General features: G+C 44.9%; 54 protein-coding genes (1 of these 54 cut by a window edge). 12 read left to right on the top strand and 42 right to left on the bottom strand.

The window, feature by feature from the left end; all coding sequences use genetic code 11:
- The first annotated feature begins 208 nt into the window (after nucleotides 1-208).
- Nucleotides 209-1096 (top strand): DMT family transporter, encoded by an 888-nt coding sequence (locus tag WAO38_RS03655; RefSeq protein ID WP_422234458.1) that lies wholly within the window; start codon nucleotides 209-211, stop codon nucleotides 1094-1096.
- Nucleotides 1097-1222: 126 nt separating this feature from the next.
- Nucleotides 1223-1867: a GNAT family N-acetyltransferase gene (locus WAO38_RS03650; RefSeq protein ID WP_422234456.1), complete on the top strand. Its 645-nt coding sequence runs from the start codon at nucleotides 1223-1225 to the stop codon at nucleotides 1865-1867.
- Here the strand turns inward: WAO38_RS03650 and WAO38_RS03645 are convergent.
- From WAO38_RS03645 to WAO38_RS03620, 6 genes are all read right to left on the bottom strand, one after another.
- The gene (locus WAO38_RS03645; protein WP_422234454.1) at nucleotides 1857-2198 is read right to left on the bottom strand and encodes a hypothetical protein; all 342 of its coding nucleotides are present in this window, start codon (nucleotides 2196-2198) and stop codon (nucleotides 1857-1859) included. The genes WAO38_RS03650 and WAO38_RS03645 overlap by 11 nt on opposite strands.
- Nucleotide 2199: 1 nt before the next feature.
- Nucleotides 2200-2595, bottom strand: coding sequence for a 4Fe-4S dicluster domain-containing protein (locus tag WAO38_RS03640; protein WP_422234452.1), 396 nt, complete (start codon nucleotides 2593-2595; stop codon nucleotides 2200-2202).
- The gene (locus tag WAO38_RS03635) at nucleotides 2595-2978 is read right to left on the bottom strand and encodes a NifB/NifX family molybdenum-iron cluster-binding protein (protein ID WP_422234450.1); all 384 of its coding nucleotides are present in this window, start codon (nucleotides 2976-2978) and stop codon (nucleotides 2595-2597) included. The genes WAO38_RS03640 and WAO38_RS03635 overlap by 1 nt, the downstream gene beginning before the upstream one ends.
- A gap of 21 nt (nucleotides 2979-2999) precedes the next feature.
- Nucleotides 3000-3374 (bottom strand): DUF362 domain-containing protein, encoded by a 375-nt coding sequence (locus tag WAO38_RS03630; RefSeq protein ID WP_422234449.1) that lies wholly within the window; start codon nucleotides 3372-3374, stop codon nucleotides 3000-3002.
- 110 nt (nucleotides 3375-3484) lie between these two features.
- The gene (locus WAO38_RS03625) at nucleotides 3485-3934 is read right to left on the bottom strand and encodes a TOBE domain-containing protein (RefSeq protein WP_422234447.1); all 450 of its coding nucleotides are present in this window, start codon (nucleotides 3932-3934) and stop codon (nucleotides 3485-3487) included.
- Nucleotides 3935-3943: 9 nt separating this feature from the next.
- A complete protein-coding gene (locus tag WAO38_RS03620; protein ID WP_422234445.1) occupies nucleotides 3944-4834 on the bottom strand; it encodes a NifU family protein in 891 nt (296 codons plus the stop codon).
- Between the two features lie 97 nt (nucleotides 4835-4931).
- Between WAO38_RS03620 and WAO38_RS03615 the strand changes: the two genes are divergently transcribed.
- From WAO38_RS03615 to WAO38_RS03595, 5 genes are read left to right on the top strand one after another with little or no spacing between them, the layout of a single operon-like run.
- Entirely contained in the window at nucleotides 4932-5327 is a 396-nt protein-coding gene (locus WAO38_RS03615) for a NifB/NifX family molybdenum-iron cluster-binding protein (RefSeq protein WP_422234443.1), read from the top strand.
- Complete coding sequence (locus tag WAO38_RS03610; RefSeq protein WP_422234441.1) at nucleotides 5320-5547, top strand: hypothetical protein; 228 nt, start codon at nucleotides 5320-5322, stop codon at nucleotides 5545-5547. Before WAO38_RS03615 ends, WAO38_RS03610 begins: the two co-directional genes overlap by 8 nt.
- Nucleotides 5544-6143, top strand: coding sequence for a hypothetical protein (locus WAO38_RS03605; RefSeq protein WP_422234439.1), 600 nt, complete (start codon nucleotides 5544-5546; stop codon nucleotides 6141-6143). Before WAO38_RS03610 ends, WAO38_RS03605 begins: the two co-directional genes overlap by 4 nt.
- Nucleotides 6144-6172: 29 nt before the next feature.
- Nucleotides 6173-6658, top strand: coding sequence for a hypothetical protein (locus tag WAO38_RS03600; protein WP_422234437.1), 486 nt, complete (start codon nucleotides 6173-6175; stop codon nucleotides 6656-6658).
- On the top strand, nucleotides 6655-6882 hold the full coding sequence (locus WAO38_RS03595) for a hypothetical protein (protein WP_422234435.1): 228 nt from the start codon (nucleotides 6655-6657) through the stop codon (nucleotides 6880-6882). Before WAO38_RS03600 ends, WAO38_RS03595 begins: the two co-directional genes overlap by 4 nt.
- Nucleotides 6883-6930: 48 nt before the next feature.
- Here the strand turns inward: WAO38_RS03595 and WAO38_RS03590 are convergent, their stop codons facing one another.
- From WAO38_RS03590 to WAO38_RS03575, 4 genes are all read right to left on the bottom strand, one after another.
- Nucleotides 6931-8487, bottom strand: a complete 1557-nt coding sequence (locus WAO38_RS03590) for a diguanylate cyclase domain-containing protein (RefSeq protein ID WP_422234433.1) — start codon at nucleotides 8485-8487, stop codon at nucleotides 6931-6933.
- A gap of 96 nt (nucleotides 8488-8583) precedes the next feature.
- Nucleotides 8584-8895 carry a hypothetical protein gene (locus WAO38_RS03585; protein ID WP_422234431.1) on the bottom strand — a complete coding sequence of 104 codons (312 nt, stop codon included), beginning with the start codon at nucleotides 8893-8895 and terminating at the stop codon, nucleotides 8584-8586.
- A gap of 75 nt (nucleotides 8896-8970) precedes the next feature.
- Nucleotides 8971-10119: a DUF2201 family putative metallopeptidase gene (locus WAO38_RS03580; RefSeq protein WP_422234429.1), complete on the bottom strand. Its 1149-nt coding sequence runs from the start codon at nucleotides 10117-10119 to the stop codon at nucleotides 8971-8973.
- Nucleotides 10119-11114 carry an ATP-binding protein gene (locus WAO38_RS03575; protein WP_422234427.1) on the bottom strand — a complete coding sequence of 332 codons (996 nt, stop codon included), beginning with the start codon at nucleotides 11112-11114 and terminating at the stop codon, nucleotides 10119-10121. The genes WAO38_RS03580 and WAO38_RS03575 overlap by 1 nt, the downstream gene beginning before the upstream one ends.
- Before the next feature lie 181 nt (nucleotides 11115-11295).
- On the opposite strand from WAO38_RS03575, the gene WAO38_RS03570 reads away from it, so the two are divergent.
- Nucleotides 11296-11853, top strand: coding sequence for a hypothetical protein (locus WAO38_RS03570; protein WP_422234425.1), 558 nt, complete (start codon nucleotides 11296-11298; stop codon nucleotides 11851-11853).
- A 121-nt stretch (nucleotides 11854-11974) separates the two neighbouring features.
- Nucleotides 11975-12109 carry a hypothetical protein gene (locus tag WAO38_RS03565; protein ID WP_422234424.1) on the top strand — a complete coding sequence of 45 codons (135 nt, stop codon included), beginning with the start codon at nucleotides 11975-11977 and terminating at the stop codon, nucleotides 12107-12109.
- Between the two features lie 55 nt (nucleotides 12110-12164).
- On the opposite strand, the gene WAO38_RS03560 is transcribed toward WAO38_RS03565, so the two are convergent.
- The 6 genes from WAO38_RS03560 to WAO38_RS03535 are packed head-to-tail and all read right to left on the bottom strand — an operon-like array spanning nucleotide 12165 to nucleotide 16057.
- On the bottom strand, nucleotides 12165-12587 hold the full coding sequence (locus WAO38_RS03560) for an ArsC/Spx/MgsR family protein (protein WP_422234422.1): 423 nt from the start codon (nucleotides 12585-12587) through the stop codon (nucleotides 12165-12167).
- Nucleotides 12584-12826 (bottom strand): hypothetical protein, encoded by a 243-nt coding sequence (locus WAO38_RS03555; protein WP_422234420.1) that lies wholly within the window; start codon nucleotides 12824-12826, stop codon nucleotides 12584-12586. The genes WAO38_RS03560 and WAO38_RS03555 overlap by 4 nt, the downstream gene beginning before the upstream one ends.
- Nucleotides 12819-13532 carry a hypothetical protein gene (locus WAO38_RS03550; RefSeq protein WP_422234418.1) on the bottom strand — a complete coding sequence of 238 codons (714 nt, stop codon included), beginning with the start codon at nucleotides 13530-13532 and terminating at the stop codon, nucleotides 12819-12821. The genes WAO38_RS03555 and WAO38_RS03550 overlap by 8 nt, the downstream gene beginning before the upstream one ends.
- A complete protein-coding gene (locus WAO38_RS03545) occupies nucleotides 13504-14703 on the bottom strand; it encodes a DUF2201 family putative metallopeptidase (RefSeq protein ID WP_422234416.1) in 1200 nt (399 codons plus the stop codon). The genes WAO38_RS03550 and WAO38_RS03545 overlap by 29 nt, the downstream gene beginning before the upstream one ends.
- Before the next feature lie 14 nt (nucleotides 14704-14717).
- Nucleotides 14718-15731 carry an ATP-binding protein gene (locus WAO38_RS03540; protein ID WP_422234414.1) on the bottom strand — a complete coding sequence of 338 codons (1014 nt, stop codon included), beginning with the start codon at nucleotides 15729-15731 and terminating at the stop codon, nucleotides 14718-14720.
- Nucleotides 15728-16057 (bottom strand): nitrogen fixation protein NifQ, encoded by a 330-nt coding sequence (locus WAO38_RS03535; RefSeq protein WP_422234412.1) that lies wholly within the window; start codon nucleotides 16055-16057, stop codon nucleotides 15728-15730. Before WAO38_RS03535 ends, WAO38_RS03540 begins: the two co-directional genes overlap by 4 nt.
- A 227-nt stretch (nucleotides 16058-16284) precedes the next feature.
- Here WAO38_RS03535 and WAO38_RS03530 point away from each other — a divergent pair, with 227 nt between their 5' ends.
- A complete protein-coding gene (locus WAO38_RS03530) occupies nucleotides 16285-18180 on the top strand; it encodes a cache domain-containing protein (RefSeq protein WP_422234410.1) in 1896 nt (631 codons plus the stop codon).
- Nucleotides 18181-18183: 3 nt separating this feature from the next.
- Here the strand turns inward: WAO38_RS03530 and WAO38_RS03525 are convergent, their stop codons facing one another.
- The 9 genes from WAO38_RS03525 to WAO38_RS03485 form a co-directional block, all read right to left on the bottom strand.
- Nucleotides 18184-19413, bottom strand: coding sequence for an FprA family A-type flavoprotein (locus tag WAO38_RS03525; RefSeq protein WP_422234408.1), 1230 nt, complete (start codon nucleotides 19411-19413; stop codon nucleotides 18184-18186).
- Between the two features lie 81 nt (nucleotides 19414-19494).
- The gene (locus WAO38_RS03520) at nucleotides 19495-20121 is read right to left on the bottom strand and encodes a TPM domain-containing protein (protein WP_422234406.1); all 627 of its coding nucleotides are present in this window, start codon (nucleotides 20119-20121) and stop codon (nucleotides 19495-19497) included.
- Between the two features lie 15 nt (nucleotides 20122-20136).
- Nucleotides 20137-21000, bottom strand: coding sequence for a TPM domain-containing protein (locus WAO38_RS03515; RefSeq protein ID WP_422234404.1), 864 nt, complete (start codon nucleotides 20998-21000; stop codon nucleotides 20137-20139).
- A 3-nt stretch (nucleotides 21001-21003) separates the two neighbouring features.
- Nucleotides 21004-21597 (bottom strand): LemA family protein, encoded by a 594-nt coding sequence (locus WAO38_RS03510; RefSeq protein ID WP_422234402.1) that lies wholly within the window; start codon nucleotides 21595-21597, stop codon nucleotides 21004-21006.
- 129 nt (nucleotides 21598-21726) lie between these two features.
- Nucleotides 21727-22044: a hypothetical protein gene (locus WAO38_RS03505; protein WP_422234401.1), complete on the bottom strand. Its 318-nt coding sequence runs from the start codon at nucleotides 22042-22044 to the stop codon at nucleotides 21727-21729.
- Nucleotides 22041-23138, bottom strand: a complete 1098-nt coding sequence (ald, locus tag WAO38_RS03500) for an alanine dehydrogenase (RefSeq protein WP_422234399.1) — start codon at nucleotides 23136-23138, stop codon at nucleotides 22041-22043. The genes WAO38_RS03505 and ald overlap by 4 nt, the downstream gene beginning before the upstream one ends.
- Nucleotides 23135-24337: a nitroreductase family protein gene (locus tag WAO38_RS03495; RefSeq protein WP_422234397.1), complete on the bottom strand. Its 1203-nt coding sequence runs from the start codon at nucleotides 24335-24337 to the stop codon at nucleotides 23135-23137. Before WAO38_RS03495 ends, ald begins: the two co-directional genes overlap by 4 nt.
- A complete protein-coding gene (locus WAO38_RS03490; RefSeq protein WP_422234396.1) occupies nucleotides 24330-24764 on the bottom strand; it encodes an ankyrin repeat domain-containing protein in 435 nt (144 codons plus the stop codon). The genes WAO38_RS03495 and WAO38_RS03490 overlap by 8 nt, the downstream gene beginning before the upstream one ends.
- 14 nt (nucleotides 24765-24778) lie before the next feature.
- Nucleotides 24779-25327, bottom strand: a complete 549-nt coding sequence (locus WAO38_RS03485) for a redoxin family protein (RefSeq protein ID WP_422234395.1) — start codon at nucleotides 25325-25327, stop codon at nucleotides 24779-24781.
- Between the two features lie 141 nt (nucleotides 25328-25468).
- Between WAO38_RS03485 and nifA the strand changes: the two genes are divergently transcribed.
- The gene (gene nifA, locus WAO38_RS03480) at nucleotides 25469-27106 is read left to right on the top strand and encodes a nif-specific transcriptional activator NifA (RefSeq protein ID WP_422234393.1); all 1638 of its coding nucleotides are present in this window, start codon (nucleotides 25469-25471) and stop codon (nucleotides 27104-27106) included.
- On the opposite strand, the gene WAO38_RS03475 is transcribed toward nifA, so the two are convergent.
- The 6 genes from WAO38_RS03475 to WAO38_RS03450 all read right to left on the bottom strand — a co-directional run bounded on the left by WAO38_RS03475 (nucleotide 27103) and on the right by WAO38_RS03450 (nucleotide 33164).
- The gene (locus tag WAO38_RS03475; protein ID WP_422234391.1) at nucleotides 27103-28083 is read right to left on the bottom strand and encodes a diguanylate cyclase; all 981 of its coding nucleotides are present in this window, start codon (nucleotides 28081-28083) and stop codon (nucleotides 27103-27105) included. The genes nifA and WAO38_RS03475 overlap by 4 nt on opposite strands.
- 6 nt (nucleotides 28084-28089) lie before the next feature.
- The gene (locus WAO38_RS03470) at nucleotides 28090-28914 is read right to left on the bottom strand and encodes a helix-turn-helix domain-containing protein (RefSeq protein ID WP_422234389.1); all 825 of its coding nucleotides are present in this window, start codon (nucleotides 28912-28914) and stop codon (nucleotides 28090-28092) included.
- 169 nt (nucleotides 28915-29083) lie between these two features.
- Nucleotides 29084-29296 (bottom strand): putative nitrogen fixation protein NifT, encoded by a 213-nt coding sequence (gene nifT / locus WAO38_RS03465; RefSeq protein WP_422234387.1) that lies wholly within the window; start codon nucleotides 29294-29296, stop codon nucleotides 29084-29086.
- 121 nt (nucleotides 29297-29417) lie between these two features.
- A complete protein-coding gene (locus WAO38_RS03460) occupies nucleotides 29418-31076 on the bottom strand; it encodes an FAD-dependent oxidoreductase (RefSeq protein WP_422234385.1) in 1659 nt (552 codons plus the stop codon).
- Nucleotides 31066-32187, bottom strand: coding sequence for an aldo/keto reductase (locus WAO38_RS03455; RefSeq protein ID WP_422234383.1), 1122 nt, complete (start codon nucleotides 32185-32187; stop codon nucleotides 31066-31068). The genes WAO38_RS03460 and WAO38_RS03455 overlap by 11 nt, the downstream gene beginning before the upstream one ends.
- A complete protein-coding gene (locus tag WAO38_RS03450; protein ID WP_422234382.1) occupies nucleotides 32187-33164 on the bottom strand; it encodes an iron-sulfur cluster assembly scaffold protein in 978 nt (325 codons plus the stop codon). Before WAO38_RS03450 ends, WAO38_RS03455 begins: the two co-directional genes overlap by 1 nt.
- A 221-nt stretch (nucleotides 33165-33385) precedes the next feature.
- Here WAO38_RS03450 and WAO38_RS03445 point away from each other — a divergent pair, with 221 nt between their 5' ends.
- The gene (locus WAO38_RS03445) at nucleotides 33386-33781 is read left to right on the top strand and encodes a P-II family nitrogen regulator (protein WP_422234380.1); all 396 of its coding nucleotides are present in this window, start codon (nucleotides 33386-33388) and stop codon (nucleotides 33779-33781) included.
- A 61-nt stretch (nucleotides 33782-33842) separates the two neighbouring features.
- Here WAO38_RS03445 and WAO38_RS03440 read toward each other — a convergent pair whose 3' ends face one another.
- The 11 genes from WAO38_RS03440 to WAO38_RS03390 all read right to left on the bottom strand — a co-directional run.
- Nucleotides 33843-33986, bottom strand: a complete 144-nt coding sequence (locus WAO38_RS03440; RefSeq protein WP_422234378.1) for a hypothetical protein — start codon at nucleotides 33984-33986, stop codon at nucleotides 33843-33845.
- 104 nt (nucleotides 33987-34090) lie between these two features.
- Nucleotides 34091-35356 carry an RNA polymerase factor sigma-54 gene (rpoN, locus tag WAO38_RS03435; protein ID WP_422234376.1) on the bottom strand — a complete coding sequence of 422 codons (1266 nt, stop codon included), beginning with the start codon at nucleotides 35354-35356 and terminating at the stop codon, nucleotides 34091-34093.
- Nucleotides 35357-35492: 136 nt separating this feature from the next.
- On the bottom strand, nucleotides 35493-35783 hold the full coding sequence (locus WAO38_RS03430) for a 2Fe-2S iron-sulfur cluster binding domain-containing protein (protein ID WP_299930524.1): 291 nt from the start codon (nucleotides 35781-35783) through the stop codon (nucleotides 35493-35495).
- 67 nt (nucleotides 35784-35850) lie between these two features.
- Nucleotides 35851-36234, bottom strand: coding sequence for a 2Fe-2S iron-sulfur cluster-binding protein (locus WAO38_RS03425; RefSeq protein ID WP_422234374.1), 384 nt, complete (start codon nucleotides 36232-36234; stop codon nucleotides 35851-35853).
- A gap of 82 nt (nucleotides 36235-36316) precedes the next feature.
- Nucleotides 36317-36823, bottom strand: coding sequence for a nitrogen fixation protein NifZ (locus WAO38_RS03420; RefSeq protein WP_422234372.1), 507 nt, complete (start codon nucleotides 36821-36823; stop codon nucleotides 36317-36319).
- Nucleotides 36780-37154 carry a nitrogenase-stabilizing/protective protein NifW gene (locus WAO38_RS03415; RefSeq protein WP_422234371.1) on the bottom strand — a complete coding sequence of 125 codons (375 nt, stop codon included), beginning with the start codon at nucleotides 37152-37154 and terminating at the stop codon, nucleotides 36780-36782. Before WAO38_RS03415 ends, WAO38_RS03420 begins: the two co-directional genes overlap by 44 nt.
- A gap of 36 nt (nucleotides 37155-37190) precedes the next feature.
- On the bottom strand, nucleotides 37191-37706 hold the full coding sequence (locus tag WAO38_RS03410) for a flavodoxin (RefSeq protein ID WP_422234369.1): 516 nt from the start codon (nucleotides 37704-37706) through the stop codon (nucleotides 37191-37193).
- 11 nt (nucleotides 37707-37717) lie between these two features.
- Nucleotides 37718-38173 (bottom strand): NifX-associated nitrogen fixation protein, encoded by a 456-nt coding sequence (locus tag WAO38_RS03405; protein WP_422234367.1) that lies wholly within the window; start codon nucleotides 38171-38173, stop codon nucleotides 37718-37720.
- Nucleotide 38174: 1 nt separating this feature from the next.
- Nucleotides 38175-38627, bottom strand: a complete 453-nt coding sequence (gene nifX / locus WAO38_RS03400; protein WP_422234365.1) for a nitrogen fixation protein NifX — start codon at nucleotides 38625-38627, stop codon at nucleotides 38175-38177.
- Complete coding sequence (gene nifN, locus WAO38_RS03395) at nucleotides 38617-39915, bottom strand: nitrogenase iron-molybdenum cofactor biosynthesis protein NifN (RefSeq protein ID WP_422234363.1); 1299 nt, start codon at nucleotides 39913-39915, stop codon at nucleotides 38617-38619. The genes nifX and nifN overlap by 11 nt, the downstream gene beginning before the upstream one ends.
- Nucleotides 39916-39989: 74 nt before the next feature.
- On the bottom strand, nucleotides 39990-40425 hold the final stretch of the coding sequence (locus WAO38_RS03390) for a GTP pyrophosphokinase (RefSeq protein ID WP_422234362.1). The gene runs 566 nt beyond the window's last position; 436 of the gene's 1002 nt are visible here — the last part of the coding sequence; its start codon lies beyond the right edge, outside the window; it ends in the stop codon at nucleotides 39990-39992.

Here is a 40425-nt window from a genome sequence, read left to right as displayed (position 1 = left end):
CATCACGGGTCTGATAGGGACTCGCCTGATAAAACTGAGCGATGATATCGGCATAATTTTGCATTTGCGATTGTTGGCTATCGCTTGAGGGAACGGTCGAAAGAACCGATGCCGTTACAGATCCTATTTGCATAGTGTACTCCTCTATTTCATACATAGTTGCATATAGCAAGCAAAAATCGTTCTTAGTTTGTGTAAAATTCCATCCATGAATTTTATCCCCAAACACATCACCGATACGCGCCGTGGCATACTTCTGATGCTCGCGGCCTCCTTTTTCTTTGCCCTGACAATGGCATTTGCCAAACTGCTCTCAGGGTCGATGGGATCGGTTGAAGTGACATTTTGGCGCAATGCGGTCGGACTGATCATCATTTCCGTGACGATCGTTCACACTCCGGTCCATAATATCGGAGGACGCCCTTATACTCTGATATTCCGCGGTGTCATCGGGGCGGTCGCGTTGCTCACTTTCTTTTATTCCATCAGTGCAACCTCCCTCTCCGCCGCTATCGTCTATGCGAAAACCGAACCGATCTTCACCGCTGTTTTGGCCTTGTTTCTTCTCGGAGAAAAGCTGAAATTTCGGGCGGTGCTTGCCATCATCATCGGATTTACCGGGGTGGCGGTTATGAGTAACATGAAGATCGATTATCTTCATGTTATGGGGATAATGACCGGATTTTTATCCGCCTTGGCCTATACCAGCGTACGGAGTCTGAAAGCCCATTACGATACACGGACCGTTGTCCTCTCGTTTATGCTTTTCGGTACCTTTATCCCCGTAATTTTAATGATTGCGGCAGAATTTTATACCTCGGAGCTTTTTGCCTTTGCCCTCAGCCCGTTTGTTGCCCCTGAAGGGTCCGATTGGGTTTGGATCATTCTGATGGGCTCCGCCGCGGCACTCGGACAAATCTATATGACCCGTGCCTACTTCTACGCACAAGCGGGATTGGTCAGTACGGTCAGCTATTCGGTCGTATTGTTTGCCTCAATCTTTGGGATACTCCTCGGCGATCAATTACCGACATTGATCATGATCACGGGGGCCATACTCATTGTCCTCAGCGGCATTTTATTGAGCATTGCCTAATTATCCTACAACGAATGTCAACTTCTCCCTCTCCGTGCTGATATAATGGGAGAAGATTAGTATTACGTTAATTTGATTCTCCCCTGAGTTCCTTTTTAGTTCGGTGCACGATCTAAAGGGATTTCTATGACTACTTCTACACTCAATCGAGACGAATACATCTCCTCGATCTCCGCTATCACCGATCTAGAAAGCCGCCGTTTTGCCGATCAGGCTCTGGCATGGTGGGATCGCCATTTCAGCTGGAATGCGCAAGGATGCAATGTCCTCACCGATGAAAACGGTAACCATGTATGCTATCTCTTCGGAAAAATCGACCGCTACAGCGAATATCTCACCATCTATAACCTCTTTACCCCTTTGATTGAACAGCGCCAGGGATATGCCCATGAGTTATTGGGATCGGTCATCGAAGATGCATTGAAACGCTATACACGGCGGATTACCTTCTCATCGGTTTCCGATTCTCTTGATTTTTACACGGCACTGGGATTTATCTTTTGGGGGATTAACGATATCGGAAATTATCACTGTGATTTGCCGATTCCGAAAGAGGGATTAGACGGGTTCAGCGAAATGACGCAAACAGTAGAATCAAAAGTTTTGCTTGGAGAAAAAATAGAGAAAATCTACACAAAAGTGAATGATAATGAGAAGAATCTCACGGAAAAGCAACAATTTCGTGTGAATGCGGATCGTATCCGATTAGCCGAAAAATGGAATTTCGAAGAGCTGCAGGAGTGTAAAGCGCAAAGGGCAGCTACGATTTAGACTGAGCGATAATCAACGAAACACGAACCGCAGCTTTAAAAGCTTTCATTTTCTCTTGGGTGATGATCGCCATCGCCGCTTCACGCTCTTTTTTGATGCGTGCATAGAGTGAGGCGCTAGGGGACTTTCGGGTTTCAAGAATCAAATCGTGAACCGAATTATCAAAAATTGCACTCGTATACGAAGGGCGTGCATCATAGAGTGACATAAAAACAGCACGCTGTTCATCATCCATTTTACACGAGTCATCCGTAATTTTGAGCGCGACCGTCACGGCACAATCCAGACCGAAAGGATCCAGATCGGCTGCAACCTTGGCAAAAGGATTCACATTATCCCACTTCTTCGAGATTCTCTGGCTCTTCTTGAACGAAATGACCGACGCCGCGCATCTCATTCGGAATATCTTTACGGTATTTTTTCTCTCTAAATGCCGGAGATTTAGGAACACCGTTTTTCTCTCCGAGTTTATAGATCTCTCCGTTCAAGAAATGAGCATCAAACTCTTTGGTATACGGCATATCCCATGTAATACATCCGATACTTGGGCAAATCGCCGCACATTGAGGGTCATCGAATACACCGACACACTCGATACACTTCTCCGGCTGAACGTAGTAGCGTTTATTACCGGTAGGGTTGTTCATATCATCCACGATCGCATTGACCGGACATTGTTGCAAACACGCATCGCAAGTGATGCAGGTATCATCAATAATTACAGACATTAGAGTATTTCCTTATCTTTTGAAGTGTGAACAATACGCTGTAACCACGGCGGCGGATTGCCCAGTAACAGCTCTTGGAGTTTAACGATCGTCTCATCGATTCGATCATTTTCCCCAGAGCGCATCGGATATATTTTCGACGCCAACACCATTTTGGAAGCGGTTGGCCCGATCTGTGAGCAGTACATGATGTCTGCTTCTTTGACCGTACTGATTTTATAGGCAAGTTTTTCGTGCTCGTCTTCAATCGCATCTTGCGAACTGTCCAATGTTTTGACAAATTCGGCACTCTCTTCGGTGATACGATAGAGTTCAAAACTCTTCGACCATCCAAAATGCTGATTGACAGTGACACCATCCGATGAAGCGAACGCGATTAACATGTTTATCCTTTTAGATACGAATTAGACCGCTACCGCTTCACGCGCTTCGCGAGCAGCAATAGAGATATCATCACGGAATGTTTGCGGAGAAACTTCCGGTGTCAAAACACCCCGTTTTTTGCTTGAACCGATGACATACTCAGAACTGTTGACATAATAGTCATTGAACTCTGCCGTATACGGCATATCCCATACGATACACCCTTCAGTAGGACATTCCGCTGCACACGCAGGTGTTTCCGCATGACCGACACACTCGATACATTTTTCCGGTTTGACATAGGTATATTCCCAATCATCACGCGGTGAATCGCCTTCGCTCGCAATAGCTCCTACCGGGCATACTTCGACGCAAGCGTCACAGTTGATACATAAATCGTTGATTAATACAGCCATAATAAGCTCCTTCTTGTTTTATTACGCCATCGGAACAAGTCCCGATTGGCTACGTTAACACTTGGTTCCCTTCGGCAGGGAGCCCGCGCACGCTTGCGTGCGTTTCAAATTCAGTTTTGAACTTGATACAATTTCTCTTTGCATTTTTCATACGAGGTTGAATCCAATACGGGGAGAAGTTTGATATCCACCGCTTTGAGCAGCAAGGTAACCGAACACCCCTCACAAAGTTCCATCCGTTCAAATGCATCGGTTGTTATGAGCGAATTCATCACACCGCAGGGGGTATCCACACTCACTTCACTGAGAACCACACCCTTACGAAAATGTTGCAGTTCGCCGCTCAGATGATTTTCGATCGACACACTCCCCTCTTTACTTCCCGTACAGATCGCAATCGCCGCTTCTTGGATACGGCATTCGACCTCATCACCGATACGCAGCCATTTCGGGGCTTCGGTTTTCAGCAGTTTGAGGGCAGTGTCTTTTACCCGTATCGTGATACAGCTAAAAAACTCATCGCTCTTGATATCTTCAACTCGTGCAACCATTGCATTCATGACGTTCTCCTACCAAAGATAGATAACTATTCTTTTATCAATTACATTTTCAAACTGTTCTAGTATCATCCCCGCCGTGGAAGTCGGCCCGAGATGACATCCCGAACACGCACCCAAATATCGGAGCCAGATCTCAGGGGCATCACCGCTTACATAATTGACCAACTCTACTCCGCCGCCGTCGCTTGCGAGGATCGGAGCAAGATTTTCGGCGATGACCATTTCCACTTTCGCACGTTGAGACGATTCATCCATCATGCGGAATGCGACATTTATGTCAGTTGCCTGGCTCTGGTTGCTGACATACGTGAGAAGTGAATGCGCTTGGGCTTCTCCGGAATGAGCGGCTTTAATCATCCATTTCATAGAGGTCAATACATCATCATTTCGGAGTAAAATCCCCGCTTTCAGTTGTGCGGTTCCCATACCCGCTTCGGCCGCAACGGTATAATAATGGATTGATTTTTCCAAGTTAGCCTCTACCCCGATGCCGTTTTCATACATTCCGCCCAGATAAAACGATGCGACTTCATGTCCCATGGATGCCGCACGATCAAACAAATCATATGCGGTATGAATATTTTTAGCAACACCGAAACCTTTGACATACATTGTTCCCAGATTCACCATGGCATCACTGTTGGTTCCGCTTAATGACTCCCAAATCGCTTTGGCATTCATATAGTCTTTCTTATCGTATGCCGCTATAGCAGTCTCCATCAATGATTCAGCTTCCATTGTTTTCTCCTCATTTCGTTTTAAATTTCTTCGTAAATCCGACATTGCTTCATCATAGGTATCTCCATACCCTTTGACTTCCGGAAAATCGCAGCTATAGATTTCATAACCGTCCCCCTCTTCATTGCTGAAATAGTGATAATGGGTTCTGAGATTATCCATCGCATACTCTTTTTTAGAAAGATACTTTGCAATTGCCGTTCTAAAGTAGGGAATAAAATATGCATAGTCGTATTGAATTACACACAAAGGAACAGCAATGATCGCAATCCCTGTGGAAACCGACAATGGAACCCCTATGAGTACCAAACTCTTCGGTAACGCTAAATTTTTTGCCTTGGTTGAACCCAAGAGCAAGGACTACACCATCATCCCTAACGAAGGGTGCGGCAACGGTATCCAAACCGCTAACTATTTGTTAGAACAAGGTGCCTCATCCGCTCTATACGGTTTTTTAGGAGACGGCCCCTTTCATGTCATGGTTCGCGGCGGTATGAATGTATACTGGCTCGGCAAAGAGACAATGCCTTTGGACCAAGCCATCGATACCGCTCTCTCTGAGACTCTGGTACACGTTACGACGGAAAATGCCTCCCTTTATCTCGATCCGGGCACCGCTGCGGGCGCGTGCGAATGCGGGTGCAGCCATGACTGAGATTATTACTAACGAAATGGCGGAAATACGCCGTTTGATCGCCGAAACCGTCGCCAAACGCAATGCTATCAAACTGGAGATGCAGCAATGGTACGAAAGCAATTCAAAACGGTTTCACCGTACGAATGAGCTGATTACCGTTGACTCCACCCTCTCGGAGCTTGACAGCCACTACAAACGTTTGTGGGATTATCATAACGGCCGCACAAGAGCGTCATGAGCAGTTTTTCCGGTTCCGCCCGTCTGTTGACCGACATCACCGAGATCGAACAATACAAACGGATTCTGGACAGCGATACGATCAAAAGCGGTGAACCGCATTGGGCAAGTATGGGGAAAAATACCATCACCCTCTTTCAGGTACTGATTGATCAGGATCTGACCCATCTGGTAATGGTTTTGCACCATTACCCCAAATATATCGAAGCGGTATGTGAACATTTTCGCTATGCCTACAGCTACAGCGAGAATATCGCCGATATCGATGCGGCATCCGAACTTTTGGAAATGGGTGAGCCCTATTTCACAAAACAATTTGTCCGCAATGTCATGCGCAAACTCCCTCGGATCGAGAGCGATGATCGGGATGCGTTACAAAGCTTTATTGACCGTCTTAATGAAAATCAGGAGCGGTGGCATCCGATCATTACGATGCATTATCGTAATATGATTAAACACTCGATCCATCAATCGCTCCTCCATCCGCTGCAGAGGATCGTTCTGGAGAAAAAAATTGCCTCGATACGCGAAGTGATTACCTATGATTACGAAGCAAGTGATCGGGATTCGAATCTTGATATACCGTATATGACCTAATACGTTCAATCTAAAAACAGGAGTCTATTATGAATGAAAATCTACGCAGTGAAGTCCTCAAACACGCCCGTGCAGCCTTTGAACGAGCCTGTACCTTACGTGAAGACGAAAGAATCGAAGTCTATCTCTATGAGGGTGCGATCAAAACATCCGATGTCCTAAGCGAAGAAGAAAAAATCGTTTACGGCCCGAATCGTGTGTTGTGCTATCAAGTATGGGGACACGATTATCTCGAAGAAGAAATCCGTGCATGGATCGATCACGCCCGCTTGGAAATCTCCCCGAAACCTCTCGAAGAGAGTATCATCGAAACACTGAACAACATTGCCGCTTCCAAAGGGGTCAGCAAAGAAGAAGTGAGCTCGTACGAAGTGTTTGCAAACCTCCGCATGGAGCAGATCGAACAGATCGAACATGCCATCATCGAATACTGGTGGGATAACAAAGAGATCGAAAATGCCAAATCTTTGGCGCTGGAGCAAATTACCGATGCATTGCGGAGTATGGAGGGATGATCCTCACCCTCTGCTCACCGGAACAAACCGTTCACATCGAAATCACCATGGAGCAATTCAAACGGCTTCGTCATCCCGATATCGCATCCGGTGAGATTGAATCGATTGCGGTTGAAGCCGCTGTCGATCCGCAGCTTCTCTACAATTATGTAGAGGATTTAAAACATTCGATCCGTGAAATGATCGAAATTGACAGCTCATGCGACTATACTGATCAATTATAAACAAACATAATCCCGCGCCACCGATAGGCTACATTTTTGTCGTTTGGTTTACTGCGCTTGAAGATCACTTTCACCCGTAAAAATAACATATTTGTTTTTACCCGACAGTTTCGCCTGATACATGGCCTGATCCGCTTGTTTAATCACCTGTTTCGTCTCTATTTCATTTTCCTGCGGATAAAATGTCACGCCGATACTGGCGGAGACATTGATCAGCAAGGTATCAATAGAAATAGGTTCCGCTACCAGATGAAGCAGCCGTTCGAGAAAAGAGTTAATCGATATTCGATCAACGATATCAACCAGCAGTACCAAAAACTCATCCCCTCCGACACGGGAAACCGTATCACCGTCACGAAGCAGATTCCTCATTTTTTCCGATAGCAATACCAGTAATTTGTCTCCGATATCATGTCCGTAAGTGTCGTTGACCTGTTTAAATCCGTCAATGTCTATATATACAACGGCGAGGAGCTGTTGTCTTCGCATAACCTGAGCACTCGCTTGCTGCAGACGATCTGCGAACAAGGTGCGATTCGGCAAATTGGTCAAACCGTCATAATGTGCTCTGTGTTCCAGTTCTTGTTCATATTGCTTTTGTTGGGTAATATCGGTAAAAATGGCCACATAGTTTCGAACGATATTGTTATCATCATACACGGCATTTATCGTCGTGTTTTCAACATATTCCTCTCCATTTTTTTTATGATTCCACAATTCGCCTTTCCAAACGCCCTCTTTTTGCAGTAAATTCCAAAGTTCTGTATAAAAAGCTTCGTCGTTTCGTCCCGATTGGAGGATTTTTGGATTTTTGCCCACTACTTCGGCACGTGTGTAACCGGTTATTTCACTAAAGGCTTCATTGACATCAATAATCTTATTATCGGTATCCGTGATAATAATTCCTTCATGCGTAGAGGTAAATACGCTGGCTAAAAGCTTCAGTCTTTCCGCTGATTCTTTATCCTTTGTGATGTCTCGGGCAAAGCCTACTGTCGCAAAAACATTTCCGTAATCGTCAAAAATAGGGGCTTTATAGGTTTGAAACCATTTGCGCTTGCCATTTTCTGCGATCTCTTCTTCTAATTCTTTTTTTTCTAATAATGCCATCACCAGTTGATCATCATTTCGGTAAGCTTCTGCCAAATCTTCCGGAAAAAAATCCAAATCATTTTTGCCGATCAAATCGGATGGATTTTCACGTCCGGCGGCTTTTGCAAAGGCCTTATTGACAGCTAAAAAATTACTCTTCCTATCTTTCAGCCAAATAAGAAAAGGAAAACTGTCTAAAAGTGCCCGCTGATAACGCTCACTTTTTTTGAGTTTCTCTTCTATCTCACGCTGAAGAGATATGACCCTGTCTTTTTCATCTTGTGACATTTTCAAATAACGGATAATCAAAGCCATCAATACCGAAACAATGAATCCGTTAATAATGGAAATCGTTGAACCGGCTATTAAGAGGTTTTTATCAATAAATTCACCCGATAATATGTAGCTGTGTATGATTACCAGAAAATCCGAAAAGATGATTGCGAGCAGCGTAAAAATGAGAACAAACGGCCAAAACCCAAGCTTGGCAAAAAAGGTAATAATATATTTCATAGTCAGTTACTCTTTCAGAAGTGAACTTATATTCAATTATAACTAAAGCGTATCACAATAGAATAACAATGAAATTGAAAAAATTTATCTAACTATTTAGAAAAACAGCCAAATCAACAATGCCGTACCGATTCCGAGATTGATCCAGCTTCCGCCGTCTTCAAAAAGCATCACGAGAAGGTCAAAGTAATATTTTTCAAGCGTTGACGAGGCATGAATCAACTGTTCTTTCGCATACGCTGTGATCTCAACTCCCCAAATAAATGCAATGATTTCAGGAGCAATTAAAAACAGAACAATTCCTAAAAATCCCCACATTGATTTTTCAGGTTTCATGGAAGCTAATGCTTTTTGAGTCGTCGGATTTTGGGCTATTTGCCCCACTTTGGTTTTTATTTTATGTTTCATGGATTCTTCATATCAGGTTTTGTGATTGAAAACTTAACCAAATATTCCTTAACACCCTCTCGCTATCCGGTATTCTTAGCTAAAAATCACCAATCCCCGTCCAAACGGTACTTTCGCTTTTCGCGATAGTGCCCATAACACTTCGTAATTGGGCGGGATCCGTGGATAGGAACCCTCTCCGTCGGTAAAATAAAGGAGCATTGTCGTCATCGGAAGATTAGCTTCGACATAATCGAACGTCGGGCGGTAGTCGGTTCCCCCTCCCCCTTTAAGCCGAAAGTCCATCCGCTCTCCGCCTTGAAAGGTGTGGTGGGCATGGACTTTGGCATCGGCGATGATCAGTTCGATCTTGACCGAGGGGAAGTTTTGCATGATGATCTTAAACTCCTCCATAAATGCCCCCAAAAGCTGATCGTCGATCGACCCGCTGGTATCGATGGCGACGCAAAGGCTCAAGGTATCGCTGGTCAGCGACGGAAGTGCGATGCCGCGATGAATATGTTTTTTGTTCGGAGGCATAAAAGCGTAGTTGTTTCGCATATGGCGGTTGACGGCATTATAAAGTTCAAAACGCCAGTCCACATCGCTGGGCTTGACCTTTTTCCCCAACCGTTCCAAACCTAAAGGCATAGAGCCTTTTTTCTGGGCGACTTCCTGTGCGATCGATGCAGCGTATTGCCATTGCAGTTCATCTGAGGTATCGAGTTCTTCCGCGATACCGTCGATATTGCTGAAACTCTGCTGATCATCCCCCTCTTGTTCCATCATTGCATTTTCCGGCGGTGTATCGCCGCTTTCTCCGAAAGCATCCCCTGAATCGCCGAAAAATTCCTCTTTCAGTGCATCATAGATCTCTTCGGCATACATCCCCTCGTAATCTTTGTTGTAGTTTGCCCCCTGGGGAATAACCAAACCGTTTTTGGCGAGGAGATTGTTGATCGCATAATCGGTCGAGAGCTGCCATAATTTACCCCGGCGGTTCAATTTCCGTTGTTGATGCGAGAGGACATGATGCATAACGGCATTCGTCAGGATAAACATCACCTCCTCGACACTGCGCCGTTCCAGAAATTCCGGGTTGTAGATGAATCGTACTCCGTTACTCGCATAGCCTGAGAGCACATCACTCGGTTCATGTTTAAGCCGCGATGCGAGCATCCCGAAATAAGGATATTTGACCGTTAGAAGACTCTTTGCTCTGAGCAGAAGTTCTTCGTGAGACATTATCGTAGCAACGTATTGAACTGGCGCATCCACAGAGGCCAGCTCTCGACATGGTCAAGCTCGATTTTTCGCGTTCGAAGGTCTTGAATGATCATGACCGCAAACTCACCCGGCAGTTTGAGGGAATAGGCTATGAGATTATTGAGTTTTTTGCTTCCCGTATAATCATTAACCCGCATTGTCAGCGCCGTGCAGAGAATATGCAGCGCAGAAGGATCACTCGGAACATCCGTACAGGTTCCCTCCATGATCGCATCCAGATCCGGCAGCTGCGACGCTACCAGACGAAACCCCAGATACGATGCCGCCAGCTCTTCCCCGATAGCGCCTGAAACCATTGCCATAATAAGATCGTCTTCAGGGTTCGAGGCGATAATGTCATGGACATACTGCCATGTTCGCGGTGTCGCAAAAGAGCGGCTCTCGGAATTAAAGACGAAAAGCGCATCCGGACGATGCGAAATATAGGCGATGATGGAGGGATCGATTTCTGAGCTTATCGCCCATGTTCGCCAATCCTCTACATTGGCCTCCATTTCCAGGTGGACAAATCGGTTCGCCAAAGGAGCCGCCATCCGAAATACCACACCGCGGTCGCTCTCGCGGTTTCCTGCGGCAACGATAGCCCAACCGTCCGGAAGACGGTATTCTCCGATCTTGCGGTCTAAGATTAATTGGTATGCAGATGCCTGAACCATCGGTGCCGCCGTATTCAGTTCATCCAGAAACAAGATCCCCCGTTCTTCTTTTCCATCCGGTAGAAAAGCCGGAGGTGCCCAGATAGCCGTGTCATTTTTGGAATTAAAAAACGGAATACCGCGCAGATCCGTCGGATCGAGCAAGGAGAGACGCAAGTCGATAAAACCGATCCCGGCTTCTTTGGCAATCTGAGCGACAATGGAAGATTTACCGATACCGGGAGGGCCCCACAAAAAAACAGGGACTTTACGTTCACATAAATGAGCTAATGAGCGTTTGGCACTCTGAGGGTTCATTACAATTCCTTCGCATTACAAATTTTCTGCCTCGCAAGAGGCGCTTAGGTGCCATAGCAGCAAGCGCAGCCAATCGGGATGTATTCCGATGGCATTCATAATCGAAGCATTGCATTTATCATGCGAAATAGGTAGAACAATAATTGTATTGCGATAGGTACACAACACTTAAGGAACCCACATGTCTATCCAAAGCTACATTGCCGACAACAAACTCGAATGGATGATCGTTTACAACGCGCCAACCGATTCTTACAAATATGCGTATCGTGGATGCCTTATCGTTACTGAAGGAAAAGTAATCACTGCCGATAAAAGTCTCCCTCCGAAAGATATCGTCAAACAAGTCATCCTCACAACCAACAGTGACACAATTGATTTCATGGCGCTTGAGCTCCAGTCTTTGGATCTATTTGAACCATTCGTTGCCAAATACAAAGAGTATTTGACACCTGAGGGAAAATATCTCCTTTTCGTCTCTGATATTATCGGAAAAGGGACATTCGTTTATGAAGGAATTACCTTCAATACATTTGCATTGGATGAAAGTTCAGTATGGAACGACCTCCTCGACATCGCCGATCTTTCAAAAGGTGATCTCAAAAAGATGTCTGACAAAGAGAAAATTGATGCAGTAGCCAAAGAGATTCTACGCAGTAATCTCCGATTGAGTGAAAAAACGTATGAAGATATCAAAGCATTGCAACGCGGCGGAAAAGCTTCATTCGGAGCGGTATAATCAAAAATAGATTTTCCTCGTACATGAGGAAAATCATCCTTCATCCTATCACCCTCAGCTAATACTTCCTTAACACTCTTTCATTAAACTTTTGACATCTTTAAAAGATAAAGGAGATTCCATGAAAAAAATAACAGCCATTTTACTAATGATCGGAGCTTTAGCTTCCAGTGCTTCTGCACATCATATGGCACAATCCGATACAGCTGGGATTCATATTATTGAATGGTCGCCACATTTGTTGATGGAGTTTTAATCCGACTTTATCCTCTCGTCAAACACTCTCATGAAAAAAAAGGTGCAGGATATTTTTAATTCTGCATCCTCTTCTCCAAACACCCTTTTTCCATACAGTTGATTTTCGGCATCTCTTCGACATAGCGATCCAATACTTCCGATACTTTCACCGCATCAAATCCGCACAGTTTTTCCGTTCCGATAATCATCAAAGGGCGGCGGATCAGGATAGGGTTGGACATCAGAAGGGCTATAGCTTCCTCTTCATTCAACATTTCAGGTGTGATCTCACCGTTTTTGATCGTGGGAGCGGCAGGATTAAACCATTCGGGAACGGCTTTGCCGTCCATAAAACTCCGAAGCGTATCGCTATCTAATCCGTGTTCGAGAAGATTGCGTTCGATGAGGGTACAGCCGCTTTGTCGCAGTATCTGCTTTTGCTTGGCATTCGCCGCACAAAAAGGTTTTTCATAAAATACGACTAACTTTACCATCATTCTATTCCGATCACCGCACGCCCACGACGGTTGAGATAAAATGTCTCATATCCGTCATCTCCGATACTCATACACTCACCTAAATATCCTTCGTCATAAAGTTCAGACATAATATTTTTGACCTCGGTTTTATCCATTTGAGCATATTCAGCGATATCATCCGATTCGTAGATGTTGTATTCCCACTCATCACTTAGATTAAAGATGGTCTTCATCACTTTGAGTTTGTTTTCAGACATGGGGTTCCTTCAATAGAGCTATTTGCTTTTGAAGTACAATCATTTGAAGAGGATGAAGCTTCTCGGTCCGCATCCACTGCTCAAATTCGTGCACGTAATGCTCTTTGATCTCTAAATGCAACTTCTGTACTTGACCTACCAGCTCGGCCAACAGTGCTTTAGCCTCGTCAAATGTCTGGTTTTTAAGGGGACGAAGGCGGCGGATTACCCCATCTACCAGTTTGTCATTGAGATACTCATCCGCCAGTTCTAAAAACTGCGATGCCCGAAGCGCCGAAGCGTAATGTTCATTCCAGATCCGCCCGTTAATCATCTGATCGCACGCCTGATCGATAAAGACGGGAGCAAAAGCCAAAACCTCTAACAATTCACTAAAATCGTTGTCCACGAGGGCACGGAAAAGCATCCGGCTCCGGTTGCGGATATGACGGCGCAGGTCAGGGTCTTCGATGACGGAGGGGTTGAGTTTTGTAAAGCGCTCGTATGCACCGAGACGGGAGTGATTAAACGCCATGATGGCCACGTCCGTGTTACGATCACTTACTTGATGGGGATGCGATCCGCTGGGGCGGTGAAAGGCCCAAAGCAGACGGGCCTCGTCATCTTCGTGATTCAGATAGATGGCATCCCCCTGCTCTTCAAAATCCAGTTCATCTTTAAGCGTTTCGATATGTTCTCTATAGGTCAAAGTAGACGACGTCTCCATAGCGTTCAAACCTTCTCAAATTTTTTTTCTCACTCAATAAAAACAGGGTCTGCATTGCGGGAGCTTTGTCGATAGTAAAATACCCGTCACTGAGAATGACCGCGAGATTTTTCTCACCCGCGTGCAGATTAAGATACTCCAAAACAGGGTCAAACTGCGTTCCGCCGTTTCCTTTGGCGAACCGTATACTCGGCAATATCCCTTGTGCATCATAACTGACCACTTCCTCATCGGCTACGCGCTCATCAAAGGGAATGACACTCACCTCGAAATCATGACTCATGCGCACAATCGTGTCGATTATCCCCAAAAAGCGGGAAAACACCTCATGGGTAATGCTCATGGATCGATCCAGAAAAATAAAAAAACTCAAACGGTTACGGTCATATCGATATCCCGGAAGATAAAGCCCTTGATGAATAAAACGGCGGTTCGGATGGGAAAAGTCAGACTCTTTGTCAAAAAAACTCTCCGACATATAAGCATGCAAAAGGGTGTGCAGATCGATGGAGGGTTTCGTGATCTCATCAAACATCTCCAGCAACGAGGAGGGAAGATTCCCCTGTTTGCGTGCGGCACCCATCGCTTGGATGATCAGGGCATCAAGCTCTTCCTCCGCGACCTGAGTATCCCCTTCGTTTTCAAGTATGTCCATTTTTTGTTCGGTCGGGTTTTCATCACTGGGCTGTCCTTCCCCGTCTTCGCTCTCACGATAGAGGGTGTTGTAGACTTCTTCGACACTTTTGTCGCGAAATGACTCAATTATGATCGCCTCTTCATCCGCAGAACCGACCCGCTGAAAATCACTGAGCAGCAATCCGATCACAATATCGCAGCTGCGATTCCAGGTAGGCTTGTCGCGTCCGCGCATCCGAAAAGGGTGTTTGAGGAGAATATGCAGCAGTACGTGCGCGTAGAGATATTTCAAACGGGCATCATCCACACCGCCGAGTTTGGTCTCGTCGACGCGGATACTTACCCCGTCAGTCTCGAAAAGCATATGGGTATTCTGCTGATGTTTATGGGGGATGGAGAGTGCCAGAACACTCAAAAACGGATGGTCAAAGAGAAACTGAACTCTTATCTTCTCCAGTTGGTTACTAAAATTTGATGACGGCTGCAACTTGTTACATCCGTCTACGCTGGCCGCTATGGCACTGAAGCTTGCCACTAAAGTGGCAGAATTTAAAGGATATAGTCGCCATAGCGCTCAATCCATGTGTCAAATTCAGCACACTCGGCAATCGAAGCATCTTTGACAATCGCATCTTTGATCAGCATCACGCCAAACTCGGTCGGCAGGAGCTGTGCAAATGCGAACAGATGCTTGGACGCTTCATCACCGCCACGATAGAGTTCTACCAGAGCCGAAACCAATGCGTAGAGCAATGCCGGTTCACTCTTATCGATACTCGGGTATTCGCCGCGGTAAATCGCCTGTACATCGGGAAGTTTTTCGTACACTTTGACATACGACAAAAATTCGATTCCCGCACCGTATCCGATCAATCCGTAGATGATGGGAGCCAACGAGGAGGTATTGTCGTTGTGTTTAAGAATGGAGGAGAGCATGTGATAGCTGCGCGGAGTTGCAAATGCGGGATTGCTGTCATCTTCACTGACCGGTTCCGAGGTGAGAAGATCGGGACGGAATCCCAAAAAACCGATGATAAAAGAGTGAAGCCCCTCACGAATGGCAAAAAGTTTAAAATCCTCAAATCGTGCTTCCACACTCAAATGAACCATACGGTTTGCCAGCGGTGTCGGAAGACGAAACACGACACCCCGATCGGAGATGCGATTTCCGGCACAGATAATACGCCAGCCGCGAGGCAGTTCATACTCCCCCATTTTACGGTTCAGCACCAGCTGATAGATCGCAGCCTGCACCGAGGGGGGTGCGGAGTTGAGCTCGTCCAAAAACAAAATGCCGCTGGAATCCGGATCACGCGGGAAAAATACCGGAGCCATCCATACCGTCTGTTCATCCCGTATAGCAGGGACTCCGCGCAAATCGACCGGATCCATCTGGGAGAGGCGGACATCGGCCAATTCGAGATTATGTTTCGCCGCGATATCCGCGACGATATACGATTTCCCGATTCCGGGAGAACCGTGGATAAATACGGGAATATCCGCCATGATAAGGGTATCGAGATAGCGATAGAGTTCGGTGGTCGTAATCGAAGGTGTCTTCACGCACTGGCCTCCGCGAGAATACAGGTAAAGCAGTGTTCTTGGTCGTTGCACGTCGCACACGCCGGAGCAACTTTACCGATCGCATCATAAAGGAATTTTTTCCAGAGTTTCTCTTTGGGTTTCAACCGTGCCAGTCCCGGAAAATGTTCACTCATGTAAGCGCCCATCTGCGTACGGCTTTTAAAGCCTAAATCTTGATAAAGATGGTTCATCTCCAGTGATTTTTTAGCAATCAGCGGGGCGATGACATAACGCGCTTCATCATCCATGGCATATTTTTTAAGATAGTTCTCAATCTCGTGACACATCACATCAAGCTCACTCATGGCGTTCCTCCTAAAATATACTCATAGAGTGCAATTTATATTCGCACTAAGGTCAGTACTTACCCAAAAAAAATGATTAAATTATAAGCATACAAAAGTTTTTTTTATGTCTACAAAGTATTCAAATTATTGATATATTGTTATCCGAACAATGGTGCGGTCACTTAGGTAAGAATTGACTTTTCTCCAATTGATGATTAGCAATTTAAAATAAATGGTGATGCATAATGGATACGACTAAATTTCTGGACCTTTTCCCCTTTATACGCAGCAGTGTCGAACTTTTTGATGACCAGAACCGATTCTTGAAAAAAGTCATCCTCACGGGTAAAATCAGCGCGCTGGATAAAGCCGCCAACCTTTTTTCGTTTACCGAAAAAACCATTGAAACCTTTAGCGGTCTCAAAGAGGAACTCATACCTCTTTTAATTCGGGAAAATTTAAAAAAATACACGGAAGAATTGAATTCAAAAGCACAGATCAGCATCGATATTCTGATCCGTAATTTGTTCGAGAGGATTGCCGATGTCGGTTTTTTGGCGACGGACAATATTATCATCGATTTTTTAAAAGGCCAAGAATCAGCGGAGAGGCTTCGCCAACGTCTTATCGAATACACGATGAAATACAGCGTCTATAACGAAATCATTATTGCGGATGCAGAAGGAAACATTCGGCTGAATATCAATGAATCCAATCACCTCACGTCGGCTTCTGATCCGATTATCCAAAATGCCTTGCAAACAGACGGCTACATCGAATGCTTTTCCAAAACGGATCTCTTTCCTTCGCAACCCAAAACACTCCTTTTCGCCCAAAAAATTATGGACAATAACCGAGCGATAGGTGTTTTGATCTTATGTTTTCGGTTTGATGACGAAATGGACCGCATTTTCGCATCCCTCTTAGACCCTTCAGAGCATATCGTTTTGACAGACGGCAAAGAGGTCATCATTTCTTCCTCAACGGAGTCGGCAAAAATCACCAGAGAACTGAAGCAGCTTTATACGAGTGAAGAGATTGCCTACCGCAACGGCTATTTGTTGGTCTCAGCAAAAACAAAAGGGTATGAGGGATATTACGGGTCACCTTGGAAAAGTGTCGCCTATATCAATGCCAAAAAGTGTTCCAAGAAAGCTCCGTTAAAAGATCCCATCAGTGCAAAATGCACCTTAGATGATAATATCAAATCGATTATCCGTAAATCCGATGACGTTATCGAAGATCTCAGCGATGTTATTATCAACGGTGAGCTAATCGCATCCAAAGAACGGGTATACGTGCTGACCCCGGTACTCGACAACCTGCGTACCGTGAGTTCTTCCATTCTCAATACGATCAAAGAGACGGTAAGCAATCTTGAAAACATCATTATGGAAGGTTTGATTTACGATGTTCAGGCTTCCAGCAAACTTGCTATCGATATTATGGACAGAAATCTCTACGAGCGGGCCAATGACTGTCGATGGTGGGCGATAACACCGATTTTTGAAGAAGAACTGACCAAAGAAATACCCGATATCAAGAAGATCACCGATGTTTTACACTATATCAACACTCTTTATACCGTTTATACCAATATTTTTATCTATGATCAAAATGCCACCATCATTGCAGCCTCCAATGACCCGGCTATCCTCGGAAAAAAAGTTTTAGGGGATTACGTCACTAAAACACTCAATAATCATGAGAGCCAACACTATTTTGTCAGCAATTTTGACAATACACCGTTTTATGATGACCGATCCACCTATATTTACAGTGCTTCCATCTGCAAAAATAACAAAACATGGGGAGGGATAGGGATCGTATTTGATGCATATCCGCAGTTTCAAGCCATGCTGAACGATAGTTTTCCAATCTCTAAAAATGGTTTTTCAATCTTTGTCGATCGGAAAGGGACCATCATTTCAACGACCCACCCTCATCTGCGCCCTACCGAGCGTATCGATTTGGATGATGAGATTCTACGTTACAACGACCAGAAGGCATCCCATCGATTTACGACCTATGACGGGAAGAAATATTTAGTCGGAATCGCGCTTTCCAAAGGATATAGAGAATATAAATTACAGGATAACTATAAAAACGATCTTCTATCGCTGACTTTTATTGAATATTGATTTCTACAGTTCCATCTCGATCATTTTTCCCATCGCGATCTCCGAAGCCTCGCGGCCGAATGCTACACATGCTTCGAGCTCTTCCTCGGTAGGGATCAGCTTGACTTTCAGCGGTGCGAGCGGAAGGCGGAACTTCAGCCCTTTTAGCCGTTCATGCAGCATTTCCGGCGCTTCTCCCGTCCATCCGTAAGAACCGAATGTCGCACCGATCTTTCCCGTACGCTCCAGATAGGCCATGCAGGAGAGGAGGTCCCATGCCGGTTTTACCGCATCGCCGTTAATCGTCGGTGAACCGATCAATATTGCATCCGACTCTTCCAGCAGCGTTATCATGTTGGATTCATCCAAAGATGCGAGATCGTACATACTCGCCCGTATTCCCTCCACCTCATCGGCTCCCTGCGTTATTTTTTCTGCCATTTTATGAGTATTGTCATAACTGGAAATATAAAAAACGGAGAGCATCTTGGTTCCGAACTCGTTTTTACGGAAACGGGCTTCAGAACTCCATGAGGCATATTTGTTAATATAGCTTTGGGGATTGCTGCGCAGAATCGGACCGTGCAAAGGGGCGATCAGATCAATATCGAACTTGGAGTAGAGTTTGAGTGCCTGAAGGACATATTGTTTGAACGGGCGCATGATATGGTCGTAATAATAGTGAAATGCATACGAGAAATCACCGACGAGATCATCAAAAAGACGTTCGTCATAGTAATGGCTTCCGAACACGTCACCGCTAAAGAGGAGCTTTTCCTCATGCAGATAACTGCTCATCGTATCCGGCCAATGCAAGAACGGGGTCATGATAAATTCGATCGTTTTATTGCCCAGTGAAATCGTTTTGCCCGCCGTGGCGATCTCGTAAGGAATATCGGTTTTAATGATCCCTTTGAGCATCATCACCGCGCGTCCTGAAATAATGAGCTGTGCTTCCGGTGCACGTTTCATAAGTTCGATCAATGCGCCCGAATGGTCGGGTTCGAGATGGTGTAAAACGATGTAGTGAATCTCATCATAACTACAGACGCGCTCCAATCGGGCGAAAAATTCATCGCTAAACTCTTTTTTCACGGTGTCCATAACCGCCACGCCTTCGCTTCCGCGGACGACATAACTGTTATACGAACTGCCGTTAGCGGTTTTCATAATAATATCAAATGTACGGATTTTCGGGTCAAAAGCGCCTGTGAAGTAGACGTCGGGTTTTATTTCGACGATAGCGGGGAGCATTAGCATCCTTGTAGAATTTTATAGATATGAATGCATAATGTATTCGAGACAGCCCTCGGTATGCTGTAGGAAACGATGATTTTAGTTTGAAAGCTCTACAATCAGCTCATTCGGCAATTCATCCTTATCTCCCGCTTCAACCGGAAACTCACCCATCAAAATCGTACCGCACTCTTGGATCGCTTCGAGATACCCTTCTGCCACATTTTTACTGCTCAGACTGATGCGAAACTTCTCAATCACCGCTTGCCATGTTTCCTGAGGTATTTTCGCATCGATTCCGATATCGGTGATAATCTCGACATATTTCTCATCGAGTGAGACGAAAAACAAGATTGCCCGCCGTTTCGATGTCCGATACAATCCGAATTTTCGAAAACTCTGCTGTGCGACCAAAGCCGCATGACGATGTTTGACCGACGATGGGACCAAAGCATTCGTGACCACGGATAATTGGGTGAGGATCATCAATAAAATAAAAGAAGTTATCTGCAACTGAAATATTTTTTCAATACTGAACCAATCGCTTAGCCAAAAAATAAAATGGGGGATCAGCAGTGCACTTAATGCCGCAACGAAAAAAGCATAAATTTTATAATCACCGCTTTTTTGTGTAATCACTGCGACAAACTCGCACGAGCTTTGGCGTTCGGCATTCTCAATCGCCTCTTTGATCTGCCCTTTTAGGGTATCATTTAACTGTTTCATAGCATCTCCTGAAATTTACCAACTGCCACTCGCTCCACCTCCGCCGAAACTGCCGCCCCCACCGCTGAAAATATCAAAGGAATCATGCTTCATCGAACCGGGCAAATTATCCATCGTATCGATTATCGAACCGAAATCAGAATTTTTATCGGAAAAATAGGTCACCAGAAAAACAATCACTCCGATAATTCCGCTGATCAGCAAGATATGGCTTATAAACCATACGAGTGTACCCGATATCCCTCCCAACAAAAGAGAACTTCCTACTTTTTTGACGGTATGGGTTTGCTTCTTTTCATCACGATATTTAGAGCGAACTGCCATAATCCAAAAAGGGATAAAAGCAATTGCGATCCAGTAAAATCGATTACTCTCCTCTGCTTTGCCGGGATGAGAATCACTCGTATACTCTTGTGAAAGCATTAGCTTGATCTCATCCATCGTCTTTTTAATACCGCCGTAAATGTCTTTTTGTTTAAAGTGGGGAATCAGCTGCGACTGAATCCATTCATGGGACTGTGCATCGGTAATAAATCCTTCCAGACCGTATCCGACCTCGATACGCACTTTGCGCTCATACGGAGCGATAATGATGAGAAGGCCGTTATCTTTTCCCTTCTGCCCTATTTTCCAATAGCGCCCGAGCTGATAGCCGTAATCGGCGATATCGTATCCCTCCAGAGATTTGAGGGTAACGACGACAACCTGAGCCGTGCTGTTATCTTCGATGGATTTAGAGAGTTCTGAGAGAGATCGTTCCTGATCGGGGGTGAGTAATCCGGCCTGATCGACAACACGACCGCTAAGCTCCGGAAATGTCGGAGCCGCCCATACGGAAACTCCGACAAAAAACAGAAGAGAAAGAATAAAACGTATCATTGTCTAGAACGATACGGTTGGCACTTTTTGGCTCTGCGGTTCGGCACTAAACGTCTCTTTGACCGTTGCATCGGGATAGAGAATCGCTGCTACCCATCGACCCGGAACGGTACGCAATTCGAGGTTGTATTGTTTGACGGTATCAATGTAATCACGGCGTGCGACACTGATACGGTTTTCGGTCCCTTCCAGCTGCGATTGCAATGCCATAAAGTTTTTATCGGCTTTGAGATCGGGATAGCGTTCACTGACCATCATCAGACGAGAAAGTGCACTGCTCAGTTCCCCTTGCGCTTTTTCAAAGGCTTTAAAGGCTTCGGGATTGTTCAATACTTCCGGAGTGATCGTCATCTGCCCTACTTTGGCACGCGCTTCGGTCACTTGGGTCAATACCTCTTTTTCATGCGACGCGTATCCTTTGACCGTTGCGACGAGGTTCGGGATCAAATCAGCCCGTCTCTGGTACTGGTTTTGGACTTGTCCCCATGAGGCTTTGACCGATTCGTCCAGTTTTGGAACATTGTTCATATGTCCTACAAACATCATCACTATCGCCCCGATAATCACTGCCGCTAAAATTCCGACGATTGCTTTCATTGTACCCTCTGTCTTATGGTTTGTGATAAATTGTAACTGTTTTTTGTTTAAAAAAACTATTTATTTGGGGTAATGAAATCTAAGGCGCAGGTGAAAAGAGTGAAGCGGAGCGAAAGAAACTCAAAAAGTCTATCCTACTCTGAGCTTCGTCCGTCCCGTAAAGAGTTTCAAAAAATCATAAATATCACTGAGGAAAAAGGCTCGGGTATCTTGGTGTTCGAACCGCTGCAGCCATGCGCGTTCTTTGTTCAGTATCCCGCGACAGGGGATCACAAACTCTTCACGCGGCAAGAGGGGTTTTAACATCCCGCAATCATTGATCGCATGCACGACGGCATCAAACAATTCATCGAGGCGGTCATCTTCGTCATAATGATAAAGCTTTCCATCCATTTTGTAAAAACGGTAGATCGCTAATATCTCATGTGCTTTATCGATTTCATTCATACTACAGCCTTATACGTCATTCCATGCGCTATTGCCACCGCTTCGTTGGTAACGTCACCTGCATAGGTGTTAAGAGCACCCAGATAGATTTCATCTTTCAAGAGTACGTTTAACGGGGTTGACGCAATTTTTAGTGCATACGACAACGTCGCATTCGTCAAGGCGATCGTCGACGTTCGAGGATACATTCCCGGCATATTGGCGACGCAGTAATGAACGATACCGTCCACATCAAACGTCGGATGCGAGTGGGTAGTGGCATGTGAGGTCTCAAAACATCCCCCCTGGTCAATCGACACATCGACCAACACCGACCCTTTTTTCATCAAAGAGAGCATATCACGGGTAATCAGTTTAGGGGCTTTTGCACCGGCGACCAAAACGGTTCCGACAATAAGATCGGCATCTTTGATCGAATTGACAATCGTATCATGCGTCGAATAGAGCATGGATACATTCGGAGCCATAACATCGCGTAGATACGTGAGCCTCTCAAGGTTTATGTCAAGCATAGTCACCTTAGCACCCAGTCCTGCCGCAGCATCCGCAGCTGATTTTCCCGCAACACCCGCTCCGAGTACGACCACATGATTGCGTTCCACACCGACGGCACCGCCGAGCAGCTGCCCGCTTCCGCCGTTGTAGCGCCCCAGATGAACGGCACCGAAAAGTGTCGCCATCCGCCCGGCAATCTCGCTCATCGGTTCCAGCAGCGGCAGCCGCCGGCCTAAACGAAGCGTCTCATAGGCCAATGCGGTAATTTTTTTCGCACACAGAACTTCCGTCAAAGCTTTATCCGCAGCGAGATGAAGGTAGGTAAAAAGGATTTGCCCCTCACGAAGCCGACTATATTCCACCTCTATCGGTTCTTTGACCTTGAGGATCATATCCGCACCCGCATAAATATCATCGGCAGTGTTCAGGATTATTGCTCCTGCATCGCTGTATAAACGATCTTCGAATCCGCTCCCCACACCTGCATTTTGTTCGATCAATACATTGTGTCCGGCTTTGATCAATTCCAGTACACCCGAGGGTGTCATACCGACTCTGAATTCATCCGTTTTAATCTCTTTAGGAATACCGATAATCATATTCTTCCCCCTATTGCCACTGCATAAAGCAGTGCCTTGCCGGTCCAGCGTGAAGCCTCTTCATCATAGAAAGCTCCGATCCCGCTGCATCCGACCTCGTGATGTTCACACGCCATATAGAGATTCTGTGCATAAATTCCCGCCTCGATATGGGTCTTTGCACAAAAATCCTCCGTTGTGATTAATACTACCATATTTGCACCTGCGATAAAACGCTGTTCCAAAAGTAAATGAAGTATTTCAGAGATAAAATTACCGCTCACGGCACATTTTCCGTTTCGATATACACCGTAATGCATAGCGTGTGCCTGCATCACAACCGTTAGAATCTCAAGCGACGGGTCTGCTGATATTCTCATCAATTCCTGAATAACCGCATCACTCATCGCATTCGGGGTAAAATCCCGTGCACTCCGCCGTCTACCGTTATAGGTTTTAAATCCTTCATACGATAATGTATCCGGGATGTCAACATAGAAGGGTGTCTCTTGTATCGCCGAGTGCAAAGCTGCATGATACAACGTATAATCCGTCGGCTGTACCCGCATCAAAGGTTCGTGTAATGGTTTGACCGGACGCGGTGACATTTCTCCGACACCGTAGACGGCAGCGATCATCTCATCCTCACCCATCCCCATAATCGCATTTAACCCTTTTTGAGGAGACATTATTGTAGCTTCCTGTCCAAAATGTCGCATAGAGGTGATGAGTGCACCGATCTGATGCCCTAAATCGAGATAAAGATAGCGCCAGGCACGCAAGCCGTATTTCCATCCGGAACGAAACGGTACCAGAGAGAGCATGACGATCATCCCGCTATAACGCTTATCCAATCCCAAAAACGGTTCACACCCTTCCCCCGCTATCTCGGCTATCATGACCAACTCTTCCGCTAAGACATCCAGATGGTAAATTCCGCTCAACAGCCCTGAGACGTTACGGATCTGAACATAGATTTCAATCGGATGGAGATTACCGGCAGAGGGGACATTGAGCCGCCGATAAGGTTTATGGGCAACGATACGTTCATCGGTAATTTTTCGTGAATGGAGAAGCCATAGGAGTGAGGGATGCTCATTCAAGGGCACACGATAACAAAAATCGGGATAGTGCTTAAAGAGTGAGGGCTGCGTATCCCAATCCAAATAGGATCGTTGCTCGGCAACCCCTTTAGGAGTCAGAAGGGTTTCTTCACGCACTGCGCAGTTGGTTAAAAACGTCGCGGTTACTGGTCAGTTCTATCGCGCTGAAACCGTCTTCATTATGAAGTTTGACATCCGCACCGAGACTCAGCAGCATTTTGACGCACTCAACGCGCGAAGCGGATGCGGCATACATCAATGCCGTTGTCCCCTCTTCGTTCGTATCATTGATATCGGCACCCGCTTCGACCAATGTCCGAATCACATCGGGAGTATTGGCAAAACAGGCATTGAACAATACGCCGTTAAAATCATCATTGATCGCATACAAATCCGCCCCCGCTTCAATCAGACGGGAAACCATCATGGCATTCCCTTCCAATGCGGCAAGAAGCAGCGGTGTATTGCCGTTAAAGCCTCGATATTCGAGGTCATCGGGATGAAATCCTCTGTCATTTAACCAGGTTATGTATTGCTCTACCATGACGTGCTCCTCTATCAGACACCCATCCAATTTTCGTGGTCGTGCCCTTTTTTCTTGAAGTTTGCCGCTTTGTCGACAGCTTCGATACATTTGTCATAATCAACTTCATCGGTAATTTCGGCAACAACCTCTTTATAACTGATCATCCCCTCTTGGTCGATGACAAAAACAGCTCGGGCAAGACGATCTTTGAGTTTCCCCTCCGTGATCAGAAGACCGAATTTTTTTGCAAAATCGCGTGCAGTATCGATCACGATCTCCGCACTGTCAATCCCCTCACGCGCGACAAAATCGTTAACAAATTCGGCATCATCCGTTGTAATCATGACCGTTTTGAGTTTTTTAAACTGTTTAATCAGGTCATTGAACTTTTTAGCCCCCAATGAACATACTTCCGTTTTAAGCGAAGGAATAGCAATTAGAAGCTGTGCCGTCGGTGCAATCATCCCGATAACATTTTGGCTTCCATCGAGGTTGCTTACTCTGGCGGCCGGCGCTTCACGCCAAATAGTCATCTCTTTTCCCTCTAAAGGTGTCGGTGTTCCATGAACGGTAATTTGCATTTTGTCTCCTTATTGGATCATTTTGTCAATGTAGTGCAAATACAGTTCTATAAATTGCCTATTTTTTATCCACATGAATGTCAGTTCATTGTCATGTTTTGTACTACAATTACCTTACAATTTATAGACAAAGATACTGAAATGATGACATTTGAAGCAAACATTCCCAATCGTGAAGAGTGCCAGACCTGTCCGCTTACCTTTGCGTATAAGGAGATAAACCTCCTGTATGAAGTTGCCGTAATGCTCACCAGCACGTCTGACATCAATGAGAATATTGAAAAAGCGATGCGCCGCCTTAAGCAGCATAGCTACCTTGAACGATGTGCCCTCTTTCGTAAAAAAGATGAGGCGAATGAACTTGAGCTGCTCGCCTCTATCGATCTGGAACCCTATCAGAAAAAAATGGCTTCATACCGTTTCGGCGAAGGAGCTACGGGGTTAGCGGCAAAAAGCCGTGAACCGATCGTCATCGAAAATATTCATAACAATATCAACTACCTTAATAAAATGGGGAATATTTCGACCCAAATGGTTTCGTATGTCGCCGTACCGCTTCTCCAGGATGAAGAAGTCATCGGCGTCATTTCGGCCAATCTTGGTAAAAACAGCCCTCTCAATTTTGACGAGATTGTCCGGATGCTCACGATCGTCGGCTCTCTCTTCGTCGGAGCGCTGAAAGTGCAACAAAAGATAACCAAGGAAAAAGAGTCTCTCTCTGAGCTCAAAACCTATTATCAAGAAGAGATGCAAAAAGACTACAAATTTGAAAACATTATCGGCCACTCGACAAAAATGCAGCAGGTTTTTGGAATGATCAATACGGTAGCACCGACCGATGCCACGATCTTGATCCGGGGAGAAACGGGAACCGGTAAAGAACTGATCGCCACTGCGGTACACAACCTCAGCCGCCGCCAAAACGGACCGTTTATCAAGCTTAACTGTGCCGCAATCAGCGAAACATTGTTGGAATCTGAGCTTTTCGGACATGAAAAAGGGGCATTTACCGATGCCCGTGAAATGCGCAAGGGTCGGTTTGAACTGGCTGACGGCGGAACATTGTTTCTCGATGAGATCGGGGATATTACCCCGTCGCTCCAGGTCAAACTGCTCCGTATTTTGCAAGAGCAGGAGTTCGAACGTGTCGGCGGAAATAAAACGATCAAAACGAACGTCCGTCTCGTCGCCGCAACCAATCGCAATTTGGAGGAGATGGTACGCAAGGGAGAGTTTCGTGAAGACCTGTTTTACCGTCTCAACGTTATCCCCATCAACTTGCCGCCGCTGCGTGAGCGTTATGAGGATGTGAAGCTTTTGATCGAACACTATCTCCACCGTTTTATGAAAGAGCATCGTAAAAATATGCATTTTACCAAAGGGGCGATGGAGCTTTTACTCGATTACCCATGGCCGGGTAATATTCGTGAGTTGCAAAATACGATGGAGCGGATCGTCCTGATTTGCCCGGACGGAGAAATTCAACCGGAGATGCTCAGCCATGTATTGCCGTTTAACTATCAAAAGCTTTATATGCAGTCATCCGAAGCACCTGCACCTATGAGTGCTCCCGCAACGGCATACGCAGCACCAAGCTCGCAGCCTCCCCCGGCACCCGGAGGCCCCGTAACGCGGAAAAGTCTTCAGGAACTCGAACGTGAATCGATCATTCAGGCCTTGATCGATTCCCACGGAATCCAAACCAAAGCGGCTCGCACCTTAGGGATGAGCGCGCGGCAGATCGGATATAAAATCAAACAGTACGGAATCGAACTCTAAACGATTTCGGCACGGACGGTATTTTTTCCGTCCTTCTTAGCTTGATAAAGCGCTTGATCGGCACGCTCGATTACCCCTTCCAGAGTATCGCCGATATTAACGGACGTCAGACCGAAGCTGCAAGTCACATGAACATTTTTCTCAAAACAATGGGTCTCGATTCTCGCACGAATCTGTTCGGCTATTTTTAACACATTGATAGAATCCGAGTTGCGAAGCAAGATGGCAAACTCTTCTCCCCCCCAACGGATGAAAATATCCGATTTTCGAATGGATTTACTGACAATCTCGGTAAGGGTTTTGAGTACCGCATCACCGATATTATGACCGTAAGTATCATTGATACTTTTAAAGTCATCGATATCAAACATCAAAAGATAAACATTGATGCCGTAGCGTTCTCCGAGATGCTGATGGGCGTTAAATACCTCTTCGAGCAATCTGCGGTTTCCGATTCCGGTCAGGGTATCGGTTGTTGCCATTTTCAACAACTTTCTTTCCCCTTCTCCGACAAGTCCCATCATCGATTGGATCATATTGTATTCATGTTTGATAAGCGGAGTGAGCTGCGTATAACACAACGCGAGAAGATGCCGTCTGTCGATCACCCCGACTAGCTCGTCGGTATCATGGGTTACTACAATCTTTTCATAACGGGCATCGTTCATGGTATCAAGGACATCCGCGATACTCATATTCGAATAAAATGTATGCAAAGGAGCCGTCATAAACTCTTTAACCGGACGGGAAAGATTATTGCTGTCATTGATTGCACGTATCATATCTTTAAGAGTAAGGATACCGATCGACAACGCCTGATCGACAATAATGACGACATCCGTCGAATAAGTGGAAAAATGATTCAATACTTCTTCTAATAAAACATCGCTTTCAAAAGTAGAAATTACCCGTTCATGACTAAAAAGATTTCCGATCGGCGTCGAGTGATTTACCGCCTGTGCTTCTGTAATCTTCATGATACTCTAAATCGCCGTTTCGATATTGCAGTGGTATAAAAACTGCATTAATTCGGGGGATTGACGCTTCATCCTTTGAATATCGTTGAGATATTGTTTGAGCGGAACACCGTAAAGACGTTTAAAGTCATTTAAAAAATGGGATTGGTCATAATAACCGTTTTCACGCACACTTAAAGAGTCATAATTGTCTTCATAAATACTCTGAACCATTTTCTTCCGCTTGATCGTAATGATGTACGTCGACAGATTGATACCCAGATATTTTTTAAAATAACGGCGCAGCGAACTCTCCGAAATTCCGAAATGTTCGGCTACCGCTTTGGTCGCATTGCTGGGGAGATGGGCAAAATTGGCATTAACGTACTTCACGATTTCTCTGGTGAGGACATACGATGGATGATGAGATTTTTCATTCAGAAGATTGTCTACCAACTGAATGTATTGTTCACTTCTTTGCTCGTTATCGACTCGAATATCGATGATGGATCCCGGAGCGACATGATTGACCATCGATACCATCGGTGCTGAAGTAAGTCTGAACATGCCGCACGAACTCAAACGGATAATCGTCAGCTTCCGGCAGGATTTTTTAAAAAGAATTTTGATTTTAGGCGCTTGGGTAAATTTACCGCACACGACATCACCTTCAAATGTGTACTCTTTTCCGTTTAGTTCAAACGAAATAACCGCACAATTGTCATTTAGGATAATGTGTTCGTGGATGGACGGAGCACCCATAAACTTAAACTCGGTATTTTCATTATACTGATGAGTAGGAATATGATAAACGGAATGGATAAAAGGGTTTTGATGACAAATAATTTTCATAAATAAGTGATCCTTGACGACATCATAAATTATAATAAACAATAATAAAAATGTATTGTAAAATTCCGTCAAGAGCACAATAATTGCAGTATATGAGAAGTTTTGGGAGTGTTCTGTAATCAAAGGGAGATAAATACCCATTCGTCGAGTGAATGGGTGTGGAAGAATACTATTCGTCTATCCGTCTAGCCATAACTTCGGCAGGGAATTTTTTGATTCCCGGCTCGATAAACCATGTCTCACCATTGCTGAGTTTGACCTCACCGCCCCATTTGTCTTCGCTATCAAATTCAGAGCTCAAAATCGTCTCTTCCATATCTTTTTTAGCGACATAAAAAGAGATTGCCCCTTTTGAATCGTAACGCAGCATAACTTTTGCCATTGTGTTTCCTTTTTAATTTGATTGACGTATATTTACATTTGCCCTTACCCTGTCAAATGGGTGAGCGGTTCATGGTTCGACGAGCTCACCATAAACAAAAACCTTTTTTAAATTCATAGCCCTATTGGGCGTGAAAAAACTGCCGTATCCGATGCCACCAGTCCGATGAGAGGTGGCCTTCGAATGTAATCCGTAAAAATGTCCCGGCAAGACGGCGAATAATTGTATTCACTTCGTAATTGCGATCATCGGTTTGAGGAAAATCATCTCGGTAATGGACCCCTCTGCTCTCTTCACGCGCCAATGCACTCATCAGCATGGCTTCAGAAACAGTCAGAGCGTTACGAAACTCGATAATCGACATCAGTTCGACATTATCGCTGCGCTCTTTATTGACGCAGCACAGACCGGATGACATTTTCATCAAATAATGGACATATTCGAGTGCATTGGCAAGAGAATCATGGGTCCGAAAGACCCCTGCATTTTTATAGAGGTTATTCCCCAGATTTCGACGCATCGTATTGATATTAAAGCGGCTTTCACCTTCCAAAATAGTCTCGACATAACGCGACTCTTTGTCTACCAATGCATAATCGATCGGGTGGAACTCCCCTTTTTTTGCCGCACGGGACGCCTCAATACCGGCCAGACGGCCGAAATAGGCCGCTTCAAGCAAACTGTTTCCCCCTAGCCGATTGGCTCCATGTACTCCGTTATGGGCACATTCTCCGCAGGCAAATACATTGGGTATGTCGGTCGACGTATCGTTGCGGCTCCAGATTCCCCCCATCGTATAATGTGCGGACGGAGTGATCGGCAAAAGCTCACTCAAGATATCGATTCCCGCACCGTTGAGTGCATGTTTACGAGCTGAAGGGAGTTTTTTATCAATCAGTTCTTCGCCCAAATGACGGAAATCGAGGTAGACCGTATGACCTGCCATTTGATGACGTACAATATCGCGTGATAGCTTATCCCGCGTTTGAAGCTCATCCGTAAAACGTTCCCCCGTCTCATCCACGATATAGGCACCTTCACCGCGTGCCGCTTCGCTGATCAGAGTCCCGCTGTTTAAAAGTGTCGTCGGATGAAACTGAACAAACTCCATATTCGCCAAACGCATTTTAGCTCTCAATGCTATGGCGATTACATCGCCGCTGGATTCTTGAGAATTGGTGGAGTGACCGCGATAGATACCGGCAAAACCCCCTCCGGCTAAGATTAACGATTTACAGGCAAAAGCAATTACTTGAGAATCACGTCGGCGCAATACGGTGATTCCCGAAAGCTGGTTTTTAAAGGTTGCGATTGAGAGCATCTGATGGCTGGGGAAGAGTTTGACCCCTTCTTTACGGCACTGAACCAAAAGCGTTTGGGTGATTGCAGCACCGGTACGATCGGCGATATAACAGGTGCGCTTAGCCTTCGTCCCTCCGAAAGGGCGCTGCGCCACATTGCCTTCCTCATTACAATCAAATGCGACACCCATTGCCTGAAGCTCGTTAATGATCTCTTCGGCACCGGTGACCATCGCACTGACAGCCGAAAAACGCCCCAGTTTATCCGCCCCTTTGAGGGTATCGGCAATGTGTTCGCGTGAGGAATCATGGCGCGTCGTTTTCAGTACCGCATTGATTCCTCCGGAAGCTACGGCAGAGTTGGAACGCAGAGGATTGCTTTTACAGACCAGTGCGACATTCAATCCCGAACGACGCGCATAGAGTGCCGCATACAATCCCGAGATACCGCTGCCGACGACAATCACATCATACAGCATAGGCACCTTTCATCAATGTATTCACCGCTTTTGGTGAAGCTTCCGGCAAATAAGCCAAAACCGCATTATCAATTACATGTGCCGGATCAACGGCACCGAATATCGCACAAATCCCTCCGGCACTGCGGGCGAATTGCAAAGCGCTGGCAATATCGCTCAAATCACCGGTATTCATTAACTCTGCGACATTCGGGGCAAATGCTCTTTTAAAAAGATTTTTTTGGAGCAGCGGAGAGGAACCGATATACGTCAACCCGTAATGGGCGCATACATGCATCAGCGGGTAAAACATACCGTCACTGCTTTGTTGATTCGCATAACCGTAGGCATGCGGTTTTGCCAGATTAAAAGGACTTTGTATGTATTTGAATCCATGATTTTTTCCGCCGATACGCTGTGCGATCTCAACTACTTTACCTAAAGAGACATACTCAATATGATCTGATTCGTATAAAAAGCCGTTCCATGCCGCAATTCCGTAAGAGACGATTTTCCCCTCACTGCGTAATTCTTCAAAGAGGGTGAATGCTGCCTCGATACGTTCATAAAACGTCTCTTGATCAACATAGCCCAATTGTGTTTCAGGGTTGTGAAGGAAAAAAATATCGATGGTCTCAATCTCCAGATTACGCAGTGACTGCTCACAGCTCCAGCGTAAATACGCGGGTGACATACAGTGCTGATCGATAACGATCTCCTCTTTACTCGCCAATCCGGCATCAAGAATATTCTCTTGTATCCAGCCGTACGGATTATCGGGGAAAGGAAAATCCAAAGGGATAAAACCCGCTTTTGAGGCGATAATCACCTCTTCGCGTGTTATCTCTTTCTCTGCAAACATAACATTCAAGGCTTCCGCGATCTCCCGCTCAGACATCTGATAACGGTAGTTGATCGCGGTATCGATAAAATTGATCCCGCGGCGAAGAGCCGTTTTGATCGCTTCGGCGTAGTTGATAATGTAGTTATCTTCTTTATAAGGCTCAGCCTTATACGTTCCGATCCCCAAAGAAGGAAAAAAGAGTTCTCCGTTAAAACGGTAAAAATCTTTGGAATAGTTACCGAATTTTTTAAGATATCCGAATGTCCCCTCTTTTGTTGCGCGTGACATTAGACCACCATCACTCTTAGATTGGATTTAAGTTTGAAATTCAACATATCCTGCATACCGGCAAGCGTTGTTGTCGTATTCATCGAACAGCTCATACACTCACCCTTGTACTGGATGTAGAGTTCATGCCCTTCTTCGACCTCTTTGAGATCGATTACTTCAACGTCACCGTTATCGGCTTTGAGTGTAGGACGGATATACTCTTCAAGAATCGATTCAATACTGCGCAGTTTTTGTACCAGGCTCATCGCACTGAAATTACCGTCACCTTTGGCTTCTTTGATCTTTTTACTGATCGCTTCTTTGGTCAATTCAGCTTGGATTTCTGCCAACATATCGACGAGATAGACATCTTTTTTCTCATGTCCGCCCGGTTTGATACATGATTTACAGAATCCGCCCGCTTTCGTATAGTCGGTGATTTGTTCGATCGATTCGAGTTTGTTAAGACGGATCACCTCTTTGAGCGTATCAAGGCTGACACGAGCACATTCACAAACAATATATTCGGTCTCAAACTCCGACATATCGACCCCTTTATAGATCGATGCCGCTTTTTTGATGACATCATAGGCCATAACCGAACAGTGCATTTTTTGCCCAGGAACCGCAGGAATGTCTTCTTCGTCACGGAGCGCTTTTTCAACATCAATATTGGTGATTTTCAACGCTTCGTCAACGGTTTTATCCATACAGAGTTCTGCCATCATATCCGAGCTGGCAATCGCCGTCCCGCATCCGAAACTTTTAAATCGGCTTTTAACGATCGTGTCATTTTTTGGATCAATCATCCAATAAAGTCGTACCGCATCTCCGCAGCTCTCTGCACCGAAATCGGCAATAATCAATTGTTTTTCTGCCGCATCTGCTTCTTCTTGAGTGATCTCTCCCATATTGATCGGATCATTCATCCGTCGTTGTACTTCGAGAGAATATTCCTCCCATAACGCTCCGCCGATTAATGTGTCTCGTGCCATTGATTACTCCTTGATGGATGATAGTTGTTGAGGAGATTGCAAGAGGTGTTCTACAAGAAATATGACATTTTTGTCATCTTTAAGAACTAGAATAATAAATGCAAGAAATAAATATTACGTTAGTGTATACGCGAATTTGCGTTGCCTATTTAATAAGCAATTCATTTATCTTTGAGTGTTCGTATTCCAATATAATAACGTATTATTAAAAGGGGTTCACCATGTTTCAAATTACTGCTGTATTTAACCGCCACTGCCTAAACGATGTATTACGAGAGCTGTTTGATAACGGAATAGAAGGGGTAACCGTTACGGATGTCATTGGAAAAGGATCCCTCGGAATTGCTGAAAAGAACAATGCACCCGATTTGTATCCAAAAGTTATGCTCTTTATCGTTGTATCGGATGAGAAGCATAAAACAACGGCGATGGAGTGTATTCGATCGCACACGCAGGATTTGGGACACGGCGCCGGTAAAATCTGGATCACTCCGGTATTAGAGGTTGAACGTATCCGTACCGGCGAAAAAGACGATTCCGCCCTTTCACAACCGACTCCGCGTACTACACCTAAAAGCAATACTTTCTTCACCGCTGTCGATACGCCGTCGAGTTAATCTCTCTTTTCCGTAATCTCTTACGGAGAAGTAGATTCCTCGTCGTATTCGTTAGCGTTTCTTATTCGACCGCTATTCTTTCCCCGTGTTCAATTTTTTCTTTTCTCTTATAACTTTTTATCTGTTTTTTGATCTCTTGCTTCAACTCTTTTTTAAGCAAATTCTTGACTTGCTTTTTGACGATTTTTTTGATTTTACTACTCATTGAATATCCTTTGGTTTAACTTAGGACAATCATAGAGCAGATACCCTTGTTGCAATATTAAACGATAAATTACAACAGAAGAAGATATAGAGACAGAAAGAAGTTTAGAGAAGTTCGAGCTTATAGAGAAACTGCCGCTCTTTATACGAAGGGATGTCGAGTTCCTGACGGTATTTAGCGATGACACGGCGTACCATCTTCACTCCGAAACGCTCTTCTATCATTTCATGAAGTGTTTTGTCGCTAAACGGGTCATCTTTGTTTTCGCTCGTCACAAGACGTTTGAGAAAATGTTTGATCTCCGACGTCGATACTTCACCGATCGAGTTGGAGAAAAAATCTTTGAACGCATACAATCCGCGCTCCGTTTGGATGTACTTATCGGCAATAGCGCGGGAAATGGTCGATTCATTAAAACCCAGCTCATCCGCAACATCCTGAAGACGGAGGGGTTTAAGCTCTCCGCCCATAAAAAAGGAATACTGCTTTTCTATCAAGACCAAGGCGACATTGTAGAGCGTTGCTTTGCGCAAATCCAGAAGCTTGACCAGTTCCCGGGCCTCTTTGAATTTTTGTTTCGCGAACGTATCGTATTTGTCGATCATGTTGACCTGTAAATCGGGGTAAAACGCATGATTGATCCGGATATTCAGCTCAGAACCGGCAAACTCGACAAACAAATCCGGGGTGATTTGGGTTTCCGGCTCCATATATTCCAATGCCGGAGGATTTCTCAGATGCTGCAATACGTGCTTGGCGTCATGGAGTCTCGGATGATTGATGAATTTTTCCATCTTGTCAAACTGTAAGATCATCGCTCCCAGCAAAATACTGAGTTCATCGTCCAGATCATGATCACTAAGCTGAAACAAAAATGACTCTTTATAATCCACGGCACCGACTCCCGAAGGTTCCAAATGGGCAAATCGCTGTCGTACCCGTTCTACCGCATGGGCATCCGTGTCGCATTGCTCGGCAACCTCTTCGACACTCCCCTCGAAATACCCTTCGTCATTGATGTAATAAATAATTTGGCGGGCAATTTTTTGAGATATCGGGGTCGGAAACAAAGGGGCCACAATCTGTTCATCCAGTTTCTCGTACAACGAGGTTGAAGAGATACTGAGCCATTCGATTTGTTCACTGGAAGCATTGGAAACATAGTTTTGAAATGCACCGTAGGCTGATGTTCCGCCGGATTGGGCATTGGACTCTTCAAATCCCGATTTTACTTCCAGACATGGGTTCTCATTGGTAATCACCTGAAGATGCTTTTCGAGATCGTTTAACGAACATTGAAGCAGCGGTAACCACGTCTGCATCGAAAGTCTTGGCAGTTGCTTTTGTTTATAGGATAAAGATGTTTGCATAATAAGCCACCTAAAAAAATACACACTTTATGCTATGAAATGCATATTTTGTTCTTCTTAAAATTATAGGCTTTTATTAGGCAGAGTATTGATTAAAAATGAGGCAACTCAGCCAAAGCTGAGTTGTTATGAGGGTTTAGTATTTAATACGTACCAATCCGTTTGGTGCGACGACTTTCATCTGACAAGCAAGACGGGCTTTAGGGCTAGTTTCACCGACAGTTTTGAGAACAGCTTTCTCTTTGTCATTGATTTCACTCATGTATTCCATACCTGATTCGATCATTACGACACAAGTACCGCACTCACCGTCACGGCATCCGAATGGAAGTGCACTTCCAGAAGCTTCTACGATATCTTGGATCGTTTTGCCCGGGTGGACATTGATCGCCAAAAAGTCATTCATAATTTCTACGCGTGTTGTCATCCCAACTCCTTGTATATTATATTTTTGTAAATACTTCATGAGTAAAAGCTCATAAAGCCGCCATGAATCAGTTAAAAGGTTTAACTAATATTGAAGTGTTTTTGAGCGCACATTGACAAGCTAAACGAACCGGTGTCGGACGATTAAATTGTTGAGCGATTTCAGCTTCTTTTTTATTAATAGCACCCATTTGAATCAAAGTTTCAAGCTCTTTATCATCCATATAAACCGCTTGGCCCTTGGATGAATAATCTTCAACTGTTGAATCAATTGTTTCATCATTTGAAATTTCTTCAACACGTACTGCACAACTGCCGCACATTCCATCTTTACAATCGGAAGGAATAGTAATGCCGTTGCTTTGGGCAACACGTAGCAATACGTCACCGGTTTTAGCGAAAACACGTTTGTCCTGTTTTTCACCAAAGCCGCAAAAAATCACACTGACCATCTTAAACCTCCTCATAATTCCCGCACGATATACTCATGACTTTATATCAAATACGGTATGCACAAATCTCAAAAAGTGTAGATTACTCCCCCTCTTCTTGAGATTGCGCCGCTTTTTCGGCAGCTCTTTGGGCGCGATGTTCTTTGAGCCATTTCAACTCTTCGGCAACTTCGTCGTATCCGTCATCTTCGAGTGCATTTTCCAGCTCCGCCTCGCGGCAGCCGAACGTCAACCCTTCTTCGATAAAATTGACTTCATAAACACGAATTGTCTGCAAAAAATCGCCGATTTTTCGAACGTAGCCTTCCGAACCAGCTTCAACAAGAACATCCCCTACTTTTGCATGCGGATAGGTTCCGTCGTTTCGGATAGCTTTGACGAGCCGTACTCGTTGCCCGACTCTGAAAACGGAGAGAATCTCGTCTTTGGTCGACATTTTGTAGAGATTCGTTTTCCGTGCTTCATTATTGATCGGCATTGCTTCGCTGTCGCGTTCATAGGACTCTAAGCCGGCTTGTGCCGAATCAGCCGTTTTTTCTAAAAAATCAGAAGCTGATGGTTGCTTGGCTTGTACAGGCGTGGACTCCATGACTGACCTCCTCTACATCATTACAGCTGCTCGAGGTCGAACAGGTTCCGCATGCGCTCGGTTTATCGAACATTTCCCAGACATCTGCGGCGGATGGGCTATAGCCGTTCTCAAAGTTTTTATAGACCGTGATAAGGGCGAATTTATAAAACTCCAGCAATTTTGCATCGCTTCCCATATCATGCCCTTTCGATTTATCAACCAGCTCACCAAATTTTTTCATGATATGAAACCGTTTTGCGTTCACGAGACGCTCATCGTATTCCAAATCGAAAAAATCAAAGAAATCTTCGGTATCGGTAATTTTTTGAAATTCGGCTAATGTTCCCATCGTATGCTCCTTATATCTCTTAATGCAATTTTGACTCTACAGTCCCATTTCACTTTTTAGTTGACTCGCCCAGCCTTTGACACGATCTTCGGTCAAATCTTCTTGGTTGACGTCATCAAACGCCAATCCGCAAAATTTTCCGTCACGCTCAGCCAGTGAGTATTTATAGTCAAACCCCTCTGTCGAGGTAAATCCGTATGCACTCGCCCCTAATGATGTGAAAAGATCATGCATTTTCCCTAAAGCGCTGACGAAATGTTCGCCATGAGTTTTTTGATCCCCTGCACCGAAAAATGCCACTTTTTTGCCCTCAAGATCAGGACGGTCATTGCTCAAATCATAGAGCGGATCAACCCAGTCACGTTGAGGATCGCCTTGTCCCCAGGTAGAAGAACCGATCAATAAGACATCGAAATCTTCAAATTGTTCGATACCGTCAAAATCTTCTTCCATATCAATGAGCTCGGCACCCGAAAATTGTTCTTCCAACAATTCTGCCGCTCCTCGTGTTACTCCGCTGCTGCTTCCGAAAAAAATACCGATTTTAGACATGTGTAGGCTCCTTATCCTATTTTGTTACAAGGTTTATATTGTTCGTACGTTGCCATTGCATTGGCCAGGTGCTTATCACCGTCTTCAAACAACGCTTCAAGAGTACGGAACCCGAAACGGTGTGCGTCTTTAAAATACTTGTCCACGATACAGATACGATCCGCGATTACCGCACATCGTCCGAATCCTTCGTGACTCATCTCCATAATAACGTTGCAGACGACACCGGTTTGACGTTCAAATGCCAAAGCAAGCGCTTTGTAAATCATTTTGATGTCATTAGTGAGCATCTCATCAATATCAGCGATCAGAGGGATATTTTTAAGATCCTCTTTTGTTTTGACATATTTTTTGATCAATAGTTCTTCATCACTGGTTTTTGCCCAGTTGCCGAATTGATCGAGTGCACGAATTTGACGTATCAATTCTGTGCCGAAAGGGTTCATTGTTGTTTTTTCTGCTTCCATGTTATTCTCCTTCTGCCCATCTGTCTTGTCTTACGTCATGTTCTGTTTGCATTTGAATGATATTTTTAATCCACGGTGGCGGATTTCCATTGATCATCTGCACTAAACTTTTGAGGACGTCTTCGATTAATGTCGGCTCATTTACTTTCATTGGGTGGATACCAGAACGGATGACTTTTGCCGCCGCCGTACCGCCGATGCTTTCGCAATACATGATGTTGATCCCTTTAAGAGCGCGAACCCGAAAATCGGTTTTGTCATCATCTTCAATATCGTTCGTATCCGTTTTAATCACCTCGGAGAGGGAAAATCCGTCTTTGGAAACGTTATAGACAACAAATTCTCTCGCACCGCCGAAATGGGCGTTGATCTCTTCCATATCTTTTGTTGCAAAAGCAACTTTCATTGCATTATCCATGGTTCCATTCCCCTCTATTGTGATTTTAGTGTTCATGTTTAACCTTTCTCAATTCGTTAGCGATTTCAAACAAAAAGTACGTGCTTCCCTCGTACAGCTGATCGTTTTTGAGCTGATTCCCCAACTCTTCATAATTGGGGAATCCTCGGATAACGAGTGCCGTATGATGGTAAGAGTGCAAGATTCGTTCTGCATGAAAATTACTGATGACCATATCCGCATTTTCGAAGAAACCGCGTCCGTCTTCCAAGTCTCCGACGAACACTTTTTCGGCCTCAATCGTATGGAGAACATCGCTAAATGTCGTAGATATCGCGGCATCGATCGTTCCGCCGACACTACGGATCAATGCACAGATTCCTACTAGCATATCCGGCTCTCCCGTCACGACAAAATGGGAACTTCCGATCAAAAAATGGGCATCCAGCATTGCATCTTGCAGACGTGCGCGCCATCGTTTCATCAGAGGTTTAGGATCGGTATGTCGGATTTCCATAAGGGAGCTTACAAAATTGTCGCACCCATCCAATCCCATCAGATGATCAAAATGCAGATGCTGGATTTGAGGGTTCTTTTTGAGCAGAGCGAGGGCCGATTTTTTCATCGACGCACCGATACTGACCACGACCGAAGAATTTGCCAGATCACGAATCTGATCCACCGTGATTCCGCCATTGGCCAGTTTCCCCTGCCCCTCTTCCCAATACCCGTCCAATGAGGTGGAGAGATCCGGAAGCGCATAGGTCTCAAATCCGAAATCCTCACACAGACATTTGATTTTTTCTACCTCGATAGGCTGCATGCTCAGATGAGGCAAAAAGACAAGCTTGTTCGTTTTTATTTCGGTCGAAGCTTCACTCAGCTGGTCGATCATTGCCGTTACCGTCAATGCCCAGCCGCTCTCCATCCCACCCTCGTAATCGGGAGTATTGACATAGACATAAGGGATCTCGATGTGCATCCCTACTCCGCGCACATCATCGCCCTTAGTCTCGGTGAGTCCCGTCGTGTGCAGACCGATCATGGAAGGTTTCAAATTTTTTTCTTTGTTCTGGATGTTTTCGATCGCCATCAGAATCGAATAGTCTCCCCCATCAAGTACCGCAGTAATATCGCTCACCGACGTATTGCGAACGGCTATAGGCTCATTAAAATGGCGGGTAAAAAAGACTTTCGTATACGAGGCGCACCCCTGTGCGCTGTGCATCAGCGGCATACAATCCTTGACACCCAGATACGCGAGTGTCGCCCCCATCGGCTGGGAATGCTTGATCGGATTGACTTGAAGCGGTTTGTGTTCATGATGTGAAAGGGAGAATTCCATGACAACTCCTTGATGAAAAGGAGTATTGCAAGAAGTGTGCGAGAAGAAATAATTATATATTTTACATATCAGTATTAAAATGGTTCCGTTTTCATATTTCTGGATAACCAACTGGATACTTGAGCATATCCTATCCCTTCACGTAAAGCTTGTCGAGTCAGTCCAACATGTGTATAAAAAACACCATTGGCAATACGTTGCTCTGAATCTTCATTTGCACCATATATAGTCTGACTTTCAACTTCTACTCTCTCTACTTCCATAATGGCATTCATATTCGTTTGAATAATGTTTTTTAACTCTTCTGCAGTATTGATTTCAAAATGAAATAAATCATCCAATAATTCAGAATAATTTTCATCCTCATCTTTATTATTTGCTGGAAATAATTCAGTGAGTATAGATTGTACTATATCAACATTCAGAGGCTCTTTAGGGTCAAGGTTTTCTATTACGTTTTCAACATACAGTTTACGTTCATTAAGTATACGTTCAAACTCTAAATCAGCT

Source organism: Sulfuricurvum sp., from assembly GCF_049277495.1.
Taxonomy (GTDB): Bacteria; Campylobacterota; Campylobacteria; order Campylobacterales; family Sulfurimonadaceae; genus Sulfuricurvum.
The sequence above is the reverse complement of the archived record's forward strand: the minus strand, read 5'-3'. Positions and strand labels throughout refer to the sequence as shown.

Bases quoted from the DNA above. Each gene is read 5' to 3' on its own strand.
- WAO38_RS03630 (WP_422234449.1), bottom strand. From the start codon at position 3,374: ATGGCTGTATTAATCAACGATTTATGTATCAACTGTGACGCTTGCGTC.
- WAO38_RS03425 (WP_422234374.1), bottom strand. From the start codon at position 36,234: ATGGTCAGTGTGATTTTTTGCGGCTTTGGTGAAAAACAGGACAAACGT.
- WAO38_RS03530 (WP_422234410.1), top strand. From the start codon at position 16,285: ATGGATACGACTAAATTTCTGGACCTTTTCCCCTTTATACGCAGCAGT.
- WAO38_RS03415 (WP_422234371.1), bottom strand. From the start codon at position 37,154: ATGGGAACATTAGCCGAATTTCAAAAAATTACCGATACCGAAGATTTC.
- WAO38_RS03490 (WP_422234396.1), bottom strand. From the start codon at position 24,764: ATGGTAGAGCAATACATAACCTGGTTAAATGACAGAGGATTTCATCCC.
- WAO38_RS03600 (WP_422234437.1), top strand. From the start codon at position 6,173: ATGAATGAAAATCTACGCAGTGAAGTCCTCAAACACGCCCGTGCAGCC.
- WAO38_RS03590 (WP_422234433.1), bottom strand. From the start codon at position 8,487: ATGAAATATATTATTACCTTTTTTGCCAAGCTTGGGTTTTGGCCGTTT.
- WAO38_RS03555 (WP_422234420.1), bottom strand. From the start codon at position 12,826: ATGTCTGAAAACAAACTCAAAGTGATGAAGACCATCTTTAATCTAAGT.
- WAO38_RS03655 (WP_422234458.1), top strand. From the start codon at position 209: ATGAATTTTATCCCCAAACACATCACCGATACGCGCCGTGGCATACTT.
- WAO38_RS03605 (WP_422234439.1), top strand. From the start codon at position 5,544: ATGAGCAGTTTTTCCGGTTCCGCCCGTCTGTTGACCGACATCACCGAG.
- WAO38_RS03575 (WP_422234427.1), bottom strand. From the start codon at position 11,114: ATGAACCCTCAGAGTGCCAAACGCTCATTAGCTCATTTATGTGAACGT.
- WAO38_RS03615 (WP_422234443.1), top strand. From the start codon at position 4,932: ATGATCGCAATCCCTGTGGAAACCGACAATGGAACCCCTATGAGTACC.
- WAO38_RS03455 (WP_422234383.1), bottom strand. From the start codon at position 32,187: ATGTCACGCGCAACAAAAGAGGGGACATTCGGATATCTTAAAAAATTC.
- nifN (WP_422234363.1), bottom strand. From the start codon at position 39,915: ATGGAATTCTCCCTTTCACATCATGAACACAAACCGCTTCAAGTCAAT.
- nifT (WP_422234387.1), bottom strand. From the start codon at position 29,296: ATGGCAAAAGTTATGCTGCGTTACGATTCAAAAGGGGCAATCTCTTTT.
- rpoN (WP_422234376.1), bottom strand. From the start codon at position 35,356: ATGCAAACATCTTTATCCTATAAACAAAAGCAACTGCCAAGACTTTCG.
- nifA (WP_422234393.1), top strand. From the start codon at position 25,469: ATGATGACATTTGAAGCAAACATTCCCAATCGTGAAGAGTGCCAGACC.
- WAO38_RS03635 (WP_422234450.1), bottom strand. From the start codon at position 2,978: ATGTTAATCGCGTTCGCTTCATCGGATGGTGTCACTGTCAATCAGCAT.
- WAO38_RS03610 (WP_422234441.1), top strand. From the start codon at position 5,320: ATGACTGAGATTATTACTAACGAAATGGCGGAAATACGCCGTTTGATC.
- WAO38_RS03445 (WP_422234380.1), top strand. From the start codon at position 33,386: ATGTTTCAAATTACTGCTGTATTTAACCGCCACTGCCTAAACGATGTA.
- ald (WP_422234399.1), bottom strand. From the start codon at position 23,138: ATGATTATCGGTATTCCTAAAGAGATTAAAACGGATGAATTCAGAGTC.
- WAO38_RS03460 (WP_422234385.1), bottom strand. From the start codon at position 31,076: ATGCTGTATGATGTGATTGTCGTCGGCAGCGGTATCTCGGGATTGTAT.
- WAO38_RS03580 (WP_422234429.1), bottom strand. From the start codon at position 10,119: ATGTCTCACGAAGAACTTCTGCTCAGAGCAAAGAGTCTTCTAACGGTC.
- WAO38_RS03430 (WP_299930524.1), bottom strand. From the start codon at position 35,783: ATGACAACACGCGTAGAAATTATGAATGACTTTTTGGCGATCAATGTC.
- WAO38_RS03450 (WP_422234382.1), bottom strand. From the start codon at position 33,164: ATGGCACGAGACACATTAATCGGCGGAGCGTTATGGGAGGAATATTCT.
- WAO38_RS03420 (WP_422234372.1), bottom strand. From the start codon at position 36,823: ATGGAGTCCACGCCTGTACAAGCCAAGCAACCATCAGCTTCTGATTTT.
- WAO38_RS03475 (WP_422234391.1), bottom strand. From the start codon at position 28,083: ATGAAGATTACAGAAGCACAGGCGGTAAATCACTCGACGCCGATCGGA.
- WAO38_RS03510 (WP_422234402.1), bottom strand. From the start codon at position 21,597: ATGAAAGCAATCGTCGGAATTTTAGCGGCAGTGATTATCGGGGCGATA.
- WAO38_RS03550 (WP_422234418.1), bottom strand. From the start codon at position 13,532: ATGGAGACGTCGTCTACTTTGACCTATAGAGAACATATCGAAACGCTT.
- WAO38_RS03565 (WP_422234424.1), top strand. From the start codon at position 11,975: ATGAAAAAAATAACAGCCATTTTACTAATGATCGGAGCTTTAGCTTCC.
- WAO38_RS03595 (WP_422234435.1), top strand. From the start codon at position 6,655: ATGATCCTCACCCTCTGCTCACCGGAACAAACCGTTCACATCGAAATC.
- WAO38_RS03440 (WP_422234378.1), bottom strand. From the start codon at position 33,986: ATGAGTAGTAAAATCAAAAAAATCGTCAAAAAGCAAGTCAAGAATTTG.
- WAO38_RS03410 (WP_422234369.1), bottom strand. From the start codon at position 37,706: ATGTCTAAAATCGGTATTTTTTTCGGAAGCAGCAGCGGAGTAACACGA.
- WAO38_RS03470 (WP_422234389.1), bottom strand. From the start codon at position 28,914: ATGAAAATTATTTGTCATCAAAACCCTTTTATCCATTCCGTTTATCAT.
- WAO38_RS03515 (WP_422234404.1), bottom strand. From the start codon at position 21,000: ATGATACGTTTTATTCTTTCTCTTCTGTTTTTTGTCGGAGTTTCCGTA.
- WAO38_RS03405 (WP_422234367.1), bottom strand. From the start codon at position 38,173: ATGGAAGCAGAAAAAACAACAATGAACCCTTTCGGCACAGAATTGATA.
- WAO38_RS03520 (WP_422234406.1), bottom strand. From the start codon at position 20,121: ATGAAACAGTTAAATGATACCCTAAAAGGGCAGATCAAAGAGGCGATT.
- WAO38_RS03625 (WP_422234447.1), bottom strand. From the start codon at position 3,934: ATGAATGCAATGGTTGCACGAGTTGAAGATATCAAGAGCGATGAGTTT.
- nifX (WP_422234365.1), bottom strand. From the start codon at position 38,627: ATGAACACTAAAATCACAATAGAGGGGAATGGAACCATGGATAATGCA.
- WAO38_RS03560 (WP_422234422.1), bottom strand. From the start codon at position 12,587: ATGATGGTAAAGTTAGTCGTATTTTATGAAAAACCTTTTTGTGCGGCG.
- WAO38_RS03620 (WP_422234445.1), bottom strand. From the start codon at position 4,834: ATGGATAATCTCAGAACCCATTATCACTATTTCAGCAATGAAGAGGGG.
- WAO38_RS03525 (WP_422234408.1), bottom strand. From the start codon at position 19,413: ATGCTCCCCGCTATCGTCGAAATAAAACCCGACGTCTACTTCACAGGC.
- WAO38_RS03650 (WP_422234456.1), top strand. From the start codon at position 1,223: ATGACTACTTCTACACTCAATCGAGACGAATACATCTCCTCGATCTCC.
- WAO38_RS03505 (WP_422234401.1), bottom strand. From the start codon at position 22,044: ATGAATGAAATCGATAAAGCACATGAGATATTAGCGATCTACCGTTTT.
- WAO38_RS03535 (WP_422234412.1), bottom strand. From the start codon at position 16,057: ATGAGTGAGCTTGATGTGATGTGTCACGAGATTGAGAACTATCTTAAA.
- WAO38_RS03640 (WP_422234452.1), bottom strand. From the start codon at position 2,595: ATGTCTGTAATTATTGATGATACCTGCATCACTTGCGATGCGTGTTTG.
- WAO38_RS03485 (WP_422234395.1), bottom strand. From the start codon at position 25,327: ATGCAAATTACCGTTCATGGAACACCGACACCTTTAGAGGGAAAAGAG.
- WAO38_RS03570 (WP_422234425.1), top strand. From the start codon at position 11,296: ATGTCTATCCAAAGCTACATTGCCGACAACAAACTCGAATGGATGATC.
- WAO38_RS03585 (WP_422234431.1), bottom strand. From the start codon at position 8,895: ATGAAACATAAAATAAAAACCAAAGTGGGGCAAATAGCCCAAAATCCG.